56 protein-coding genes and 1 pseudogene (1 of these 57 only partly in view) are annotated in these 57,447 nt (G+C 50.9%); 25 read left to right on the forward strand and 32 right to left on the reverse strand.

The genetic code is table 11. From position 1 onward, the window contains the following. The first annotated feature begins 287 nt into the window (after positions 1-287). From ACOTXR_RS14835 to ACOTXR_RS14875, 9 genes are all read left to right on the forward strand, one after another. Entirely contained in the window at positions 288-1,190 is a 903-nt protein-coding gene (locus ACOTXR_RS14835; protein WP_410023148.1) for a hypothetical protein, read from the forward strand. 3 nt (positions 1,191-1,193) lie between these two features. Continuing rightward, the gene (locus ACOTXR_RS14840; RefSeq protein WP_129111472.1) at positions 1,194-1,400 is read left to right on the forward strand and encodes a hypothetical protein; all 207 of its coding nucleotides are present in this window, start codon (positions 1,194-1,196) and stop codon (positions 1,398-1,400) included. A 46-nt stretch (positions 1,401-1,446) separates the two neighbouring features. Next, positions 1,447-1,860 (forward strand): hypothetical protein, encoded by a 414-nt coding sequence (locus tag ACOTXR_RS14845; RefSeq protein ID WP_088130398.1) that lies wholly within the window; start codon positions 1,447-1,449, stop codon positions 1,858-1,860. 428 nt (positions 1,861-2,288) lie between these two features. Beyond that, positions 2,289-3,530 (forward strand): hypothetical protein, encoded by a 1,242-nt coding sequence (locus tag ACOTXR_RS14850; RefSeq protein WP_275225202.1) that lies wholly within the window; start codon positions 2,289-2,291, stop codon positions 3,528-3,530. A 155-nt stretch (positions 3,531-3,685) separates the two neighbouring features. Further along, complete coding sequence (locus tag ACOTXR_RS14855) at positions 3,686-4,075, forward strand: hypothetical protein (RefSeq protein WP_088130405.1); 390 nt, start codon at positions 3,686-3,688, stop codon at positions 4,073-4,075. Continuing rightward, entirely contained in the window at positions 4,044-5,240 is a 1,197-nt protein-coding gene (locus ACOTXR_RS14860) for a relaxase/mobilization nuclease domain-containing protein (RefSeq protein ID WP_414658769.1), read from the forward strand. Before ACOTXR_RS14855 ends, ACOTXR_RS14860 begins: the two co-directional genes overlap by 32 nt. Positions 5,241-5,463: 223 nt before the next feature. After that, positions 5,464-5,736, forward strand: a complete 273-nt coding sequence (locus ACOTXR_RS14865; RefSeq protein ID WP_000787429.1) for a hypothetical protein — start codon at positions 5,464-5,466, stop codon at positions 5,734-5,736. Between the two features lie 41 nt (positions 5,737-5,777). Next, the gene (locus ACOTXR_RS14870) at positions 5,778-6,164 is read left to right on the forward strand and encodes a hypothetical protein (RefSeq protein ID WP_045378575.1); all 387 of its coding nucleotides are present in this window, start codon (positions 5,778-5,780) and stop codon (positions 6,162-6,164) included. Positions 6,165-6,184: 20 nt separating this feature from the next. Continuing rightward, positions 6,185-6,451 (forward strand): hypothetical protein, encoded by a 267-nt coding sequence (locus ACOTXR_RS14875; protein ID WP_009484054.1) that lies wholly within the window; start codon positions 6,185-6,187, stop codon positions 6,449-6,451. Positions 6,452-6,487: 36 nt separating this feature from the next. Here the strand turns inward: ACOTXR_RS14875 and ACOTXR_RS14880 are convergent, their stop codons facing one another. From ACOTXR_RS14880 to ACOTXR_RS14915, 8 genes and pseudogenes are all read right to left on the reverse strand, one after another. Beyond that, the gene (locus ACOTXR_RS14880; RefSeq protein ID WP_014640548.1) at positions 6,488-6,916 is read right to left on the reverse strand and encodes a hypothetical protein; all 429 of its coding nucleotides are present in this window, start codon (positions 6,914-6,916) and stop codon (positions 6,488-6,490) included. A gap of 92 nt (positions 6,917-7,008) precedes the next feature. Next, on the reverse strand, positions 7,009-7,407 hold the full coding sequence (locus ACOTXR_RS14885) for a hypothetical protein (protein ID WP_275001075.1): 399 nt from the start codon (positions 7,405-7,407) through the stop codon (positions 7,009-7,011). 9 nt (positions 7,408-7,416) lie between these two features. Beyond that, positions 7,417-9,021 carry a hypothetical protein gene (locus ACOTXR_RS14890; RefSeq protein WP_275225205.1) on the reverse strand — a complete coding sequence of 535 codons (1,605 nt, stop codon included), beginning with the start codon at positions 9,019-9,021 and terminating at the stop codon, positions 7,417-7,419. A 15-nt stretch (positions 9,022-9,036) separates the two neighbouring features. Then, positions 9,037-10,362 (reverse strand): annotated as a pseudogene (locus ACOTXR_RS14895) (site-specific integrase). Then, complete coding sequence (locus ACOTXR_RS14900) at positions 10,313-11,581, reverse strand: tyrosine-type recombinase/integrase (protein WP_058691057.1); 1,269 nt, start codon at positions 11,579-11,581, stop codon at positions 10,313-10,315. Before ACOTXR_RS14900 ends, ACOTXR_RS14895 begins: the two are co-directional and overlap by 50 nt. 423 nt (positions 11,582-12,004) lie before the next feature. Continuing rightward, the gene (locus tag ACOTXR_RS14905; protein ID WP_058691056.1) at positions 12,005-12,295 is read right to left on the reverse strand and encodes a hypothetical protein; all 291 of its coding nucleotides are present in this window, start codon (positions 12,293-12,295) and stop codon (positions 12,005-12,007) included. Positions 12,296-12,315: 20 nt separating this feature from the next. Further along, positions 12,316-12,522, reverse strand: coding sequence for a helix-turn-helix transcriptional regulator (locus ACOTXR_RS14910; RefSeq protein WP_072205418.1), 207 nt, complete (start codon positions 12,520-12,522; stop codon positions 12,316-12,318). Between the two features lie 277 nt (positions 12,523-12,799). Continuing rightward, entirely contained in the window at positions 12,800-13,645 is an 846-nt protein-coding gene (locus ACOTXR_RS14915) for a DUF6387 family protein (protein WP_058691055.1), read from the reverse strand. A gap of 762 nt (positions 13,646-14,407) precedes the next feature. Here ACOTXR_RS14915 and ACOTXR_RS14920 point away from each other — a divergent pair. Further along, positions 14,408-14,764: a hypothetical protein gene (locus ACOTXR_RS14920; protein ID WP_014884928.1), complete on the forward strand. Its 357-nt coding sequence runs from the start codon at positions 14,408-14,410 to the stop codon at positions 14,762-14,764. Positions 14,765-15,061: 297 nt separating this feature from the next. Here ACOTXR_RS14920 and ACOTXR_RS14925 read toward each other — a convergent pair whose 3' ends face one another. From ACOTXR_RS14925 to ACOTXR_RS14955, 7 genes are all read right to left on the reverse strand, one after another. Next, positions 15,062-16,108, reverse strand: coding sequence for a porin (locus ACOTXR_RS14925; protein ID WP_052684066.1), 1,047 nt, complete (start codon positions 16,106-16,108; stop codon positions 15,062-15,064). 52 nt (positions 16,109-16,160) lie between these two features. Further along, positions 16,161-17,018: a MurR/RpiR family transcriptional regulator gene (locus ACOTXR_RS14930; protein WP_078309460.1), complete on the reverse strand. Its 858-nt coding sequence runs from the start codon at positions 17,016-17,018 to the stop codon at positions 16,161-16,163. A 7-nt stretch (positions 17,019-17,025) separates the two neighbouring features. Then, positions 17,026-17,331 carry a PTS lactose/cellobiose transporter subunit IIA gene (locus tag ACOTXR_RS14935; RefSeq protein WP_045269205.1) on the reverse strand — a complete coding sequence of 102 codons (306 nt, stop codon included), beginning with the start codon at positions 17,329-17,331 and terminating at the stop codon, positions 17,026-17,028. Between the two features lie 35 nt (positions 17,332-17,366). Beyond that, complete coding sequence (locus tag ACOTXR_RS14940; RefSeq protein ID WP_078309461.1) at positions 17,367-17,678, reverse strand: PTS sugar transporter subunit IIB; 312 nt, start codon at positions 17,676-17,678, stop codon at positions 17,367-17,369. A 24-nt stretch (positions 17,679-17,702) separates the two neighbouring features. Next, positions 17,703-19,247, reverse strand: coding sequence for a DUF4127 family protein (locus ACOTXR_RS14945; RefSeq protein ID WP_200923693.1), 1,545 nt, complete (start codon positions 19,245-19,247; stop codon positions 17,703-17,705). A gap of 16 nt (positions 19,248-19,263) precedes the next feature. Further along, positions 19,264-19,887: a PTS transporter subunit EIIC gene (locus ACOTXR_RS14950; protein ID WP_421767047.1), complete on the reverse strand. Its 624-nt coding sequence runs from the start codon at positions 19,885-19,887 to the stop codon at positions 19,264-19,266. A gap of 62 nt (positions 19,888-19,949) precedes the next feature. Beyond that, the gene (locus ACOTXR_RS14955) at positions 19,950-20,699 is read right to left on the reverse strand and encodes a PTS transporter subunit EIIC (protein WP_421767048.1); all 750 of its coding nucleotides are present in this window, start codon (positions 20,697-20,699) and stop codon (positions 19,950-19,952) included. 389 nt (positions 20,700-21,088) lie between these two features. Here ACOTXR_RS14955 and ACOTXR_RS14960 point away from each other — a divergent pair, with 389 nt between their 5' ends. Next, positions 21,089-21,649 (forward strand): YceI family protein, encoded by a 561-nt coding sequence (locus ACOTXR_RS14960; RefSeq protein WP_078309466.1) that lies wholly within the window; start codon positions 21,089-21,091, stop codon positions 21,647-21,649. Here the strand turns inward: ACOTXR_RS14960 and ACOTXR_RS14965 are convergent. Genes ACOTXR_RS14965 through ACOTXR_RS14975 form a run of 3 tightly spaced genes read right to left on the reverse strand, consistent with a single transcriptional unit; the run spans position 21,641 to position 23,494 of the window. Beyond that, a complete protein-coding gene (locus ACOTXR_RS14965) occupies positions 21,641-22,432 on the reverse strand; it encodes an anti-sigma factor family protein (protein ID WP_023331123.1) in 792 nt (263 codons plus the stop codon). The genes ACOTXR_RS14960 and ACOTXR_RS14965 overlap by 9 nt on opposite strands. Next, positions 22,429-22,959 carry a sigma-70 family RNA polymerase sigma factor gene (locus ACOTXR_RS14970; RefSeq protein ID WP_078309467.1) on the reverse strand — a complete coding sequence of 177 codons (531 nt, stop codon included), beginning with the start codon at positions 22,957-22,959 and terminating at the stop codon, positions 22,429-22,431. The genes ACOTXR_RS14965 and ACOTXR_RS14970 overlap by 4 nt, the downstream gene beginning before the upstream one ends. Before the next feature lie 7 nt (positions 22,960-22,966). Beyond that, positions 22,967-23,494 carry a tetratricopeptide repeat protein gene (locus tag ACOTXR_RS14975; protein WP_078309469.1) on the reverse strand — a complete coding sequence of 176 codons (528 nt, stop codon included), beginning with the start codon at positions 23,492-23,494 and terminating at the stop codon, positions 22,967-22,969. A 764-nt stretch (positions 23,495-24,258) separates the two neighbouring features. On the opposite strand from ACOTXR_RS14975, the gene ACOTXR_RS14980 reads away from it, so the two are divergent. The 5 genes from ACOTXR_RS14980 (at position 24,259) to nudI (ending at position 39,926) form a co-directional block, all read left to right on the forward strand. Next, positions 24,259-34,365, forward strand: a complete 10,107-nt coding sequence (locus ACOTXR_RS14980) for a BapA/Bap/LapF family large adhesin (RefSeq protein WP_078309471.1) — start codon at positions 24,259-24,261, stop codon at positions 34,363-34,365. 77 nt (positions 34,366-34,442) lie between these two features. Further along, positions 34,443-35,846: a TolC family outer membrane protein gene (locus tag ACOTXR_RS14985; protein WP_023331126.1), complete on the forward strand. Its 1,404-nt coding sequence runs from the start codon at positions 34,443-34,445 to the stop codon at positions 35,844-35,846. Continuing rightward, on the forward strand, positions 35,843-38,041 hold the full coding sequence (locus ACOTXR_RS14990) for a type I secretion system permease/ATPase (protein ID WP_421767049.1): 2,199 nt from the start codon (positions 35,843-35,845) through the stop codon (positions 38,039-38,041). Before ACOTXR_RS14985 ends, ACOTXR_RS14990 begins: the two co-directional genes overlap by 4 nt. 10 nt (positions 38,042-38,051) lie before the next feature. Next, on the forward strand, positions 38,052-39,221 hold the full coding sequence (locus tag ACOTXR_RS14995) for an HlyD family type I secretion periplasmic adaptor subunit (RefSeq protein WP_086527819.1): 1,170 nt from the start codon (positions 38,052-38,054) through the stop codon (positions 39,219-39,221). 279 nt (positions 39,222-39,500) lie between these two features. Continuing rightward, complete coding sequence (gene nudI, locus ACOTXR_RS15000; protein ID WP_045269196.1) at positions 39,501-39,926, forward strand: nucleoside triphosphatase NudI; 426 nt, start codon at positions 39,501-39,503, stop codon at positions 39,924-39,926. On the opposite strand, the gene ACOTXR_RS15005 is transcribed toward nudI, so the two are convergent. From ACOTXR_RS15005 to ACOTXR_RS15020, 4 genes are all read right to left on the reverse strand, one after another. Next, entirely contained in the window at positions 39,889-40,095 is a 207-nt protein-coding gene (locus tag ACOTXR_RS15005) for a helix-turn-helix domain-containing protein (protein ID WP_226856244.1), read from the reverse strand. The two genes, nudI and ACOTXR_RS15005, sit on opposite strands and share 38 nt — an antisense overlap. Next, a complete protein-coding gene (locus ACOTXR_RS15010) occupies positions 40,092-40,610 on the reverse strand; it encodes a DUF6622 family protein (protein WP_045281721.1) in 519 nt (172 codons plus the stop codon). Before ACOTXR_RS15010 ends, ACOTXR_RS15005 begins: the two co-directional genes overlap by 4 nt. Positions 40,611-40,695: 85 nt before the next feature. After that, positions 40,696-41,877, reverse strand: a complete 1,182-nt coding sequence (locus ACOTXR_RS15015; protein ID WP_032635745.1) for a PLP-dependent aminotransferase family protein — start codon at positions 41,875-41,877, stop codon at positions 40,696-40,698. Positions 41,878-41,897: 20 nt separating this feature from the next. Further along, positions 41,898-42,785, reverse strand: coding sequence for a LysR family transcriptional regulator (locus ACOTXR_RS15020; protein ID WP_058690776.1), 888 nt, complete (start codon positions 42,783-42,785; stop codon positions 41,898-41,900). 96 nt (positions 42,786-42,881) lie between these two features. On the opposite strand from ACOTXR_RS15020, the gene ACOTXR_RS15025 reads away from it, so the two are divergent. After that, positions 42,882-43,484, forward strand: coding sequence for a short chain dehydrogenase (locus tag ACOTXR_RS15025; RefSeq protein ID WP_063666945.1), 603 nt, complete (start codon positions 42,882-42,884; stop codon positions 43,482-43,484). On the opposite strand, the gene ACOTXR_RS15030 is transcribed toward ACOTXR_RS15025, so the two are convergent. The 7 genes from ACOTXR_RS15030 to ACOTXR_RS15060 all read right to left on the reverse strand — a co-directional run bounded on the left by ACOTXR_RS15030 (position 43,478) and on the right by ACOTXR_RS15060 (position 51,908). After that, the gene (locus ACOTXR_RS15030) at positions 43,478-44,212 is read right to left on the reverse strand and encodes a class I SAM-dependent methyltransferase (RefSeq protein WP_047028072.1); all 735 of its coding nucleotides are present in this window, start codon (positions 44,210-44,212) and stop codon (positions 43,478-43,480) included. The genes ACOTXR_RS15025 and ACOTXR_RS15030 overlap by 7 nt on opposite strands. A 126-nt stretch (positions 44,213-44,338) precedes the next feature. Beyond that, positions 44,339-45,718, reverse strand: coding sequence for an amidohydrolase family protein (locus ACOTXR_RS15035; protein WP_058690778.1), 1,380 nt, complete (start codon positions 45,716-45,718; stop codon positions 44,339-44,341). A gap of 1 nt (position 45,719) precedes the next feature. Next, the gene (locus tag ACOTXR_RS15040) at positions 45,720-46,676 is read right to left on the reverse strand and encodes a carbamate kinase family protein (RefSeq protein WP_058690779.1); all 957 of its coding nucleotides are present in this window, start codon (positions 46,674-46,676) and stop codon (positions 45,720-45,722) included. Next, a complete protein-coding gene (locus ACOTXR_RS15045) occupies positions 46,673-48,226 on the reverse strand; it encodes a hypothetical protein (RefSeq protein WP_014884947.1) in 1,554 nt (517 codons plus the stop codon). Before ACOTXR_RS15045 ends, ACOTXR_RS15040 begins: the two co-directional genes overlap by 4 nt. Before the next feature lie 11 nt (positions 48,227-48,237). Then, positions 48,238-49,653, reverse strand: a complete 1,416-nt coding sequence (locus ACOTXR_RS15050; protein ID WP_058690780.1) for a DUF1116 domain-containing protein — start codon at positions 49,651-49,653, stop codon at positions 48,238-48,240. Beyond that, positions 49,653-51,194: an acyl-CoA synthetase FdrA gene (gene fdrA, locus ACOTXR_RS15055; protein ID WP_058690781.1), complete on the reverse strand. Its 1,542-nt coding sequence runs from the start codon at positions 51,192-51,194 to the stop codon at positions 49,653-49,655. Before fdrA ends, ACOTXR_RS15050 begins: the two co-directional genes overlap by 1 nt. 108 nt (positions 51,195-51,302) lie before the next feature. After that, entirely contained in the window at positions 51,303-51,908 is a 606-nt protein-coding gene (locus tag ACOTXR_RS15060; RefSeq protein ID WP_058690782.1) for an ankyrin repeat domain-containing protein, read from the reverse strand. Between the two features lie 320 nt (positions 51,909-52,228). Between ACOTXR_RS15060 and ACOTXR_RS15065 the strand changes: the two genes are divergently transcribed. Beyond that, the gene (locus ACOTXR_RS15065) at positions 52,229-53,158 is read left to right on the forward strand and encodes a LysR substrate-binding domain-containing protein (RefSeq protein WP_078309474.1); all 930 of its coding nucleotides are present in this window, start codon (positions 52,229-52,231) and stop codon (positions 53,156-53,158) included. Here the strand turns inward: ACOTXR_RS15065 and ACOTXR_RS15070 are convergent. Then, positions 53,155-53,313 (reverse strand): YqaE/Pmp3 family membrane protein, encoded by a 159-nt coding sequence (locus tag ACOTXR_RS15070; protein ID WP_014884952.1) that lies wholly within the window; start codon positions 53,311-53,313, stop codon positions 53,155-53,157. The two genes, ACOTXR_RS15065 and ACOTXR_RS15070, sit on opposite strands and share 4 nt — an antisense overlap. 178 nt (positions 53,314-53,491) lie before the next feature. On the opposite strand from ACOTXR_RS15070, the gene ACOTXR_RS15075 reads away from it, so the two are divergent. From ACOTXR_RS15075 to ACOTXR_RS15085, 3 genes are all read left to right on the forward strand, one after another. Continuing rightward, a complete protein-coding gene (locus ACOTXR_RS15075) occupies positions 53,492-53,791 on the forward strand; it encodes an ArsR/SmtB family transcription factor (protein ID WP_014884953.1) in 300 nt (99 codons plus the stop codon). A 9-nt stretch (positions 53,792-53,800) separates the two neighbouring features. Further along, positions 53,801-54,322 carry a rhodanese family protein gene (locus ACOTXR_RS15080; protein ID WP_014884954.1) on the forward strand — a complete coding sequence of 174 codons (522 nt, stop codon included), beginning with the start codon at positions 53,801-53,803 and terminating at the stop codon, positions 54,320-54,322. 79 nt (positions 54,323-54,401) lie between these two features. After that, positions 54,402-54,581: a hypothetical protein gene (locus tag ACOTXR_RS15085; protein ID WP_014884955.1), complete on the forward strand. Its 180-nt coding sequence runs from the start codon at positions 54,402-54,404 to the stop codon at positions 54,579-54,581. A gap of 38 nt (positions 54,582-54,619) precedes the next feature. Here the strand turns inward: ACOTXR_RS15085 and stpA are convergent, their stop codons facing one another. Continuing rightward, the gene (stpA, locus tag ACOTXR_RS15090) at positions 54,620-55,024 is read right to left on the reverse strand and encodes a DNA-binding protein StpA (protein WP_023337683.1); all 405 of its coding nucleotides are present in this window, start codon (positions 55,022-55,024) and stop codon (positions 54,620-54,622) included. A gap of 494 nt (positions 55,025-55,518) precedes the next feature. Between stpA and alaE the strand changes: the two genes are divergently transcribed. After that, complete coding sequence (gene alaE / locus ACOTXR_RS15095; protein WP_023331140.1) at positions 55,519-55,968, forward strand: L-alanine exporter AlaE; 450 nt, start codon at positions 55,519-55,521, stop codon at positions 55,966-55,968. 32 nt (positions 55,969-56,000) lie between these two features. Here alaE and ACOTXR_RS15100 read toward each other — a convergent pair whose 3' ends face one another. Continuing rightward, positions 56,001-56,345 carry a DUF2002 family protein gene (locus ACOTXR_RS15100; RefSeq protein ID WP_006811693.1) on the reverse strand — a complete coding sequence of 115 codons (345 nt, stop codon included), beginning with the start codon at positions 56,343-56,345 and terminating at the stop codon, positions 56,001-56,003. Positions 56,346-56,505: 160 nt separating this feature from the next. On the opposite strand from ACOTXR_RS15100, the gene ACOTXR_RS15105 reads away from it, so the two are divergent. From ACOTXR_RS15105 to nrdI, 3 genes are all read left to right on the forward strand, one after another. Next, the gene (locus tag ACOTXR_RS15105; RefSeq protein WP_023308924.1) at positions 56,506-56,832 is read left to right on the forward strand and encodes a DUF883 domain-containing protein; all 327 of its coding nucleotides are present in this window, start codon (positions 56,506-56,508) and stop codon (positions 56,830-56,832) included. Between the two features lie 246 nt (positions 56,833-57,078). Continuing rightward, a complete protein-coding gene (nrdH, locus tag ACOTXR_RS15110) occupies positions 57,079-57,318 on the forward strand; it encodes a glutaredoxin-like protein NrdH (protein WP_014884959.1) in 240 nt (79 codons plus the stop codon). Beyond that, positions 57,315-57,447 carry the start of a class Ib ribonucleoside-diphosphate reductase assembly flavoprotein NrdI gene (gene nrdI / locus ACOTXR_RS15115; RefSeq protein ID WP_058690784.1) on the forward strand. 278 nt of this gene lie beyond the right edge of the window, so the window shows 133 of its 411 coding nt (coding positions 1-133); its start codon is at positions 57,315-57,317; its stop codon lies beyond the right edge, outside the window. Before nrdH ends, nrdI begins: the two co-directional genes overlap by 4 nt.

A 57,447-nucleotide genomic window follows, 5' to 3' on the forward strand; every position in this document is an offset into this window, starting at 1 on the left:
CTCATATCAGGAACTTGTTCGCACCTTCCCTAGTTAAGTCAAGTAAAAAGCATGTTAGTTTACAAAAAACACTAAAATAAAAGATATAATACCTGGTTGAAATTAATTTATGAAAACCAATATAATGCTTAAAGTACTTTTAAATCAACATGTTACAATCAATAAAAATTAATATTGACGATGTGACATAACTATCGGATATTAAGTGAACAAAAAATTTCAGACACATCCTAACAATGATCTTGATACTTACTGACAGTAACGATGTTCATGCAGACATAGTTTCGATGAAACTCGGTGATAACTACTTCCGTTTGAATTTAGATGTAGAAGCCCTTAAAGATACCAAAATTAGCTTTGATGGCTCTGAATGGACTATCTCCCAAAACGGACAAACGATCAAAAATTCATCCGTAAAATGTGTTTGGCCAAGGCGGGTATCTGTTCAAGTCAATTCTGAACAACAGCAAGATCAAAGTAACGGTTTCAGATTATGGCGATCTGAATGGAATAAAAGCCTTTTTGGCCTATATAATGCATTATCTGAAATTTGCTGGTTTAATCATGTAAGAGATGCAACTCTCGCTGATAACAAGTATTTTCAACATAAAATAGCTAATGAAGTTGGGTTAAATAACCCAGCATTTATAACTTCAAATTCCAAAGAAGACCTCAAAAATTTCTTAACTACTTATCCTGATTCGGTTGTTAAATTCATGTCGCAAGATATGTATGTCTCTGAATCAGGTGAGATATTAGGTCTATATGTAAACAAAATCACTTTAGAACAATTAGAAAGTTTCTCAAACGATTCAGAAAACCCAATTACTCTTCAAAAATATGTTAATAAAAAATTCGAAGTTAGATACACAGTAATTGAAGATAAACATTTTGCTTGTGCTGTAGACTCTCAGCATTCAAACAAGGCAAAAGTAGACTGGCGTAGATACGATATACCTAATACACCGCACTGGAAAATTGACGCACCCACTTCGGTGAAGGAAAAAATTAATTCTTTAATGTCTAAGTTAAACCTTCGATATGGGGCTTTAGATTTCATCGTTGATGAAAATAATGACTGGTGGTTCTTAGAGGTGAATTCTGCTGGTCAATGGTTGTGGATCGAAGATTTGTCCGGCATGGATATTTCCGGGTCCATTGCAAATTGGTTAACTTCAAATAGCAGGTGAACTATGAATGTATTTGGTTTAAATTTTCTTGAAAAAATGGAATCGGAACAAAGAGTAGATGTATCAAACTGGACATGGAAACCTGAGAATGGTGAAGCTCAACGAATCTATGGTTCAGGTATGTCAACGAAATCTCGTGAATCTACTTATGCTGCTGAAAAAGATAGCAGAGAGGATTCAGATCGTCCTAACGAAGGGTTAGCAGCCTAACCACAAGAGCCAGCCATTGCTGGCTCAATTAAAAATGAATAAAATTATGCAAAAAATTCCAATGCCGCTGATAGACATATACAAAAAAAGTATAAAACGCTTATTTATTTTCATAATAATAATTTTTTTCTTTGACCTTAGCTCACCATTTTTATTAGTTATTCCAATTTGTATTGTTATCCCTTTTTTCTATCGCTTGGTAGAATTAAAAAATAAAACTGAACGAGATCTAATTAAATCAGCAAATGATACTGTTTTATTTTCAGTAAGTGCTTTAACAACTGCATTACTAACTTTTAAAACAATACTCAATACGTCTATGGACATTTTTGATAAATTCATGATAAATAACATTGGTTATCTTATTATTTGCCTCTATACTATATTACTAATAATAAAAGCTTTCGTTGCACGATTTGAATATAAAGAAAACATGTTAAAATATAAATCTGAAAAATGAAGAAATCTATTTTTCACTGTTAATAGCATCCGATATCATAAATAGTAATGGTGAAAAAAACAATGAAACCACTACATAGGTAGTGATGACTTTTTCTTTTAAACCAGACAATTCGAAATATCTCATTGAAAAAGTATCCGATAAGTTTAAGTAAATTAAGGATGCTAAAATTGAGGCGATATAAATTACCACAATATGCGTCATTATTTTTTTATTCATAAAAACCTCCTATAATTAATATCTATTAACTAACATTCTTTTACGTTTTGTCAACTCAAGCAAGAGCTAACCAAAAGAAGCGGAGCTTCTTTTGGTAGCCTTGCTTTTCCTGCCCTTTGGTTGTAAAAGACTGACTATACAAAAGCCTACAAGTAATGTTATTTTAATCCACAATACTAAAGCATATAACGAAAGAGGTGAAAATCATCATGGAAATTAGAGCAGCTAATGGTTCATATTCCCTATCAAATTTCTTTATGATTATAAAATCCAATGAAGAAATTGAAGAGTGTATTCGAAGTAACGAACAAACTTTTGTTCATGAATATATCCATTTTTTACAGGATCTAATCCTCCCATATTCCATAAGATACACACTAGTCTCGAAAAGACGATTTCTTAGTGTTCTACTTCATGCAAATAAAGAAAAGAAGATCACACGACCGTTTTCTGAATGGGATGACGATACCCAACTAACTGACAGACAACACGCTTTTACATGGGGATGCAACGAATTTATCGATGAAAACATTAAAATAAAAGAAATACAAAATGAATTTTTCGAAATCTATACTGGAGCGAGAGTTTTTAAATATACTTTACTCTTAGAAAACGGTTTTAAGTACCAAGTCGGAGCAAGAGATTTCCTTGAATATATTGCACATAAAATTGAAACTAAGCACTGGGAAACTTTACATCCTCACTTTCCCTATATGACAGTTGATTCACTATTTGATTTCTTAGGACTTAGTCAAATTACTGATGATGTCAGGGTCTGTTTTGTAGAGTATTGCCTATATAATGACAATCCAGTAAATATGTTTTTTAATACTATTTCGGAAATGAAGAATAACAATCTAATTTATACTTTAGACAGTTTTGAATCATGTAGCAATCATCTACTTAATCTTCCATGGGTTGCGAGAGGCGGTTTTAATGAAACAATATTCACCAAGACTCAGAGAAGATTATCAGATTTCAAAGAATCATTATCTTCCGTGTATTCTGGTAATAATTTCTCCAATATTCAAAAATGGATTCAACTTGTTATAGATTTTTCAAATAAAGAGTTATCAAATAAATTTATATTTGCCGAGCTTTTCAGAATGAACGATGGGGACTTTTTCGAAAAAATAAACAGCTTTATTAAAGAGATAGGAATACCTCTTATTATAAACAATAAATCTCAATGTGTCTCGTTGCTTCCGGAAAATTTCGATCAAAATGAATTCATGCAATTTTTAACAGTTTTAGCTTTTATGAATTATGTCTCAGGCAGTGCCAAAAATTGTGCATTGATAAATTTATGTAGAGTTTCAAACCCTAACGTAACTAATAGCTTCTGTATGTCAGACCCTATTTCAAGAGCTAATGATGATGATTTGTGTCCTTTCGGACTACTCATAAAAAACCATAACCTACATAAAATAGATTGGGAGTATCATTCTTAATTAATATTAATAAATAGTTCATCAAATATTGCTCCTGTTAATATTGACTTATTTCAGGAGCCTGTATAATAGTTTAAGTCACCAACATATAAAAAGGAGTTTATATGGTAAAACAAATTTCAAAACCTCGCTTTACCGAAAGCAATATTCCTGTAATGAAGCAATCTTCAAACCTGCCTGACCTAATAATACAATCCTTGAGAACCCATTGTGTCAGTGTTCGGCTCAACAACACGGAATTAAGCAAGCTCAATAGTCTTAGGGGGCATTATGCAAAAGGCGAATGGTTACGTATGGCTTTCTTGCAGAAGCTCCCCATGAATGTACCTCCTGTAAACATCGAAACATGGAAGACTCTGGGTGAGATCAATCAGAAGCTAAACCGTATCGCTCTTCATATCGATAGTAAGAGTAAAGATAGCCAGCTTACTCATACAGAGCTTTTCGCTGTTAAGCGACAACTGGAAGAGCTTCGCCAGCACCTGCTAAATGCTGACATATGGAGCAAACCCGATGAAGGGTATGCAGAAGATCAAAAGGGGTAAGAGCTTCGCTGGTGTCGTTCAATATGCATTGAAACCGGGAGCACATCATAGAAGCGATCCAGTCGTAATCGGGGGCAATATGCTGGGTAGCTCCGCTCTTGAACTGATCGCTGAATTTGATGGCACTAAACAGCTTCGGCCAGATGTCCAGAAACCGGTATGGCACAACTCGCTTCGCTTACCTGATGGTGAATCATTATCGAATGACCAATGGGCAATGATAGCTGACGACTATATGAAGAAGATGGGGTTCAATGAGACCCATCTCCGCTGCTATGTGCTTCATGACGACGATGGCCAGCACATACACATTATTGCCAGCAGAATCGACATAGCCGGTGGGAAGCTCTACTTGGGCAGGAACGAAAACCTTATCAGCACACGGATCATCAGTAAACTCGAAGTCGCTCATGGCCTGACAGTGACCAAAACTGCATCTCCCCCCTCGCAAGCACAACCGAAGCGGAAGAGAGTGTCCCGTAATGAGAAAATGCTATCGGAACGAACCGGGGTGCTTTCACCAAGAGAAGCTCTGCAGCAGATACTTGATAAAAGTTTATCTGATAAGCCGGACCTTTTGACTTTCACAAAACGGCTGGAAGAAGCTGAAGTATCCTGGACGGCGAATGTCGCCAGCACAGGCAAAATGAACGGCTTCTCTTTCTCTTACCGCGATATAGCCTTCAAAGCTTCGCAATTGGGTAAGAGCTACTCCTGGGCAAATCTCAGTAATCGGCTTAACTACAACCCCGACCACTTAGAAGCTCTGCGAAGCGACATATCGATAAAAGACCAACCTGCTCTTCCTGCTCCTGCTCCTGCTCCTGCTCCTGCTCCTGCTCCTGCTCCTGCTCCTGCTCCTGCTCCTGCTCCTGCAACAATTTTGGAAACCAGGGAGCAAAAGGAAAGTATCAGTGAAAAAATTGCTGAACTCGAACTGCGACTCAGAAAAGACAGACGAAACGAGATCGTTGAGAAGATTCTCCAAAAGAATGCGGTTAACCAGCAAAAGCATCTCAGGCTTATCGGCTGGCTTCCATTTCTTAGAAGGCTTGCAGAGCTTCTCCGAAGCTATGGTAAGAGCATTCTTCACAAGCCCCTCCTTGGATTCTCAAATCTCTATGCCACCCGACCTTTACATAAAGAAAGGAAAATTCATTTATAAACAAAATCTTACCGCTTATCCCTGACAGCAATATCGTTTGGGTAGTGGTTAATTTAGGATAAGTCAACAATAAATTGATCGTTATTACAGATCGATAAACTACTTATAATAGTTTTTACCTATCACGATTCAAACATCGATCGGTACAAGTGATTTTACTTTAGCCAGCCAGCCATCGAGAATCCCTACAAACACACAGTAAATCTTCCACCCTGGGGTTGCTATGAAAAACGAAACAATAAAGTGCCCGTTCTGCTTTACACAAAGTCCTCACGGTGTGCGGATTTGTAAAGGCTGCCATGCAAAGATCGCTTACGGTGAAAGCCCGCTCAGTGTGGCATTCTTGTTTCAATTCGTTGCATTTGGTCTCGCGTGGTTAGCATTTTCGTGGACTGGCAGCACTCTTGTATCAGTCATTACGTTTTTCGTAAGCATCATTATTCTTATCTATAAAATTAAAAAAACGTATGCAGACAGAGTTGTTTTTATACGGTGAAATTAATTTCACACAACCGCAAACCTAAAATGAGAAAGTAAATGAACCGATTTATAAAGTCATCTTTTTTTATTATTGTCTTCCTGCTTTCTGGCTGTTCAACATCAGGGAACCAGAACCTTAAAAACGAAACACCTCAAAGCCTCCAATCAAAGATCATTAAAAACAAAACAACTAAGACGGAATTACTCACTAAATTAGGTGAGCCTGATACAAGAACCACACTCGATGACGGAAATGAGCAGTGGAGATACTTTATGTATAACAATCAGTTCAATGCAACAACTTTCATTCCAGTTGTAGGGCTGTTTACTGGCGGTTCGCAGACTCAGTCTAAAACTCTTGAAATAGATTTCAAAGGCGAAATTGTCAGCAAATGGACGTTCTCCACTGACAATAACAACACCAAAACGGGCGTTCTTAACTAACTATTCCTGGAAAAATAAAAATGAAAACATACTCAATCCTTACCGTTATTCTTACAGCGTTTCTTCTAACCGCATGTAACAGCGAACCCTCAGAAAAAGATATTTATACAGCTTTAAGTAAATGGACGGGAAGCCATCTTACATCAGTGAAAAAAGTTGATTGCACAAAAGAATCTGATAAAAGTTATAAGTGTAATGTCGTAACGGTAATTGATGGTAATCTCAAGCAAGCAGCATCCATTAAACTCCTAAAAACAGATGACGGCTGGCAGTTTGTAGGGAATTAAAATTGATTACTGAAATGAAGCTCCCGTAGGGAGCTTTTATAATCTAACATTTCTTACTCTGACTACTTCATGGGTTAACTCTTTCTCGATAACCTTCACTTCATACTGTGTTCTTACAACCGTATAAATTCCTTCTGCTTTTTCTTGATTGTTGTCAATATAGTTCACGAGAGAGTTTAGCTCTCTGATAACAGCCTCCTTATTGTTCAATCGCTGCAACAAAGTACTTGTAAGGCATTTGTATACAGAACTGAACATCGTCATAATGTTGTCTATGTTACGATTAGAGCGAGTGTATAGCTGTCTTGGGTAGAAATACTTTAAATGATAGCCAACAAAAAGCAGGTATAGCTGGTATGAGAAACTTTTATCGCCTGGCTGGTACCTTTTTGAGATATATTTATCAACAATAATAATAAGCTGTTCTTCCAGTGTCTCCACTGCAAAGTTGTTTTGTTTGTCCATAAATTGCATCCTTGCAAGTTAGTTTTGTCTTCCTGACTATATATAAATACCATATTAACATCACCTGTCAATAGGTAAAACCTATCAAAATATTATTTTCTTGCTCTCTGTGGAAATTCTTCTTCAAGAATAGAAGCCAATATATTATGCCTGTAAGCATTTTCGTGCATTCTTTGAATCATAAGCAGTAAATTATTATTTTCATATTTTAGTGCCGAATTATCATTTTCAAGTCGTTCTATTCTTTTCGCCGCAAGGCTCAGGCTACCGGGTAACTTCGCATTTTGACGTTTAACCATACCAGATCTTTTTCTGGTCCTATACGCAACGACAATCTCACTATGCTGGCTTAATGCTTGCCGTGTAGGTACTTTACCTAAAATTTTTTTGCAAGCCACGCATAAAGAATCCCAAGTGAAATCAGGCTTACTCCAGGTTTCAATAATTTTAACAATAGCTTTTATTTCTTTATCATAAAACTTTCTTGCCATATAATCTCCTCACATTAATATGCATTCAATTTCCATTCTTAAATCTTTAATTTTTTCCAGAATATATTTTCTTTTTCTTGGATCTGAATTTTGTATTTTTAATTCTAGTTTTTCAAATTTATCTTTAATCAAATTCATAATAATCGATTGTTCATTAAATGAAGATTCTGAAATTTTTGTTTCTTCGTAGGTGTTTCTGTTCAATAGTTTCCTTGATAGTTCTGATAACTCGTCGTGAGACATATGATCATATACTGAATTCTGCTTAACACTCCTTCTCCCAGACCATTGGGCAATTTGTATCTCTGACAATACGCTTCGTTGAGCTATAGTATTAAGTAAATGTCTAATTTGATGGCTGCGGAAAATTAAAATAGGATCATCACAGTTAAAATGTATATTCCTATGAAATATGTTATTCATATTATCAGTGCGAAAATCCGCTCTAAAATACTTTGAAGATGCCTTAATTGTTGTGAAAATATCAGCACCCTTGATAGAGTCCAATAAATTATGATTTATGGAGCATAGATTAGCATTAATATTTTCAGAATTAACATTCTTTCGCTCTATATAAATCCAAAATGCTTTTACACTGACTGTACCATGTTTTATCTTAGACAAGAATTTTAGATTTTCTTGGGAGATATTTAATTGATTTATAACAAAGCCAAGTTTGTGGAGATCTTCAATTGTTAAACAATCAAATGCACTTCTGTTCAATGACTCGTATAAATTAATTTCCCCTGCTTTTATCAACCGTGAAACAACCCTTGCATTCCTTGTAAGTTTTTTCAATCGCATGATAGCCTTTGAAGCTACAGGAACCATACAGTCTGGAATCCATTTGGTATTGTATCCAAAGCCCTTCAGAGAAAGAAATCGCAAACCATATCTTGATATGCCATTACTATCTTCAACTATAACTTCACAGTCCTCTTCCAAAAGCATAATTTCACTAATTCGAGATGGAGCACATAAGAGCAATGCAAAAATAGAAGATGTAAATATGTCCCTTTCATTAACTGGATTAGAGCTAAATATTTTACCAATAAAATCTATAGCCTTTTCATCAGGAAGTTTTTTCTGATTGGATAAATTTCCCATCGAATCCATTGTGCTATTTGTGTAAGCATCATATGCCTTAAATGGATATGACCATCGTGTAATGGATTCTGGCAACATTTCGTTCTTAGACATAAAAGAACATAATACCCTAAGATCTAAATATATTTTATAAGAAGTGGATATTGCAAAATTTTCTTGAACAATACTCATAACTTCATCTAATACTTTATGATCTATGCTTGAAACCTTAACTTCTTTATTTGTTTTAACTATGGCAATTTCTAATATCCTAAATAATCTCAGCACTCTGAAAGCTACAGATAAATCATGAAAGCACTCATGCCATACATATGCTTTTGCGAACTCTGCAATGTTATAATTCATTAATTTTTTATTCTTGTTCCCCATTCTAACCTTGATTCCGCTAAAAAATGTAATTCCGCCTCCCCAACTTGAATTATCCCAATCAAAATTTCCAAAATTTTTCGCATGAGCCTTATTAGCGATAATGAAGTTATTGATCATTTTATCATGGATTTCTTTCATCACTTTATCCTTCTTTTAAATGCTATTGATCATATCATCGATAGAATTAGTTAATAACGATATTGCTGTCTTATCAAAAGAGTTAGTTTTATATCCACCGAAGTATTCTTCTATCAAATGCTTCAAAGAATCTAACTCTTTCTGCAGCTCTTTTCCCTCAATAAATTTGTTAGCCAGTGGCTTCATTAGTTCGTTTACAGCTTCATTAATCCTCTTGCCATTTTCCGCTGTATTTTCTATATAACTCATAACAGAATTGATTGAAGAATGGTCCAAAACATTTGCTATCAGTGAAGGACTATAACCCAATTGTGCAACCTTAGTGCCTAATGAATATCTAAATCTGCGCGAATTTATACACCCCAGATAGGCTTGATATTCATTTATTGAGCGATTTATAGTGTTCCTTATTTTTAGTGTTATGGCATAGGGGTTAAGTTTTAATCCACCACTTTCAATCATGTTTAGCTCAACACATCCTTTTTTGAATGGATATGTGTTTATAAAAATTGGTAGTTTTCTCTTTTGTTTTTCACTTAAATCGATTTTTAATGTGTCACTGACCAGCAAATTCACAGCTTCAACGAGATATGTCAATTGGCTGAAAAGCTCTTCTGGAATTTGTAATTTTCTAAACTCTTTTCTATATCCATTTCGTTGTTTAATTCTTGGGATATTGAGAAAGTACTCTCCATTAAAAGCTAAGAGATCACCAGCTTCAAGTTGAGATATTTGCATAGGTCGCCGCCCGGAATATGCAACAAGGAAGGTTAACAGATAGTTTGACAGACTTACCTTTTCTTCCTTATAAGCTATCGCTACAGAATCTATAATTACCTTTAATTGAGAGTCACTAAAGGGGCCTTTTTTATAATCATGTGTCTTTATAGACTTGTTTGCATTTGTTTTTTTAACTTTAATATTTTATAAAAATATGATTGCTTCTGCCGAAAATAAAGATGGGTAAAGACCACTCATCTTTATAAAAAAATATTTCACTGTCTCTGCATGTGTGTAATCTAATGAGCTCACAACTTTATAGTAATACTTTATGCAATCTTTAGAAAACAAGCTATCATTCGTATTACAGGCCTTAATGTAATGCTTTACTGCATAAAACATTTTCTTAGTATAACTGGCACTATAATTTATAGCGAAATATGCCAAAGTGGTTTTGATAGGTATATATGCACTGATGACCACTCTTAAAGAATCAATGTTCAATGTTATACTTTTACTTATCTTCCACTTGGAATAAGAAAAGTTCACTTTGAAATTACCATCCTTGGTTTCAAAAACCGAATATTGACTTTCTTGTAGCTTTCTTAGAGTTTGAAACATTGGATTTGTCCTCTACTATGTTTTTGAGTGGGTTAATAACAGCCATTATTTTTCGGCTTTCTTGTGCTATAAATGCTTGGTTATAGATATCTGAGGTTGTACTATTCTTCTTCCACCCCATAAGATAATTTCTTACTTTCTCATAAGTAATATAATCCTGAGAGTTCGAATTCATGAGCATCATTTCTGAGAATTTCACATTCCAAGTATGTCTTAGCGAATGCCCCACAATATCGCTCAATACATTACTATTTTTCCTAATTTGTTCGAAAATTTTCTGATAACCTGAAATAGTCAATGCATGACCTAATTGACCTTTACTGCTATGAGTAACAAGCAGATAGTCATGCTCCCCTGCATGACACTGCTTACTTCTGAAATCACTAATATAATTCTGTATTAACTCAGTCAATTCTATACTCAATGGTATTTTTCTTTCTAAAGTTTTAACCAATGGTTGCCTTAATCGTGGTTCGTTTTGATCATCTGGCCTTCTTACTATGCATAGACTTTTGTGGACATAGTCAAAATCAACCAACTTAATATTAAGTAGTTCCCCTCCCCTAATACCTGTCTCTAACAAAATTTCAATTATTAGATTATTTCGAAACCTTACCTGCTCCGAAAATGGATTAATCTTAGATTTAACACTTACCATATCAGTCAAAGTTGTAACCTGCTCATTTGTCAATGATTTGCTTTCGCTTTCAATATTGTAATTCTTTCCGGTCTCTATTCTTGGCTTTATAAAATCAAATGCTCGACTGATTGTTTCATAACGAGAAGAATCAATATTATTGATAGCGATGTTATCAAAATACCATTTGACGTAATTTTCAATTGTCATTATCTTGAAATAAAGGGTTCTTTTAGAGACATGTTGTTCTCTAAGAATGCTTGTAACTTTCTCTAAGTCGTTTCTGTAAGTGAGGGCATTCATTAACCCGAATAAATATCCTTTGTTCGAGACAAGTTTTTCGATATCAGGATTTACCATATCAAAAACACCCACATTCATGTCAGCATTATATCTTTCAAATAAAAGCAAAGCATTTGCTATTGCTTCCATTGTTGAAAATGAATAGCTATTTGTTCGTGAAATAACACTCATATATAAGTTAGGATAAACCAAGGGTAATCCGTTGCTCTCATTAATAATAATGCAACTTCTGATACCATCCTTACTCTTCAATCTTTTTATTTTATATTTCAAAGTCATATCACCTCTATTTACATTTAATCGTCAGTGAAAATAAATAAAGCATATAACATAAGCAATTTACAAATATATTTTCCTGAATTTAACATTAATCCCTTTTACAATGACGCATCCCGGTCGAAAATTTATAATATCCCTCTAGAGGGATATTATAATCCTTTCTTTTCACTTGAAATAGTTAACCCATTATTTTAAAAGGAATTAAAGGTGTTTTGTAAATCAAAAAGTAAATAGCACTATCATTTCAACAATGCAATTTACAAAATAGTACTAAACATAGGTTCATTCAAAGAATGGTTTTCAGCCCAATCTGATATCGAATTATCCGTTTCGATAAATTCCTAATTTCATCAGGGCATTTAATTAGGGAGGGTGCGAATAAGTACCCTCCGCAACGAAAATGAAACTTTTAGTCAATTAAATTCAATCACTTACATAGGCGTTTTTTTGCGTTTGGTGACTTATTCGCACCTTCCTTAGCGAAAACCATGTCTCATAAACATAAAACTGTTCGAAAATATTAAGCTCAGAGATCGAATCTAAGGGTTCTCTTAGATTCCCCACTAAATACTGGCTTAACCAGTAAACAATCTTTCTGTTAAACTCATTATCAGATAAATCGTAAATCGCTCCGGGTTCGAAAATTTCACAAAAAAGTTCCTGACCCAGATTACACATATGGTTATCTTCACTCACAAATTCTTCGATATTCATAACATGTCTCCCCAAATTAACTAAGCAACACTATTTCGACTTGTTTCGATAACTGATTGAATCCACTCGTCAACTTCACTCTCGACAAAAGCAACGGCACGAACACCGATCTTCACTGGTGCCGGAAACCGACTTTCTCTGATCAGACGATAGATCCAGGCTTTTCCGTAGCCAGTTCGTTCGAGAACTTCTGGTAAGCGTATGAGGCGGGTTGCTTGATTATTCATTTCGTTATCCCTTGTCGTTTCGATGAAATCACTATATGAACAGTTGGGAAAAGAAAGGAGTGAAGCTCCTGAAGCGGAGGTTCTTCGCTGCTATGCAGGATAGTTTTCTCGAAGTTGGTGCCGTACAAAACAGGGGAACTTGAGAGTAGCTGAAATTCCCCTGTTTTATGGCAAGTGGCAAAATGGCCGGTTCAAAGTAAAAATCGCAAAAAAAAGCATCATTTACAATGATGCTTTTGGTTTTTCATTTTAAAAACAGACAGTTATAGATAAAATACTAATCCGATAGTTTCATTACATCAGAGACTTTCATTTGCTTCAAATGGCTATTTTTGTTCATGAAGTAATGGAATTGTCGGATAAAGTCAGTTGTGCAGGATTTAAGAGCCAAAGGCCTGTCGGTATCTTTGATTTGACTGGACTGCCTCATTTCGCTTTCTTCGTCATCGTCTGTATATAGTAGTCTGGATAACCTGTCGTCAGAGACACGGATTTTTTTAACGGCTGCCCACACCAGGATATCCAGCATAGGTATTACACGATAGCTGATGAGTTTCTTGATAGTTCCGTATCCAAAACGAACAGATTCCAATGGGTTTTCATCAATACCCTTAACTTTACGCCATTGCGGTAATGCAGCTTTAAGCGACTCTGCAATCTCTTCGTCTGTGCCACTTGCCAAATCAATCTCGAACATGACTGTTCGTGTAAACTGATCGGGCATAATGTCTGAAAGTGATTCCTCTCGAAGCTCTGCGTTTATTGAATAATTGTCACCTTCATTCCAAACAAAACCTCCGCGTTGCATAGCAATAATGCTCGTTTCAGCAAGGCGATCAAGAGTTGTTAGAAAAAAATGGGGTGGTTGAAAAAGTTTGTTGGCAGGAGTCATGTATCCAAGTTGCCCTTCTGGAATCAAAAAAGGGTTGCCGGTGAAAATCTTTGAGAAGTAACTCATAAGAGTTCTGCTCTCAAACTCTTCCCGATACTCCTTAAAGAACAGATTCCGGGCCCATAACTCGTGATAGAAGTGTATCAATGAGAGATCTTCAAATTTGCGATAGTTATCTATGTTAAGCCAAGCTTTGATTTCTTTTGTATGCTCTGGTGACCAGTTGTTCAAAATCCATTCTCCACCTATGCTGGTACCGCCCTACGGGTACAATTAAGTTATGCTGAAAAACTACCGTATACACTAATCGGTGGAAAGCAGATCCTGCTTACGCAGTTCAACTACCAACTGGGAGTTGAAATGAGGATTTGTTATCTTTTGATACAATTTGCCAATCAGCTAATCGAGAGAACTCATACCATTAATATTTATGGTTCCTTTTTAGAACCACCCATAAAATTAAAATTCAAAATAAATATATAAATCAATCAATTGAATAGCAAATTACAGGGACGCCAGCCCAAAATTCTCCATCGGTGATTACCAGAGTCATCCGCTGAAGTCCTGAAAGCCCGCACGGCGCAGGCCCTGCGGGCTTTTTTGTACCTGTTTATTGTCTTCACTGCTGTATAGATTGAAACCACACAGTATCCACCGGCCAGTAGTTTATGTTGTACTCCTCTGGCATTGACAAGCATCAACACCCTCCCCCATCTCCTGTGGAAAATAACCTACACCACCCAGCGCTACGGATTAGCCGCCCCCACACGGAAGGACCCCCACCATGTACAGACCCATAACCGTCATCATCTTCATTCTCCTGACCCTCGCCGCCCTCGCAGAAATAGGCGTTTTATCCTTTGGATAATCCTCAGGCAAAATACCCCGCGTCAGGATGCATTGATCTCATTACAGTTTTTTCCTAAAGCCATCCCGCTTCGCCTGTGCCAGGCTGAATCACGCTCATAACCGAAAACGTTAAATGAGGATATTATGAAAAAAACAATTATCGCATTATCTGCCGTTCTGCTGGCTTCCCCAGTATTTGCTGCGACCACACATGCAACTGATGATACCGTCGCGGCAGCGAACGCAAACGCCAATGAGGCGAAGCAAAAACTGCACGAAGAGCAGAACAAAGGTGAAGAGCTGAAGCTGAAACAGCAGCATGCTGCGGAAGGTAAAAGCGAAAGCCTGGGCAGCAAGGTCAGCGAAGATTCCCAGAAAGCCTGGCATAAAACCAAAGAAGGCACCGAGAAAGGGTGGGATGCCACCAAAGAAGGCGCTGAGAAAGGCTGGAATAAAACCAAAGAAGGTGCCAGCGAACTGGAAAAGAAAGTCACTGAGTAACCTTTACGTTCCCCAAAAAGGCCGCACTTGCGGCCTTTTTGGGGATCTCAATCGCATGCACAGTAAATAGCAAATCTTTTCCGACTGCAGGCGGCAGGATGACTGAAATCAGGTCAGTGCGGTTGCATAAAATATCGCTATAGAATAGATATCAGAATTCAATTATCTCATCTAATTGACAGCACGAACCCGATTCAGATCGCTATGCGCTGAAGGTATCTTATTTAAAGATAAAATAAAAACGCCAAAAAAAATTTAATTAACAGAACTGATAAAATAAAAGAAACAGATAAAAAATTAGAACCAGAATTCCAGACCAGCACGATAAAAATTATCATTCGTTGATGAATTATAGGCATCAGTACGACCTACACGAACATAAGGAAGAAAACCATTTTCCATGTTCATCATCAATTGTAAGGAGATAACTTTATCGGCGGTGTCTTTTTGGGTGACATTATCAATTTTATAATCATTATTCCTTGCATACCCTAGCTTAGCACCATAGATGTCATGCCAGTATTCACCAATTAAGCTATATGCATCCTGGGTACTCTTAACGTGGGTAGTAAGATCGGTTGTTTGACCGTTTTTATAACCTGCGTAAAACCTTAGACCAAGATCAGGAATGGGTACTTCGAGGCCCAAAACATAACCTGAGGCATCCATCAGATCGTCAACTACCACGTCATCCGTCGGTTGATCTGATTTATTGCGCGTTTCTTCATAAGCAGCATGTACTTTTATCGTGGAGTAAGGCGTCCAGGTTATCCGCGAGCTGTAGGTCGTCGATCCTGAAATCGTTGAATCATCCCGGTTAACGCTAAGCACCACATCAAATGCCCCGTAGTCATTTGTGGCAAGACTCCCGTCATAGCGCACCATATTCGACATACGATTACTTTGGTGCCAGTGGACGTCCCCTCCCCAGTCAAAAACACGTCCGAGACCGGGGTTCGTATAAGGCCAGTCTATGATTTCATACAACGCCCCCTTCATGCGACCAAAGCGAAGTTTGCCATACTTACCTTCAAATCCTACGAAGGTATCGAATTTTCCCAGGCCAGAGTCTTTTGCCTCGTAACCAACATAACCACTTTCAATCTGGAAGATAACATTTATACCTTCCGTAATTTCTTTATTCCCACGAAAACCAATATACGATTCATTATCGAGAGTATAATCATAATTTCGCTCACTTGCCTGAGTCGTAAAAACGGACATGGCTAATTTGCCATAAATTTCCAGATTAAAGTCTTTTGGCCCTCCTACCAGCATTGCATTTGCTATTCCTGGCATAGCCGTAAGCAAAGAAATGCATATAATCTTTCTTGTATTATCCATAAGTTGTCCTCAGTTACTTTCATACCTGAAAAGGAAAGAATTGAAAATATATTTATTTAGCTTTATTAATAACATCCAGAGAAGATATTATCTTCTCAACATTACCGCCCTGATTGATAAACAATAACGCATTGAATAAAACATCAACCATAAAGCTTTGTGCAGCGGTAATCGTTGATGAATCTGACTGATAAGGATTTGAGGTCCCTCCCGTCAGTAAGACAACATCAGCGTACTGACTTAATGAAGAATGCTTTAGCTTACTAATAACAATTGTTACCGCCCCCTTCTCTTTCACCCTCCTTAATGCATCGACAACATCGCGTGTTTCACCTGAATGTGAAATCGCAACCACCACATCCTTGTTCCCGACATTGTTCGAATTGAGCGTCATGGTGTGGTTGTCGATCAACGCATCGACGTTTGCCATAATTCTCATGAATCGATATTTGGCATACAGAACGGAAATCGCCGACATACCAATGCCGTAGAAATAGACCTGTCGGGCGTTGCTCAGACAGTCAGCGGCACACAGCAGCGACGACTCCTCCTGCAGGGCAAGCGTTTCATTGATAACAACGTAATTATCATTAGCCAGCTGTTGTACAATTCCTCTCATAGAGTTCGTCTGCTCATCAAGAGAAGTCACTTTTGATAACAATGTATCGTCTTTATCTGTTTCCAGGCGAAGAGTCGTCTTTAATTCTGAAAGGCCCTTGTATCCCAGTTTTTTACAAAAACGAATGATAGAGGCCTCACCAACATTCATTGCATCGGCTAATTTTGCAATGCTCATATCGATAAACCGCATACGATTATTCTTGATAAACTGGTAAATACGTATTTCAGTCTGGGTCAATTCATTAATTCTGGTGTTAATTAAAGTATTAAAGCCGACTCGTGTTTTCATTCAGTACTCACTCCATTTTTTTATAAACCTCTATCAATTCTGTCACAAATTCACGGCAAAGCATACCGGTCATAAGGTGATCCTGGGCATGAACCATCACCAACGTCATTTGCAGTTTACCTGCCCCCTCGTCCAAACCAATTAACCGGGTCTGCACCTCGTGTGCCTGCCTGAAGGCATCGGCAGAAAGGGTTAGCGAAGCCTCTGCTTCAGAAAAATGCCCTGCTTTGGCAAAACTAAGCGCCTCCATGGCACAGCTGCGACCCTCGCCAGCGGCAATAATCAGCGACATTACATCATCTTCATAACTCATTTGAATCATCTCGTTTTAGGTTCAGTGGCCGCAACTCATTTTGCGGCAATTAAATCAACAGCCTGTTGATACACTTTTTCGCCATTCATCGATCCATACAGGAATGGGTCGATGGCGTTTGCTTTTTTACCATGCATCTCTGCCAGTTTTTGTATTTCAGCCAGCTTGAATCGAATCTGAGGGGCAACCAGTACAACATCATAATTCACAATAATATCTTTCAGAACATCAACACCATGCGCTTCAATTATCGTCTCGTGATCGAGAGAACTGGCATAATCTTTCATTCGCTTCATTAACATCGAGGTAGACATCCCCGCAGCACATACTAAAAGTATCTTATTCATAGTAATGACTCGTCACTGATTAAATTATGAAAGGGTAATATGTAAACCACTCATCCGCCGGAAAGGTGCAGAAATGGAAGAGATCACAGGACAGCATAAATTAACGCTATTCTTAACATTTTCCTTCCAGACGGTTTCGATTTCAGACTTAATTTTCTCGAAGACCATAGACTCCTTTTCTTCAAATGAGTCATAACTGAGACCAATCGACGCCAGATATTCATACTGAACAGGAAAACGGACCTCGGTCTGATAAGCCCAGTCCGAGACCAGCCTTTCTTTCAGGAAATGTTCGATTGCGTCAGCGTTATCGCCCAGGGTCGAAAAGACAAGGTTCGCTATACCCGTCCCTAACGAGTTACACGTGGTATTCCAGCCTGCGTAGCCTTTAATGGCATCAAGAGCGCCAGCTTTATCCAGCGCACGAATCAGTTCAGTTTCCCCTCCATTTGACATTGCCACATCAATAACCACCACGGGGACCTGCAAAGCCCTGCTGGCAATTTCTTTTGCATATGTTGCCAGGTTACGGTGGGTAAAATACGTAATATTTTTGTACTTCGGCTTGCGCGTGCCGGTATGAAGGTTTAGCCCATAGCTGATATCAAAAGCCTCTTGCATGATCTCGCCGCAACCATTGATCGCTAATACGGGCAGCGAGACATCATCATCAACCAATGTTATACCTGATGCGGCAGCATGCGAGCGCAATGAGTGTACAAAAGGACGATCTTCATAATTCGGGATATAGCTTTTAAACAATTCGTTTGAATAGTACGTCGTGGCGAAAAACGCCTGCCCCCTCATCGATAGATAAGCTTTGGTCAATAATGTGCATCCTGACTCATCAGTACCAGGATGGACAAACACCCGGTCCTGAACACCGAGAAGAGATATCTTTTCGTAGATACGTTCAAGATCCTGCATCGTAAAACCGAATTGCGCCGTATCATCCAGTGGGATTATCAGCTGCTCGACAACCTCTTCATCAACGAACTCTATCGCTTTTTCTATGAGCTGTAGATTTTTGCTTCTACGCAGCATCCAGTCATCAAAAGCAGCAGAATCAATAGCTGAACGGTGCGCAAACAGCTGTGCTTTTTCATCTTCACTTAGCCCAACGCGCTTCTCTTTGTCAGACAAATAGCCCACCTGAAAAATGGAATGCCCGAAGTGCGCATAGTAATCCGGTTCTTCTTCACTGGAATTATATTTTGGCGTCCGTAGCACCAGCGAAGATGCATATATTTTTAGCGCGGGATAATTCTCCTTTAGCGTTTTTAACGTATTTAGCCTTGCCGTCAACTCGGTTAATTCCATTTGATGGATACGGGCAGGGAAAAGTCCGCCGTAGAGATACATATCCAGGCTGATAATTAATGCATCAGCATCTGCACAGTGGCCTTTCAAAAATTCATCTATAGCCTGATGTTCAGCGGGTTGTTTTTTGTAACCCAAAACCGCTTTCTCCGGCATTTTTAACGAAACATTATTGTCCATCGAAACGAGGGAAACCAGGAAATCATAGTTATAAGGTCTGATATCCAGAGGTATGCCAATAATATTCATATCGCTTTACCTCTGGTTATTTCTGTTTATTCATAACGATAACAAATGGAAGATAGATGATAACCGACAAGCCGATTAAGAATACGGATAATACCGCGGCTCTCCAGTCCCCTCCTGTCGCGAGGAAGGCACTAACCACTGGCGGCGTTGTCCATGGCACAAGAACATAGGTATGGTTAATGAAATCCATTGCCGTCGCGGCATAAGCAATCACGATGCTGATAATCGGGGTAAATAAAAATGGCACAATCAGCACTGGGTTGAACATAACAGGCAAACCAAAAATAATGGGCTCATTTATGTTAAACAGCATTCCTGGCGTTGCAAGGCGCGTTATTGCACGATGCTCCGATTTTTTAGCGGCGATCCACAACGCAATGAGTAAGCCGATTGTCTGACCGCCACCGCCCATAAATCCAAAGGCATCCAGGAAAGGTTTCGTGACGATATGAGGGATTTCAAGGCCAGACTTAAACGCTGCCGTATTTTCCTGAATCGCCACCAGCAATGTGGTCTCAGTAATTGGGTACATAATACTGGCGCCGTGGATCCCGGCCCACCATAAGCCGTTTTGCGTCAGCAGCAGCCCGATGACGCCGCTTAGCCCCTGTAAAATATTTTGCAGCGGGGCCTGGATCATCAACGTGACAATTTCATGTATGTTTTTGTTGAAAAGACTGGTTAACGACCATGCAAAGATACTTAGGGAAGGTGCGAATAAGTCACCAAACGCAAAAAAACGCCTATGTAAGTGATTGAATTTAATTGACTAAAAGTTTCATTTTCGTTGCGGAGGGTACTTATTCGCACCCTCCTTAGCAAGGTTAACACCAGGATCATGGGGATTAATACGTTAAAGCTCCTTGAAACTGACGGAGGAACGGAATCTGCCAGGGTTATTTTTAATTTTGGCGAGGCCGAAACCTTGCGAAAAAGTTCAGTGGAAATGAGCGCCACAAATATACCTACAAACATACCTGAAGCACCACTCTCATTGCCACTGATAAGCCCCGAAACCTGAAAAACCTCGCCAGTTGGTACCGTCACGGGAATAGTTACCGGGAATAGTACAAATAAACACGCCAGTGAGAAAATGGCATACGTTATACCCTCTTCGCCATAGCTGTTGGCTAATCGGTATGAAATCATCATCGTTGCAAGAAAGGCGAGGATATTCAGCGTTCCGTTATATACGCGAATACCGATTTCCTGCAAATGGCCAACCCATGCGCCTTCCAGCCCCAGAAAACCGACTAAGCCCGATTCACCGTTGAGCAATACATTATTTATTAATATAAATAGCGACGCAGCAATAATTAACGGCATCAGCGCAACAAATGATTCTCTCACTGCCGAAAGATGTCGCTGCCCTGAAAAAGCACCCGCCCAATTAGAGATCTTTTCAATGAACACAAGACCGCCCCCATGTTTAATTTTATTGATGAAATCCATATCTGAAAATCTCTCGCACTGGATAGTAATGTCAGCGTATTGTATTTATCTCCCCTTACAATACTGTTAGCTTGCTCACAAAACACCAAAAACTCCACCTATGATGATCTAATATGGAGTTTTGATTTTATTGCTTGTTGTAATGCTATGTGGAAAAAAATAAGTGACATTCTCTGAGGGTAAAACATCAGCTTGCCCGCTGAGGGTCATACGCGATAAAGGACACAGGAACCCGGCATCATCAGACAAAGTCCCCTCATTGCGCTCCTCAGTGCTAACCTTTATCTATCAGGAAAATTTTCGGTGAGATTGACGGAACGTCTTAATTTCTTCGAATACAATTAGCCCCTCAGGCGTTTACGCAGTGCGCGTTTATCGGAGAAACCACTATGTATCGCCTTTTTGCCATTCTGACCGCCCTACTGTTATGTCCGTCCCTGTACGCCGCCCCAAAAAGCTATCTTATCGACAGCGATAACACCGCTATTCGGCTATCGTGGCATGCCTTCGGCGGCATTCTCTCCTGGGCGACGTTCAGCGGCGTGACGGGTGCCGTGACGCTCAACCCGGATAACGACGTCGACGACCATATTCACGTCACCATTCCCGTATCAACTCTGGTGGCTTCTAACAAATTGCTCACCTGGCAGCTGAAAAGCGACATGTTTTTTGAATCCGAGCGCTACCCGACCATCGAGTTCATTAGCTCACGCGTGGTCGCTCAGAGCGCCGGGCGGTTCAGGGTATTCGGCACGCTGATCGTACGAAACATTGCCCGGCCGGTGATCCTGGAGGCCGTGTTGAAAGACCCGCATGCACAGTCCCCCCGGCTTGATGCCACCACGGCGATCTCGCGCGCAACCTATGGAATGGATAAGTTTGCGCTGGTCGTGGACGATCGTATAGCCATTGCCATTGCAATCAAGACGAACGATGTGCCGTCATCCTGAGATGAGGCGCTGTAGCTGCTCCGCGTTTGCCCGCAGGTGGGACGGCGGATTGCGGCCAATCAGGACAAACTGATAGCCCGCATCCTGCCACCACGCCAGGTTCATGCTGTGCCGCTGCTCCTGGCGGAGCGAGGCCGTCGCCTTCTCATCGACAGGCGAGATACAGAGCGCCATTGGGCCGTAGTCGGCGTTGAGCCAGGCAATCTGCGCGATAGAGGTCGTTTCATAGCGCAGCATGCGCACCATTTTAAGCTCAGCCCCTCGCAGAATAAGCTGCGACATAGTTAGCTTCATGCCGATATCCTGCGCCGCCCGTTCGAGCCCGCGCTGCAGGACCGGCGCTGCGCTGTCCATATCCAGCAGCGTCTCGACGCTGTACAGGGACATATATTGCGCTTCGAGGTCGCGAATATGGGCGTTCTCATCCGCTGGCGCGGAAGCGGGCCGCAACAGGTAGCCCAGCCCGGAGCCGACCATCAAAAAGCTGACCGACGCGGCAATCAGCGCCCGCCTGCTGACGCCAACCGGCGTGGAGGGCCGTGGGTCAGGAAGCGCCGTCAGACGCGCCTGCATCGTCTCAAGAGGCGCATCATCCAGCAGGGAGGCAAACGCCCCGGCGTAATCCTGGCTGCTTTTCATCAGTTCGGCGGTTCGCCCGGAGAGGCGTTCGTCACTGTTTAAATGCTCTTCAAATTGCTGTGCGTCGGCGCGGCACATCTCGCCATCTATCCATGCCACGATAGCGTCGTCGTTATAGGGCGGTGCAAAACGGTGCGCGTTCAAGAACGTTTCTCCTTTACCGGAGGCAGTGCGTCGGCGGACCTGGCAAGCCGAGCCCGTGCCGTGGCCAGCCGGCTCATCACGGTACCGATCGGCACTGCCAGCGTGTCCGCCGCCTCCTGGTAGGTAAAGCCTTCGACATAAACCAAAAATACCGCGTTACGCTGGGCTTCGGGCAAGGCGTTAACGCGCTGCATCACCTTCAGATAATGCAGGCGCGTCTCATCCTGTTCGCGGGTATCCGGCGCGAGGAGTTCGTCGCTGGCCACAAATCCCTGCCCCTGACGCACGTATCGCGCCCGAAGTTCAGAGATCCAGATGGAGTGCAGGATCGCGAACAGCCACCTGTCGATGCGTGTGCCCGGCGTATACTGGCTGCTTTTTTCAAGCGCACGCACGCAGGTGGACTGAACCAGCTCTTCGGCGATATCCCTGTTTCGCGACAACACCAGTCCATAGCGCCAGAGACGCGACAGGTGTGCGGCTAACTGTTGACGAACCTCACTGGTTGCGATGTGTTTTCCTTCCACGAGAAAATCAGGATTCCGGATGTCCGTTGATGGCGGCCTGCAGGTCGCGATACTCCTCGCAGGACGGGCCACAAATACCGGCAATCACCTTCAGTTGTTCTTTCGCGAGATCGGGTCGTCCTTTTACCATCCACGCTTCACCGAGATACTCCCGGGCTTTGGCATAATCCGGTGCGATAGCCAGCGCGCGCTGGTAGTAACCAATGCCTTCGTCCGTACGGCCAAGTTTGCGCGTGGCGAACCCGCGATAGTTCCACGCTTCAGCCGTATTGCTATTTTTCAGTGAATCAAGCAGATTCAGCGCCGCCTGGTACTCCCCTTTCTTCGCGAGATGGTACGCATAGTTGGTTTTGTCCTGATCGCTGAGGCTGCTGCTCTTGTCCGGCACGCATTTCTGGGTGGCGCTGTCATACACCTGTCCGGAAGGACAGTCGGGCGTTTTGCTCTCGGTACTATTATCGCCCATTGCCAGCGCCAGCGGAGACAGCAGGGAAAAAATCAGCACCGGGATCAGGCGAAACGAGGTCGTGTTCATATAAAGCTCCTGGGTTAGAAGGGAGTGACGTCAGTAAACGCCCTACCGGCGGTTTTTATTCATTCTTCCGCGATTTTTTACCGTCCAGAAAATCATGCCTGCGACGTAATCACATTGAAAATAAATCAGGTTATTTTATATCTATCTTCCCATTATTATTATCCTGCAACCGCTAGCAGAGTTTTAACCCCCTACAAGAATATATTTTATTACACCGGTGATATAATATATCTTATATCAAAAACGTTACCCTAACTTAAACACACATTAAGCACGATTAAATAATCACAATTTAAATTATATTTAAAACATCTCCCACCAATAATTACACTGCATCTTCAGGATGACTAAGTCACAACACACGGAAAATAAAAAGACATTAAAAACATAACGATAGAAAAACACATCAATAAACACCATCAATACATTAATGCCCTCTTCATTGTTTACCCCTTTATTTACGCAAGCTTAATTTGCACATTCAGAGTTTTCTGGCTATATCATTTTTATCTCCTCAAAACGAATTCCTCTATTAATTACAGGGTTTTAAAAGACGCAAAACACAAATAAAACGTATTTCTTTCATATGTAATTAGATTCGCTCTGATGTTGCCACTCTGAATTCTGGCGGGCATCGTTCGCTCTAAAAAAGACGGTGAGGACTGTTTAATTAACAGTCACTCCGCCGGGGGCGCCCTTTACCTTCTACAGAGATGGCTCGTCTTGCTCGCCGTTCACGGTAACTCTGCTGGAGTCATAACGAAATGAGCCAAATCTCTGTTATATCAAAACTTACTGGCGTGGAAACTACGACGGAAGGCACACAGGTTACGCTGAGCCATTCCTCTATCGTTGAGCTTCATGTAGAGCGAGCTGATGTCTCCCATTTCGCGCGAAGTGGTAACGATCTGGTGGTGACACTGCACTCAGGGGAAGTAATAACCCTTAAAAATTTCTACGTCACGGACGCGCAGGGCGTAAGCCAGCTGGTACTCCAGGACAGCGACGGTGCGTTATGGTGGATAGAAGATCCTGCCGGGGCCGCCACGTATGAATCTATCGCGTCGACAGACGTGCTGCTAGCGGCATCCGGAAGTGATACCGGTGGCGCGGCCATCTGGCCATGGGCGCTGGGCGGTATTGTTGCCGCAGGCGGCATCGCGGCGGCGGCAAGCTCCGGCGGTGGTGGCGGGGGGGGTGACGATGACAATAACGGTAACCCTAATCCTAATCCTGATCCCGGCACGCCAGGTGAACCTTCTACCCCGGATACAACGCCGCCGAATGCACCCTCGAGTCTTACGTTCTCGTCGGACGGGAAAACCGTCACCGGTACCGCTGAACCCGGCAGCACAATCACGCTGAAAGATGCAAACGGCAACGTTATCGGCACAGGGAAAACCGGCAGCGACGGCAACTTTACTGTTTCTCTCGGCACTCCGCTGATCAACGGTGAACATGTCACCGCAACTGCGACGGATGCGGCAGGGAATACCAGCCAGAGCGCAACGGTGACCGCGCCGGATCTCACCGCCCCCGATGCCCCAACGATTGGCAGCGTAACGGACGATGTCGGCCCTCAAACGGGGGCGCTGACTAACGGCAGCAGCACCAACGATCAGCGGCCCCAGCTCAGCGGCACCGCCGAGGCGGGCTCAACCGTGACGATCTATGACGGCGGGATCGCCATCGGCACGGCAGTCGTCTCCAGCAATGGCACCTGGACATTCACCCCGTCAGTTGATCTGAGCGAAAGTACCCACCAGATTACGGTGCGGGCAACTGACGCCGCCGGTAATACCGGCCCCGCTTCACCGGTCTTTACGCTGACCGTCGATCTCACCCCGCCGGCAACGCCGACGGCGATCGTACTGACTGACGACACGGGGACTATCAGAGGAACCATCACCTCTGGCACCGCCACCGATGCATCAAAACCGATCCTGGCGGGAACGGGCGAGCCGGGTGGAACCATTACTATTTACGATAATGGTGTGGTCGTGGGTACCACAACCGTACTGCCCAACGGCACCTGGAGCATCAGGCCAGACGGTCCGCTCCCGGACGGAGCACACTCGATAACCGTCGTGGAAACCGATGCCGCCGGAAACCAGAGTGCGGCATCAGCGCCTATCACCTTCACCGTTGACACTACCCCGCCGCTGGCCCCCGGAAACCTCGTCGTGTCAAATGATGGCGGTTCCATCAGCGGTACCGCAGAGCCGGGCAGCACGGTGACCATCCGGGATGGCAATGTCATCCTTGGCACGTCGGTGGCAGACAGTGAGGGTAACTTCACCCTGACGCTGACCCCGCCTAAGCTCAACGGCGAAACGCTGACCGCAAACGCCACCGATGCCGCAGGCAATACAGGCCCCGCAACCGCCGCCGCGGCACCGGATACGACCCCACCGCAGACCCCGGTTATCGTGTCGGTGATTGATGACGTGCAGGCCACAACCGGCCCCGTGGGCCAGAATGGGCTGACCAATGACCGGGCCCCGACCCTGAACGGCACGGGCGAACCCGGTTCGACCATCACGATATCCAACGGCAGTGATATCCTCGGCACGGTGAACGTCCCCTCATCCGGCCTGTGGAGCTTTACACCGCCTGTACCACTGTCTAACGGTAACTATGTGCTGACGGCGACAGCAACAGATGCTGCCGGTAACCCGAGCGGCCAATCGAACGCGTGGACGATTACCGTTGACGGCACAGCACCAGATGCCCCGGTGATTACGCAGGTCGTGGACGATGCTCCCGGGGGAACGCTTGGCTCGCTCAACCTGAATGACACCACCAACGACGCCACCCCGACGCTGAGCGGCACCGCCGAGGCAAACGCCACGGTCACCATTCGTGCTGACGGGGTGGTGATAGGTACCACCGTCGCTGATGGCCTCGGTGCATGGAGCTTTACCCCTTCCACACCACTGGGAGAGGGTCCGCATACCCTGACGGCAGTTGCAACCGATGCGGCAGGCAATACAAGCGGCGTGTCCAACAGTTGGGGGCTGATAATTGACAGCGTGGCGCCCGCTACGCCGGTCATTACTCAGGTGGTGGATGATGCCCCCGAGGGCCTCGGTGCGCTTAGCCCCAACGGCAGTACCAACGACACCACGCCAACGCTCAACGGCACGGCTGAACCGGGCTCAACGGTCACCATCCGCCTGGATGGCGCCGATCTTGTCACGGTCCCGGTCGGAAGCAACGGCACGTGGACCTATACCCTCACCGCGCCGCTTGGCGAAGGGCCTCATTCTTTTACCGTTGTCGCCACCGATGCGGCAGGTAACACCAGCCTGCCGTCAACCGGCTTCAACGTTATCGTCGATACCACACCGCCTGTGGCCGCGACTATCGCCAGCGTGACGGATGATGTCGGCGGCGTTCAGGGACCGCTCAGCAGCGGCGATACCACCGATGACACCCAGCCGCTGCTGCAGGGTACTGCACCGCCTGACGCGGTCGTCACCGTCTATGACGGCACAACGCTGCTCGGCACCGCCACCCTTGACGGAAGCGGCGGCTGGAGCTTTACGCCTGTTACCCCGCTCACCGACGGCCCGCATTCGCTGACGGTGCATACCACGGATGCCGCAGGCAATACTACTGTCTCCAGCCCGTTTGTGCTGACGGTGGATACCGTGGCGCCTGCCACGCCGGATATCCCGGCAATTACCGTCAATCCTGACGGAACAGAAACGCCGCTGAACCCGGGAGAAACCACCCGCGACACCACGCCGACCCTGAGCGGCACCGGCAATCCGGGCGATACGGTGACGATCTACGACGGTGGCGTCAAACTTGATGATGTCGTGGTGGACGGTACCGGGAACTGGACCTGGACGCCTGCCACACCGCTGCCTAACGGCACCTATGACATTACCCTGACCGTGACCAACATGGACGGCACGGGTAACGAAAGCGCGCCGTCACAGCCGGTAACCATCACCATTGACACTGACCCGCCAGTGACACCTGCGGCACCGGTTATTACCGACAGCGTCAGTCAGGTCACCGGCCCCGTTCCCGATGGTGGAACCACCAACGATCCGCGTCCGGTCCTGAGCGGCACCGGAACGGCGAACGACGTTATCAACATCACCGACACCGTCAATGGCATACCGACCGTTGTTGGCACCGTCACGGTAGACAGCACCGGCAACTGGAGCTGGCGTCCTGACAGCAATATTGGCGAGGGCAGCCACGTCTATACCGCCACCGCTACCGATGAAGCGGGCAACGTCTCTGCCGCGTCACCGGCGATCACCATCACCGTGGATACCGTGGCACCGGATACGCCGGTAATTAGCGCCGTTGGCGGCGAGCCGAGCGGTGGCTTCATCACAGACGCCACGCCGACAGTTGGCGGTACGGGTGTTAACGGTGAGACGGTGATCGTCTACAACAACGGCGTCGAAGTGGGACGCGTCGTCGTGGCTAATGGAGAATGGAATCTTGACCTGCCAGCACAAACGGACGGCCCGCTGAATATCACCGTTGCGGGCGTCGACGCGGCAGGTAACGTCAGCGCGCCCAGCCCGGTATTTACCGTGACACTCGATACCGTTGCGCCTGCGATCCCGCAAATCAATGCCGTCTCAGATAGCCAGCTCACCAACAATGTGCTCTATACCCGCGACGGTGTACCAACGCTCACCGGAACCGGTGAACCGGGATCGACCGTTATCGTCTCGGTGGATGGCACGCCATCCGCCGTACCGGTAACGGTTCAGCCGAACGGCTCCTGGACCTGGACAGCCGACAGTACGCTGGCGGATGGACAACATACCTTTACCGTATCGGCCAGCGATCCAGCCGGTAACACCTCAGCCAGCTCTGCGCCGCTTAACGTCACGGTTGATACTCTCGACCCAACCGCCCCTGACAATCTGAACCTGGCTGCAGAAGGGACGCCACTGACCGGTACCGCCGAAGCGGGAAGCATCATTACCGTGATGAACGGTAGCACCGTCATTGGGACTGGTGTTGTCGACAGCACCGGCAACTTCTCCATCGCGGTCAGCCCGGCACCGCAGGATGGCGCAACGCTAACCGTGAGCGCCACCGATGCTTCGGGGCGCACCAGCCCTGATGCGACTTACAACGTCATCGGTACGTTGCCTAATCTTCCTGATATTCCCGTCATTACGGCAATCAACGATGACGCAGCGCCGCTCACGGGCGATGTAAAAGGCAAAACCACCAATGACATCACGCCTACGCTGACCGGTACGGCCGAAGCGGGCAGCCTGGTAACCATCTATCAGGACGGTGGCCTGACGCCGGTGGCGACAGTGACGGCCGACGGCAGCGGCAACTGGAGCTATACACCGGCCGCGCTTGGCGAAGGTCTGCACTCCTTTGAGGTAACCGCGACACTCAACGGTGCGACCAGCGGCCGCTCTCCTGCCGCCAGCGTCACCGTTGACCTCACCGCACCAGGCACACCGACCATCGGCGCGGTGATTGACGACGTGGGTCCAGGCACCGGTCCGTTAACCAACGGCCAGACTACCAACGACAACCAGCCGACGCTGACCGGCACCGGCGCGGTGGGGGATACCATCTCCGTCTACAACAACGGGACGTTGCTGGGCAGCGTGGTGGTCGGCAATACCGGCACCTGGAGCTTCACGCCACCTTCTTCGCTGGCGGAGGGCACTCACGTTCTCACCATCCGCGAGACCGATCCGGCGGGGAATCAGAGCGCGCCTTCTGCGGGCTTCACCGTTGTAGTGGATACCGTTTCCACCACGCCGGTCATCACTAACGTAACGGATGATGTGGGCAATTCCGCCACAACCGTGGTCAGCGGCACACCAACCAACGACGCCACGCCAACCCTTTCAGGAACGGCGGAAGCCAACAGCGTGGTGACGATATTCGACGGCGGCACGCAGATTGGCGTGGTTACGGCGGACGGCACCGGCGCATGGACGTTTACCCCGGACACCGCACTCGCCGAAGGCTCGCATAGCTTCACCGCTCAGGCGACAGACCCGCAGGGTAACGTCAGCGCAGTCTCAGGCGCCTGGAGCGTGGTGGTTGACCTGACAGCACCGACGGTGCCAACGCTGGATACGGTGAATGACAACGTCCCTGGCGGCATCACGGGCAACCTCACCAGCGGGCAGGTAACCAACGACAGCACACCAACGATCGGCGGTACCGGACAGGCGGGCAGCACCATCCACATCATGAACAACGGTACGCAGATCGGTACTGCAATCGTCGACGGAAGCGGAAACTGGTCCTTCACCCCGACCACGCCGCTGGTCGACGGCAGCTACGCCCTGCGCGTGTACGCAACGGATGTCGCGGGCAACGCCTCGGCTAACTCCTCCGTCTTCACCTTTACCGTCGATACCGCAGGTCCGGTCGTGCCAGTAGTGACCAGCGTGATCGACGATATCGCACCAGTCACCGGGACGCTTACGTCAGGCAACACCACCAATGACGCGCGTCCGACCTTCAACGGCACGGGTGACGTGGGTTCTACAGTGCATGTGATCGTTGATGGTAACGAAATTGGCACCGCCGTCGTGAATGCCCAGGGTAACTGGACCTTCACCCCGGGGAGTGACCTGAGCGACGGGCCGCATGCCATCACATTCAATGCCACCGACGCGGCAGGCAACACCGGCAGTACGACAGCGCCGTTTAACCTGACGGTAGATACTGGCGTGCCGTCTGCGCCGGTTATCTCAACCGCAGCAGACAACGTGGGCAGCGTTCAAACCCCACTCTCCTCCGGGCAGAGTACCGACGACACCACGCCGACGCTGAACGGCACCGCGACGGCCAACGCCACGGTCACCGTGTATGAAAACGGGCAGCCGATCGGCACCGCGCAAGCGGACGGTACCGGCGCATGGAGCTTTACCCCATCAACGCCGCTGTCCAGCGGCAGCCATACCTGGACCGCCACCGTCACCGATGCTGCGGGGAACGTCAGCCCGGCTTCGCCAGGCTTTACCCTGGTTGTCGATACCACGGCACCGAACGCGCCGGTTATCAGCCAGGCGATAGACGACGTAGGCAGCATCACCGGCCCGATCACGTCCGGGCAGACCACGGACGACACCGTACCGCGCCTTGTCGGAACCAGTGAACCGTTTGCCACGGTGAATATCTATGAGGGAACCACGCTGGTCGGGACAGGGACTGCTGACGGCACCGGGAGCTGGAGTATCGTGCTCAATACCACGCTGGCAACGGGCGCACACAGCTTCACCGCCCAGGCGACGGACGCGGCAGGCAACACCAGCGTGTCGTCGGCAAGCTTCAGTCTGACGATAGACACCACGCCGCCTGCGCTGCCAGTGCTCACCAGCATTCTGGATGACGTTGGCAATGCGCCAACGCCCGTTGCTAACGGCGGGCTGACCAACGATGCACAGCCAACCCTCAGCGGGACGGCGGAAGCCGGATCGACGGTGAAAATCTTTGATAACGGCGTGCAGATTGGCAGCGTGACGGCCACCGGCGGGGCATGGAGCTTTACCCCTTCCCCGGCGCTGGGCAACGGTTCGCACAATTTAACCTTTACCGCCACCGATGCGGCGGGCAACGCCAGCGCGCCAACCGCCGGGTATGTGATTAACGTTGATACCCTTGCCCCGTCAGCGCCCGTCATCAGCTCGGTAGTTGATGATGTGGGCAGCGTCACCGGACCGATAACCGGCCCGACCAACGACACGCGCCCTACGCTGAACGGAACCGCCGAAGCCAATGCGACGGTACGGATCTACGATGGCATCACGCTGGTGGGTACCGTCACCGCGGATGCCAGCGGCAACTGGACCCTGCCACAAACCACCACCACGTTGACGCAAGGCACGCATAACTTCACGGCCACAGCCACCGATGCGGCGGGCAACACCAGCGTGGCGTCCACCGTGACGACGATTACCGTCGATCTTACTGCCCCAACGGCCCCTACCGGGACCTTCAACGCCGACGGTAGCGTGCTGACCGGGAATGCGGAAGCCGGCAGCACCGTCAGTATCCGCCTTGCGGACGGCTCAACGGTAACCGCCATTGCGGGCAGTAACGGCACCTACAGCTATACCTTTACGAATAAACAGACCGAAGGCCAGACGCTGCAGATCACCGCCACCGACGCGGCGGGCAACACCTCGCTGCCCGGCTCGGCGCTCGCGCCGGTGGTGCCGCTCTCCGCCAGCAATAACGTCGAAGAGTTGGATCTCAGTACCACGGCCACCGTCACCAACAGCCAGTACAGCGACTACGGCTTCCTGCTGGTCGGCGCCGTGGGCAACGTCCTGACGCTGCTCGGGAACGACACCGCGCAGGTGAACTTCACGGTGGGCAACGGCGGGAGCGCGGATATCGTGGTGAACGCCAACGCCACGGGGGCTGTGCTCTCTCTGCTTAACACCCTTGAGCTGGTGGTGCAGCACTACGTCAACGGCGCCTGGACCACCGTGGTGGACACCGGACAGCCGCAGTTTGCTGACCTGCTGACCCTCGGTGCCACCGGCGTATCGCTGAACCTGACCGGGCTGGCTGACGGCAACTACCGTGTGCTCAGCTATAACACCAACCTGCTGGCGACCGGCTCCTACACCAGCCTCGACGTGGCGGTGAAAGAGACCGGTCCGGGCACGGTCACGGGCGATACCAGCCTCAACGGGAACGTGATTCTGGATACAGACCCGACCGCTGGCAGCGACAATGCCCCGGCCGGAACCACGATCTCCGCCGTGACCAACGCGCAGGGTGTCACCACCAGCGTCAATGCAGACGGCACGGTGATCCAGGGTCAATACGGTACGCTGACCATTAACCGCGACGGCAGCTACACCTACACCCTGACCGACACCAGCGCGGCGGTCATTGGCCGGACAGAGAGCTTCACCTACACCATCACCCATAACGGCGTCAGCGCGTCAGCGAACCTGGTGCTGTCTCTGGGAGCCGGAACGGTCAACGGAATTGTGGCGGCGGACGATACCGCCTCGCTGACCTTTGACACCACCGTGAGTGAAATCAATAACGGCACCTCGTCTCAGGGCGGCTTTACCCTGGTGGGTATCAATCTCGGCAACACGCTCGGGCTTAACCTGCTGGACGATATGACCAACCCCATTATCTATAACGTGGAGGAAGGCACCACCCGCACCATGACCATCCAGGCCTCCGTTGGCGGCGTGGCGCTGGCGTCGGTGTTTGATTTGTACGTCTATAAATTTAACAACGCCACCCAGACTTTCGAGCAGGTACGCGTCGAGTCGGGCTGGCTGCGTGCCCCGCTGCTGGGCGGCACGTCATCTCAGCTAACGCTGCAATTGCCTGCCGGGGAGTACCTGTTCCTGCTGAATACCGCGTCCGGGATCACCGCCCTGACGGCCTACACGCTGAGCGTTCTGCAGGATCATGTCTACAGCGTATCGAGTATCAGCGAGACGACCACGGGCGACGTGCTGGCGAATGACCCGGTTCCAGCAGGCACGCTGGTTACCGAAGTGAACGGCGTGGCGGTCAACGGCACTGGCACCACCACCATTCAGGGGGAATACGGCACGCTGACCATTAATTCATCCGGTCAGTACACCTATACCCTGAGGAGTGGTGTAGGTGTGGACCATATCAGCACGCCGGATACCTTCATCTATACCGTCACCGCGCCAGACGGCACGAAAGACACGGCATCGCTCAACATCACTCCAACCGCCCAGCCGATGAATGCGGTGAACGATGTTAGCGCCGTGATGGATGTAACGTCAGTACACCATACGTCAGCGTACTCCGATACCACCGTGGGTACGGCAAGCTGGACGACGGCCTTGCTCTCGTCAACCCAGGGTAGCGGCAGCGGAACTTTTGTGGTGGATCCAAACACCGCGCTGCATAACGCCTCGCTGCACTTTAACGTGGCCTCGCTGCTGTCGCTGGGCGGACTGACGGTGAACTGGACAATCAGCGACGGCTCGGGCGTGATCCGCAGCGGCTCCTTCGGCGGCATTTCGTTACTGAACGGCAGTATTGACGTTCCGCTGACCGGGCTGGATCTCAACGCCGGGACCTACACGCTGAGCTATACCGGTAGCGTACCGGGGCTGAGCGTCGGGAACATTACCATTACCCCAAGCGTCAACGGCACCACTTACTCGCTGACTGATTTTGACGCCACGGGCACTCACACCGTCAACGGCAATATCTTTGACGGCACCGACTCGGGCGGCGTGCTGGATCAGCTCCACTCGGTGGATACACGCGTCAGTATTACCGGCTACAACGGCGTGACCACCACGCTGGATCCGTACACCGGCAGCGCAACCGTCAATATCACCGGCCATTACGGCACCCTGGCGATTGCCGCTGACGGGCATTACACCTATACCCTCAACAGCGGGGTATCGCTCTCATCCATGACCTCGAAGGAGACCTTCAACTACACCCTGACCGATGCCACCGGTAAGACGGACAGCGCCTCGCTGACCATCAACATGGCGCCGCAGTTCATCAGCTCTGAACACAACGACGTCATTACCGGCACCGCCTACGGCGACACGCTGATTTACCAGGTGCTGAACAATACGGTAGGGAATGCCACGGGGGGGAACGTCAGCAGCACCGCGGGCGACCACTGGACCGGCTTCTCGCTGGCGCAGGGGGATAAAATCGACATTAGCGACCTGCTGGTGGGCTGGAACGGTAGCGCCTCCACGCTCGGGAACTACCTCCATGTCACTAATAGTAATGGTAATACCGTGATCTCCATCGACCGTGACGGTGCAGGGAGCACCTACACTAATACCACGCTCGTGACGCTTGATGGCGTTCAAACCACCTACGACGAGCTCGTTAACCAGCAACACATCATTACCACATAACAGCTGTAGTACTAACCCGGGCGCACAGCGCCCGGGGATTAATAATAAAGCTGCACTTATTTTATTAGGGACATGACATGGGAATGAAGATGCCTTACTGGTGGCTCTCGTGCTGCCTGATATCTGTGCCCGCTCTGTGCGCGAATCCGGCGGCGACCATCAATACCGGACAACTGCGCGAAACGCAGGAACTCCCCTCACTGAATGGCCGTGTCGCCCCTGCGGCTGGCAACGCCGCGCCCGGCTCATTACAGCTTGGCGAGGCCGTCAACCGTGCCGTTACCTGGCATCCGGCGATCGGTGAAGCCGTTGGCAAACTCTACGAACAGAGCGAAGAAGTCGACGTCGCCAAATCGAAATACTATCCGCAAATTAACGCGGGCATGGACAACGGGTACTCCCACGACGGCGATCAGAACGGCTTTACGCCGTCGCTGGTGCTCTCTCTTTCACAAATGCTCTACGACTTCGGTAAAGTGGCCAGCCAGGTACGAGCCGAAAATGCCGGGGTTGCCCAGCAGCAGGCCAACGTGCTGGTGAGCATCGACACCATTGCCCATGATACCGCCGTCGCCATGGTGCAGGTGCAAACCTGGCAGCAGATGGTCGACACCGCCAAAGAGCAGCTCGATGCCCTCTCCTCAATAGGCACACTGACCCGTCAGCGTAACGACGAAGGGGCGACCTCGCTTTCTGACGTGGTGCAGACCGACGCACGTATTGAAGGCGCGCGCGCGCAGCTGATGCAGTATCAGGCCAGCCTCGACAGCGCCCGTGCCACGCTGATGAGCTTTCTCGGCTGGAACAGCCTGAACGCGATCAGCAATGATTTTCCGCAAAAGCTGGCCCGCAGCTGTGACATCGCCGAGCCGGACGATCGTCTGGTTCCGTCGGTCCTTGCCGCCTGGGCCCAGGCCAACGTCGCCCAGGCGAACCTCGACTACGCCGACGCGCAGATGACGCCAACCGTCTCGCTGGAGCCGGAGGTCCGTCACTATCTGAACGATCGCTACGCGGGCAGCGAAACGCGGGATCGCACGCAATATTCCGCCTGGGTGAAGGTGCAGATGCCCCTCTATCAGGGCGGCGGCCTCACCGCCCGGCGTAACGCTGCCGGACACGCGGTGGAAGCGGCGCAGTCGACCATTCAGCGTACCCGTCTTGATGTCCGCCAGAAACTGCTGGAGGCCCGCAGCCAGGTGATGAGCCTGCAAAGCACGCTGCAAATTCAGGGCCGCCAGGAGGCGCTCAGCGCCCGTACCCGCGAGCTTTACCAGCAGCAGTATCTCGATCTCGGCTCGCGCCCGCTGCTTGACGTGCTCAACGCCGAGCAGGAGGTCTATCAGGCACGCTTCACCCAGCAACAGACCCTCGGTCAGTTGCACCAGTTACAGCTCAACTGCCTCTATAACACCGGACAATTGCGTCATGCGTTCGATCTTGATAACCGCACCATCCAGACCGTGGAGATCCAGCCATGAAGCAACGCGAAATCCCGCAAGAAGAAACAATGACGGATGAGGCGCTGGCGCAGTGGGCGCAGGCGTTTGGCTTTGTTGCCACGCGCTACCGCGTCGCCTGCTCGCCCGGTGCGCTGATTGCAGGCGCTCCCTGGCTGAAAGGCAAACCGATGGTACCTGCCCTGACGCAGCTTGCCCGGGAAGCCGGGCTGACGTTCCAGCTGCTCACGGCCGATCGGCAGTCGATCAACAGCTGGCGCCTGCCGGTGGTGGTGGCGCTGAACGACGGAAAAATTGGCGTGGTCGACAGCTTCGACGGGGAAGACACGCTGGACGTCAGCTTTTTCGACGACAAGATGCATACCAACCGTCTGTCGATGAGCGCGCTGCTGCCCACCATCCGCCACGTTATTGCCCTGCGCCCGCTGGCCGCGCTGAAGGACAGCCGCGTGGATGCCTACATCTCGAAATACCGCCCGGACTGGCTCTACCGGCTGGTGATGCGCGATCTGCGCCCGTACAGCTGGGTGATGCTGGCAGCCTTGTTCATCAACCTGCTCTCCCTCTCCGGCATTGTCTTTTCCATGCAGGTGTATGACCGGGTGATCCCTGCCCAGTCCTACCCGACGCTTTACGTCCTGACCATCGGCGTGCTGATCGCCACCCTGTTTGGTTTTGTGCTGCGCGTGGCGCGCGGACACATTATGGATCTGCTGGGCAAACGCTCGGATCTGCGGGTCTCAGACCGCGTGTTCGGCCACGCCCTGCGGCTGCGCCACAGCGCCATTCCGCGCTCCACCGGCAGCTTTATCTCCCAGCTGCGCGAGCTGGAGCAGATCCGCGAGATGGTGACCTCTTCCACCATCTCGACCATTGTCGACCTGCCCTTTTTCTTCCTGTTTGTGGTGGTACTGGCGATCATCGCGCCGCAGCTGGCGTGGATCGCCCCGGTCGCGGCGGTGATCATGGTCCTGCCCGGCCTGCTGCTGCAGAAGAAGCTGGCGGAACTGGCGAAGCAGTCGGCGCATGAATCAACCCTGCGCAACGCGGTGCTGGTGGAGAGCGTGCAGGGGCTGGAGGACATCAAGCTGATGCAGGCGGAGAACCGCTTTTTGCAGCAGTGGAACAGCTATATCCAGATCACCGCCGAATCCGGCCTGCGCACCCGCGAACTGACGCAGAACCTGATCAGCTGGGGGATGACCATCCAGAGCCTGGTCTACGCCGCGGTGATTGTGGTCGGCGCGCCAATGGTGATCGACGGCACCCTGACCACCGGTTCGGTGGTTGCCGCGTCGATGCTGGCCTCCCGGATGATCGCGCCGATGGCGACGCTGTGCGGCGTGCTGGCCCGCTGGCAGCAGGTGAAGGCCGCCAAAGAGGGGCTGGACAGCATTATGCAGTTGCCGACCGAGAACCAGCGCGAAGAGACGCCGATCCGCCAGGACGTCCTGCGCGGACACTATCTTTTCGAGCAGGCGCAGTTCCGCTATCAACCGGACGATCCGCGCATGGCGCTACGCATTAACCGTCTGGAGATCAAGCCGGGCGAGAAAGTGGCGATCCTCGGACGTAACGGCGCGGGCAAGTCGACACTGCTACAGGCCATGGCGGGCGGAATGGATCTGGCGGCGGGCGAATTGCGGCTTGATAACCTCAGCCTGCCACATCTCGACGTGGCGGACGTGCGGCGCAACGTCGGCTTTATGACCCAGAACGCGCGGCTGTTTTACGGCACCCTGCGCGAGAACATCACCCTTGGCATGCCACGCGCCACCGACGAAGAAATTTTCGAGGCGCTGGAGTTAACCGGCGCAGCGGGCTTTGTGCAGAAACTGCCCAAAGGGCTGGACTACCCGATCATGGAAAACGGCGTGGGGCTTTCCGGCGGGCAGCGGCAGTCCATTCTGCTGGCGAGGATGCTGCTGCGCGATCCGAATATCGTGCTGATGGATGAACCGACCGCGTCGCTGGATGAGCACACTGAACGGGAGTTTATCCAGCGTCTGGGCGACTGGCTCGGCAACCGTACCTTGATTGTCGCCACCCACCGCGTGCCGGTGCTGGAGCTGGTGGAGCGCGTGGTCGTACTGAAAGAAGGGATGCTGGTGATGGACGCGCCAAAAGCGCAGGCGCTTAACAACAGCCGCATTCAGCAACAGCAGCAGCAGGCAGCAACCGGACGGGAGTGGAAAAATGAAAATCAGTTAGCGTGACGTTGCCGCAATGGACGATCTGGATAACGCGCTTGAATCCGAAAGTGGCTACACCGGCGCACGTCGAATCGTCATCTTCTCGTTGCTGATGTTTGTGGCCCTGGGCGTCTGGGCATGGTTTGGCGTGCTGGATGAGGTCTCAACCGGCTCGGGGAAAGTCATCCCCAGCTCGCGCGAACAGGTATTACAGTCGCTCGACGGCGGGATCCTCACCGAGCTGAACGTTCATGAGGGCGATCAGGTGCAGGCAGGACAGGTGCTGGCGCGACTTGATCCGACGCGTTCCGAATCGAACGTCGGTGAAAGTGCAGCGCGCTACCGCGCGTCACTGGCCTCCAGCGCACGTCTGAATGCCGAGGTGAACGATCTCCCGCTAACGTTCCCGCCTTCGCTGGCAAAATGGCCGGATCTGATTGCCGCCGAAACGCGACTCTACAACTCCCGCCGTGCGCAGCTGGATGATACCCAACGGGAGCTGCGCGCCGCGTTAGATCTCGCCAATAAAGAGCTGGCGATCACCCAAAGGCTGGTTAAAACCGGGGCCGCCAGCCATGTGGAGGTGCTGCGCCTGCAGCGACAGAAAAGTGACCTGGAGCTGAAGCTCACCGACGTGCGCTCGCAGTATTACGTTCAGGCGCGCGAGGCGTTATCCAAGGCTAACGCGGAAGTGGATATGGTTTCCGCGGTCCTTAAAGGCCGCCAGGATTCCGTCACCCGCCTGACGGTAAAATCCCCGGTGCGCGGGATTGTGAAAAACATCAAAGTCACCACCATCGGCGGCGTGATCCCGCCTAACGGCGAGCTGATGGAGATTGTGCCGGTGGACGATCACCTGCTGATTGAAACCCGCCTCTCGCCGCGCGATATCGCCTTTATCCACCCGAACCAGGAGGCGCTGGTCAAAATCACCGCCTACGATTACGCCATCTACGGCGGTCTGCATGGGGTGGTAGAGACCATTTCACCGGACACCATCCAGGACGAAGCCAAGCCGGAAGTGTTCTATTACAGGGTGTTTATCCGCACCAGCCAGGATTACCTGGTCAATAAAGCGGGCAGGCACTTCTCGATTGTACCGGGCATGATTGCGACAGTGGACATCAAGACCGGCGAGAAAACGGTGCTGGATTATCTGATTAAGCCGTTTAACCGGGCGAAAGAGGCGCTGCGGGAGCGGTAGTCAATCGCCTTACCAGTCCTACACACTAAAGCTAAGGGGAATGCGGTTTTCTCCCTCTCCCTGTGGGAGAGGGTTGGGGTGAGGGCGTCAGACCACAACACAGAAAAAATTCACCGCCGATAGGGCGTTAAAACGGGCGAAAGCATTCGATATCAGCGCTGAATTCTGGCTGAATCTGCAACAAAATGTGGAAAACCGAGGGATGAGAATCCCCCCCTAACATAACCTCCCCCGCCTTATCTGCTAAAGTAGCCCAAATTCATTTTTCAGGAAGAAATCATGCGCCAACGAACCATTGTCTGCCCCATCATCCAGAACGACGGTGCCTATCTGCTGTGTAAAATGGCCGACGATCGCGGCGTGTTTCCCGGTCAATGGGCCCTCTCCGGCGGCGGAATGGAACCGGGCGAAACCATGGAACAGGCGTTGCGCCGTGAGATCCGCGAAGAGCTGGGCGAAGCGCTGGAGATCGTCTCGGTCACGCCATGGGCTTTTCGCGATGACATCAGGGTAAAAACCTACGCCGATGGCACCACCGAGGAGATTTATATGATCTATCTGATCTTCGACTGCATGAGCGCCAACCGGGACGTCACGTTTAATGAGGAGTTTCAGGAGATCGCCTGGGTTAATCCGGAATCGTTAAAAGATCTGGATCTCAACGAAGCTACCCGCATGACCTTCGCGCAAAAGGGTCTTCTTTAATCGCCCACTGCCCCGGCGTTTTACCGGTCCATGTTCTGAAAACCTCAATGAATGCGCTGACGCTGCTGTAGCCGCAGGACAGCGCAATCCACCCTACCGGCTTCCCCGCCGCCAGCCACTCCATTGCCCGCATGACGCGAGTCAGCTGCCGCCAGTTAACGAAGTTCATTCCGCCCGGTGAAGTGCGGTACGATTATACACCCCAACATACCGCGCAAATTTCCCAATAAATACGCCGGCAAACACGCCCCCGGAGACGATCGCCAGCGCGCTCATGGCGGGTTGTTGCATCGTCTGAGGCGAAACCGCGCTCATCACCCCCAGCACATACTTCACGCCAAACGCCAGCATCATAAACGGCAGCGCGGTGTAGTCTGCCTGGCGGTAAAGCGTACGCGGCGCATCTGCCCGGGTGATAACCGCCCGCTTAATCAGGAGATACCCCAGCGCGGCACCGGCGAAGATCCCCCCCGTCCACAATGCGACAGTCGCAGGCGTCAACGTGCGATAGAGCACCAGATCGTAAATATCCCACACCAGAAAGATCGCCGGGATAATGGCAAGCCTCTCCAGCGTAACGGTGGCGGGCCTGCGGGCTTTGATACCACGGGAGATGAGGAAGATAAACAACACCCACACCCAGGCGGGCGTGTGCGTAACAACACCGATCAGAAATTCAAACATGGAACTCACCATGAACGATCGCGGCCCGTGCCGCCCTGAACGCGTATTGCGCATAACGGCAGGAATGCCATTATGCGCAGGTCTTTTAAAGCGATTTCTTCAGGCGCTGCACCGCCTCTTTCAGCTGCTCATCTGTTGGTGTCACAAACGACATGCGCAGCGTGGTCTGGTCCGGTTCATTGCAGTAGAAAAACTCGCCCGGGACAAATACCACGCCGTTGCTTAACGTCTTTTCCAGCCAGCGGGTGGTGTTCATACCGTTGTTCATTTTCGCCCACAGGAACATGCCGCCTTTAGGCTTGTGGAACGACATCACATCACCCAGCTCCGCTTCCAGTTCGGTGGCGAAGGTCTGGTATTTCTGGCGATAAGCTTCGCGGATCATCTTAATCTGCCCGGCCAGGCGACCGGTTTTCAGGTACTCATACGTCATTAACTGCGACAGCGTGCTGGTGTGCAGGTCGGTGGTTTGCTTAAGGTTCACCACTGCACGCTTCAGCCACTCCGGCACCAGCACCCAGCCTACGCGGGTGCCCGGCGCGAGTATTTTAGAGAAGGTTGAGGTGTAGACCACGTTCTCTTCGTTACCGATGTCTTTGGCATGGGCAATTAACGGGCGGAAGACCTCATCGGTGTAGTTAATTTCGCTGTACGGGTCGTCTTCAATAATGACGAAATCATAGCGTTTCGATAATTCCACCAGATGTTTACGACGCGCTTCAGAGAGCGTCACGCCGCCCGGGTTACCAAAGGTCGGGACGATATAAACCGCTTTGATGGTTTTCTTTGCCACCAGCGCCTCAAGTTCGTCGACCTTCATGCCGTCGCCGTCGGTGCCGACGGACTCAAAATTCGCCTGCGCCAGACCGAAAACCTGCAGCGCGGCAAGATAGGTTGGACGCTCGACGACGACGGTATCGCCTGGGTTGATTAATGCACGCGCCAGCACGTCGAGAGACTGCTGCGAACCGGACGTCACCACCACGTCATCGGCTTTACAGGCAATGCCGCGTCCTTCACAGATGCGTTGGATCTCTTCCCGCAGTCCTGGAAAACCTTCGGTCAGACCATACTGAAACGCCTCGCCAAAATGTTGCGATAAGACGGCATCCGCGGCTATTTTAAGCCCTTCGTGATCGAACAAATCGGGGTTCGGAATCCCTCCGCCCAGCGAAATCACGCCAGCCATTTTGCTATGTTTTAATAATTCACGGATGGCAGATGATTGCAGGCCCTGCGCGCTGCTGGCGAGTTTGTTTGCAGACATTCTTTGATTACCTTCTTTTTTTATATTGTGCCCAATCTTAGCAGAATATGAGCGATAAATTCCGTTAGCTTCGGAAGAGGACGTAAATCCTGGCGCCACAATAAATGCACCGGCCTCGGCGCGGGGGTGAACGGCTCCAGTACCCGAATCAACCTGCCGCTTGCCAGCTCTTCCGCCACCAGCACTTCCGGTTGTAGCAACAGCCCCGCCCCTGCGCATGCCGCCATACGCAGGCCATAGCCGTCGTTACATCTTAAGATGGCATCACGCTTCCAGCGTACTTCCCCTTCCACGCCCGGTAGCCGCCACTCGTTACGCGCGGTCCATACCGTGTGCGAAAGACACAGATGATCCACCAGATCGGCAGGCGTTTGCGGCGTACCGTGTCGCGCTAAATAGTCCGGTGCGGCGCAGATCACCATGTTGTAGGGGCACAAATATTTCGCCACCAGATCGTCATTGCGAATATCACCAATGCGAATGGCCAAATCGACCCCCTCCTCCACCAGATCGACCATTCGGTTAGTCAGATCCAGTTCGATGCGCACCTGCGGGTAACGTTGTAAAAAGGTGGCGGTGAGCGGGGCGATCACGCAGCCGCCAAACGACGTAGGCGCCGTGACGCGCAGGGTTCCGGCCGGTGTGGCACGCAGGCGTTCAACCGCGTTTTCGGCGATTGAGACCTGCTCCAGCACCCGTCTGGCTTCTTCAAAATAGACGCGGCCCGCATCCGTCAGGCTCTGACGACGCGTGTTACGCTCAAGCAGGCGGGTGCCAAGCTGGGACTCCAGCAACGCAATATACTTTCCCACCATGACCGCCGACATCTCAAGGCGGGAGGCCGCGCCGGTAAAGCTGCCGCTTTCTACCACCGCGATAAACGTCTCCATGCCGCGAAGCTTATCCATATTCCGAACCTCTGGTTAGCAATCTTCTAACTTTAGCCCAGTTTATCTGACTTTTTATTTATTAAAGAATGAAGGCTCACACATAAGGAGTCTGCTATGAAAATCGTGATTATTGGTGCCAGTGGTACGGTCGGTCAGGCAGTAACAGAAGCGCTAAGCCGCCGTCATGAGGTGATCCGCGTAGGTCGCACGCGGGGCGACTATCAGGTGGATATCACCTCGCAGGAGAGCGTGCAGGCGCTGTTCGAGAAAATTGGCCGGGTGGATGCCATTGTCTCCGCCAGCGGTGGCCTCTACTTTGGCCCGCTTGCGACCATGAAAGACAGCGACTTTAATCAGGGCCTGCAGGATAAACTTCTGGGGCAGGTGCGCCTTGCGCTAACCGGCCAACACTATCTGAACGAAGGGGGCTCTATCACCCTGATTAGCGGCATTGTGGCGCACGAGCCGATTGCCCAGGGAGTAAACGCCACCACCGTGAATGCCGCACTGGAAGGGTTTGTTCGCGCCGCAGCCTGTGAGCTGCCGCGCGGGATCCGCATTAACCTGATTAGCCCGACGGTCCTGACGGAATCCGCTGAAGCGTACGACGGTTTCTTCCCCGGCTTTGAGAGCGTCCCCGCTGCAACCGTGGCGCAGGCCTATCGCCGCAGCGTGGAAGGGGTACAGAGCGGTCGGGTGTATAAGGTTGGTTACTGAGCCTTACGGGCGGCGATCAGCACCAGCATCGGGCGCTCTGCCTCTTCGGCCAGCGCGGGCCAGGCCGCAATTTGCCCCTGCGTTGGCCCCCATTCGTTGACTTCGCTTATCGTTAATCCGGCCTTGATCAGCGCGTTGAGCGTGGTGCCCAGCGTACGGTGATACTTGATGACCCCGTCCGCCAGCCAGTTGCTGACGCGCTGGCTCTCGTCCTGATAATGATTCACGCCCCAGAACCGCTCGCCGTTGTCGTCGGTCAGCCAGCCCTGGCGGGTGGCGCAGGTGTAAATGGGGTGCTCCATCGAGAAGACCAGGCTGCCACCGGGTTTAAGCGCGCGCTGAACGTTGGCGAATAACGTATCCAGTTCCGGCAGGTAGTGCAGTGCCAGCGAGCTGTAGACCAGGTCGAGGCTGTTATCTTTGAGCGCCAGCGACTCCAGATCGCTACGCTGATAATGAATCTGTGGGTCAGCGGTAAGCTCCGCAGCCCGGGCGAGCATCTTTTCTGAGATATCAACACCCGTGATGTCAGATGCACCCAGTTCGCGCGCAGCGCGGCAAAACCAGCCGTAGCCGCAGCCGAGATCGATAACCGATTTGCCGGTTAAATCGGGCAGCATGCTTTTTAGCGCCGGCCACTCTGGCGCACCGTCCAGCCCCTGCACCGAGCGCGGAAGCTGGGCGTAGCCTTCGAAAAACGCCGGGTTGTCGTAGATATTTTGTGCCATGGCAGATCCCTCTTTAAGAATGTGACTCCCAGTATAAAACATTGCCGGGTGGCGCTGCGCTTACCCGGCCTATGATTTGAGGGTTTCAGTAGGCCGGGTAAGGCGAAGCCGTCACCCGGCTCGCCTCTAGCCCACAGTACCCCAGACCAGATTTCCCTTATGGAACGTCGCGGTACGCGGTGAAATCCGCGCCACGGCTTCGGCGGAGCACGAGGCATCCACCAGCACAAAGCTGGCATCGTCCTGCGCTTTCGGCCACACCCGTTCGCCTTTGTCGTTCAGCGGCAGAACGTCACCGGTCGCGATACCGAGCGCCCGGGAGAGCGTCTGCTCGTTCGGGCGAATGTACAGCTGCGCGTAAAGATTGGCTTTTTCCAGCATATCTCCCAGGCCGTACGGCGACCAGTGGTCGATCACGCTGTCGGTGCCGGTCATGACAAACACGCCCTTATCACGCAGCTGTTTCAGCGGCATATGGAGGGTACCAATCGGCACGGTAGAGGCGATGGTCACCTGCTGCGCCGCCATACGAGTCGCAATCGCATCCACCTCCTGCTCGTTAAGCGTCGCCAGCGCGAAGGCGTGGCTGATAGTCAGCTTGCCCTTCAGCTCCGGCGTTTTCTCCACCGTTTCCACCATGTAATTCACCGCCGCCACGCCCGCCGGGCTGGTTTCATGCAGGTGAATATCCACCCCTTTGTCGTAATCCAGCGCTATCTGGAACATCAGATCGAGAGATTTCTCCATCGCGCCGTCGACGTTCGTCGGGTCCAGCCCGCCCACGTAGTGCGCACCGGCCTGCATCGCGTCGCGCATCAGTTTTTCAGAATGGGAAAGCAGCAGTCCGTGCTGTGGAAACGCGACAATTTCACAGTCAAAGCCAGGCTGGCGGCGCGATAACACCGCCTGCAGATTTTCCAGGTTTTTCAGGCCGGAAACCGGCTCAATGTTGCAGTGGCTGCGGGCGATGGTGGAACCTTTCGACTGGATCAGGTCGATAAGTGCCTCCGCGCGTTCCTGGGTGTAGGGCTGCAGCTCCGGCAGCAGCTTCTGCTCAAGGCGGATCATGTCCTGAATCGTGGTCCCCGCCGGGCGGTTCAGGGAGCGCCACGGACCGCCGTAGAAGGTTTTATCCAGATGGATGTGCATGTCGCGCATCGCCGGGAGCATCAGTTTTTTACCCGCGTCATAGTGAGGCAGAGACGCGTCGGCGTGGCTAATGTTATCGCGCAGGGCGACGATCTTGCCGTCTTTAATCTCCAGCGTTTTCAGCTCGGTGCGGGTGCTCGTCGCCACGCTGCCGTCGAAAGTAAACCCGGCTTCGAGCAGCACGTTGTCCAGATAGTAATGCTTCGCGGTGATGTTCATCGGTTTACCGGTCTCGCAGGCGGGCGCAGCGGTATCCGCAGCATACGCGACGGAGCCGGTGGCACCAAACAGCGCGCAGGCGGTGACCATTTTGCCGCTCTGTCTGATAAATTCGCGGCGGCTTTTATTATCATTCATCTTATTTTCCTTCATTCACAATATGGGTACCGGTTTCCCCGCGCAGTGCCGCGGGCAGACAGTCCGGGGAGGTGATAATCACTCGCCTACCGCCGTGGTGTAAAAATTCCAGCGAGGCCACGATTTTGGGCAACATGCTCCCTGCCGGGAAATGGCCTTCCTCCATGTAGCGCGTCATCTGCGCCACGTTGACGGTATCCAGCGCCTGCTGGTTCGGCTTGCCGAAGTGAATGCACACCTTCTCCACGCCGGTGGTGATGACCAGCACGTCGGCGCGGATCTCCCGTGCCAGCAGCGCGGTGGAGAGATCTTTATCTATTACCGCGTCGACGCTGCGGTAGTCGCCCTGCTCCGAGCGCACGACGGGAATGCCTCCACCGCCCGCGCCGATCACCACAAAACCTTTTTGCGTCAGCGCCTTGATGGCATCTGCCTCTACGATGCGCAGCGGCTGCGGCGAGGCCACGACGCGGCGATAGCCGCGGCCTGAATCCTCGACAAAATGCCAGTCCGGGTGCGCCTGCTTCAGATCATTGCGCTGCGCCTCGCTGAAGAAAGCGCCAATCGGTTTCGTCGGGTGCGTAAAGCCGGGATCGTCTTTATCCACTTCGACCTGGGTGACGACCGTGACCGCTTTTTGCTCCCCGCGCCCCGCCAGGCGGTTATTGAGTGCCTGCTGGATCAGGTAGCCGATTCCGCCCTGGGTATCCGCGACGCAGTTTGCCAGCGGCGTCAGAGGGAGCCCTTCCCGTTCGTGAGCGATTTCGGCCCGGCGCAGATCCAGCCCCACCTGGGGACCGTTGCCGTGGGTGAGTACGATGTCATAGTCGGAGGCCAGCATCTCGAGCACGGACTCTGCCACCGCTTTGACCGCCTGCGCCTGATGCTCAACCGACTGGCTGGCGTTGTCTTTGATAATGCTGTTGCCGCCGATGGCGACGACCATAAGCTCTTTCATACGTTTTCCTTCGCAACGGTACCAGTCGCAGCGCTCGCCGCTTCGCGGCTATCCAGCACATGCTTCACCACAAACATGCCGCCCATCATCAGGTAGGCCGTAACGAACATCAGCGAACTGCCTTCGGCAAAGCCCACCACCGGGGCGTGGATCACCCCAAACAGTGCCAGCAGCGCCCCACCCGCGGCCGCAACGGCCCCGCGCAGCGGCTTGTTGATGATGGCGAAGATAGCGATACAGCCCCACAGCATGCTGGCAAGCGGCGCGCCGTTGCCGAGATGCATCAGCCCTTCGTAGTAAATCCCTTTGCTGTGCAGCACGTCGGTGCCGATTTTCGCTGCGCTGGTCCCTGCCGCATTCATCACGCTGTTCATCATGGTGAGCGCCCAGTTGGCGATCCACGGGAACAGGCAGATGAAAATGACGGGCACCTCCACTTTCGGCGTTTCCCGCACCACCTGGTTAGCGGTAACGACGCCGATAAACACCAGAATGGGCACGATGGCAGTCATCGGAATGATGGCGAGCATAAATGCCCCCAGCCCGAACAGCGGCACGATGAACATGGTCACCCCGGAAGCCAGCGTGTAGCCAATGCTGGCCCCCATCGCTTTCCAGCCCGGGTGGCCGACGTAGACCGTGACCGGGAACGGGTTACCCATCAGGCAGCCCAGCATCGACGCCAGACCGTTCGCCAGCATCACCTTACGGGTCGGGTACTCATCCCCCGCCGCGTGGGCGCTTTCGATGTTCTCCAGGTCAAAGATATAATTCGCCAGCCCCAGCGGCACGGCGGATGCCAGATACGGTAGCGCGTGCGGCAGCCCCTGCATAAAGCTGTCGACGTGCACTTCCGGCGGGTTAAAGCCGAAGGATGACATAGACGCCTTAATGGCTTCCGGGCTTTGCAGCCCCGAGATCCACGCTAATGCCGTACCGGCAATCAGCAACAGCAGACCGGTCGGGATTTTGGCGAAAATCGGCTTTTTGCCGAACCAGTTGATAAAAATCAGCAGCAGTACGATGAATGACACGGTCGGCGCTTCAAACGCCTGGAGCATCGGGTTCATCGCCAGCAGCAGCAGGCCTAAACCGGAGAGACACGACAGCAGTACGGTGCGCGGGATCATCTTGCGGATGGTCTCCCCGAGGAACGAACCGCCCGCGAGGATCATTGCTTCCACAAAGCACCACACCAGACCGATCTGAATCGCGAAATCCGCATCCCCGGTCTGCTGGTAGACGGGCATGAGGACCAGGAAGGTCACGGTAAAAATCGACGGCGCGCTCGGGCCGGACGGCAGCGCCGTCACGTCCGTGCGCCCGGTGGCACGGGCCATCTGCAGGCCAAACCAGGCATAACAGATGCTCGCCACCAGCACCGCCAGCCCGAAGGCTGGCGCGATGCGTCCATAAACAATCTCCTTCGGGATGCCGACGACAAAAATGAGCAGCCCCATCATGGTCAGCAAATTGGTCAGGTTGTTGGTCATCAACCCGAAATAAGCCGCCCAGTCACCTCTTTTCCACTCCAGTTTCATGTTTTTCATGGATGCATGCCTTATAAAACGTAGCGATCGCGGAAGGTCAACAGCGCCTTTTCAAAACAGCTGAACGGCGGGTGAACGATGCCCGCCCCAATCATGCCGATACCGGCGTCCTTGTGGGCAATGGCGGTATTAATGACCGGCAAAATGCCGCTGCCTGCCACTTTGGTGATGTCGATGGCAGTCGGGATGCCCATAAAAGAGAGCAGCGGAATGGTGACGTTCGGGTTTTCGCCGAGGGTGATTTCGCGCATCTGGCGGGAGAAGTCGATGGCTTCTTCCACCGTGCCGCCCACCAGCGCCACAATCGCCGGCGCCGTCGCCATGGCAAAACCGCCGATGCCGTAGGTTTCCGTAATTGCGCTGTCGCCGATATCCAGCCCGGAGTCTTCCGGCTTATAGCCCGCAAACATCGGGCCAATGACCTGCTGCGCCGGGCCGGTGAACCATTGCCCCGGCAGGCCGGAGACGCGCAGACCGAACTCGTAGCCGTTGCGCGCCATGGTGGTGACAACGGTGCTGTACTCAATGCCGTGGGCGGCGTCCAGCGCGGCTTTGCACATTGCCATCCACGTCGGGCCGGAGAAGTAGTCGCTGCTGGCGACAAACTCGAACACCTCACGCTGCTGCTCAACAGGATAACCCGCCTGGATCAGACCCGGCGTCAGGGCCTGGATCAGCAGCGTAGTGCCCGCGTTGTTGCGGTTGTGGCACTCGTCGCCCATGTGCAGCGCCTGGGCCAGCATCAGACGAAGATCGATTTCACCGACGATCTTCATCGCGTCGCGCAGCATCGGGCCGAGCACGTCGCGCATCCAGTTCAGGCGGTCAATCACGCTCTGGTCGTTGGCGCCCATGCGCAGGATCTTCGCCATCTGCTCGCTGAGGTTGGTGAACGCGCGGTTGCCGTAGGTTTTGTTCTCAACGATGTGCATAAACATCGACGCGGAGGTGACGCCCGCCATCGAGCCCACGCAGTCGTGCTCGTGGCACGGCGAGAAGGTGATTTCCCCTGAAGCAGCGAGCCTTGCAGCCTCCTCCAGATCTGCCGCCAGCCCCTCGAACACCAGCGCGCCGGTGACCGCCCCTTTCATCGCCCCGCACATGTTTTCCCACGAGACAGGCGGACCGGCATGCAGGATGGTGTTGCGGGTCATGCCCGGCACGACGTTAATCGCCTGGTCATAGCCCACCAGCACCGGGTGGGACTGAATAATGCGCTCAAGCGCGATGTGGTTAGCGGCGGCAATTTTCTCCGCCAGCGATTTTTCGGCCAGTTGATCGAGCGCCTCAACGATCTGCATGTTACCCTGCCCTGGCGGCGTCCAGTCGAGCTGGGTCACGGGAACGTGCTGTTTTTTGAGGTCGTCGCTGAACATCGCGATACCGACGTTAATCACGTTCAGCGGCTGGTTAAATAAGGTGGTCATTATGCGTTCTCCCCTTTGCAGACAAATTCGCGAGCCAGTAATCCGGTATTGGTGCTGCTGCTGGCCCAGATGACGCCCGCATCGGTCAGGAGCTGGCACTGCTGAGCAAGCTTCTGCGGATCCTGGTCGGTACCAAGCACATAGCCTAAGATCGCCAGCGGACGGCTGTCGGCCTTCGCGATCGCCTGCGCCTCTTTGATCGCGTCGAGCATCACGCCAACCGGATCCTCATGCGCGCCAAACCCGAGCACAAAATCCATCACGATGACCCCCACCTGCGGATCGCGCGCCTCCTGCAGCAGGCGGCTGATGCGGTTGGTCGGGTCGATCATCGGGTGCGGTTTGCCGTTGGTGAAATCATCATCGCCAAAGTCGAGGAAGGTATGGGCCTGGCTGACGTTGATGTCGCTCAGACGCTTCGCCGGATCCGGCTGGATGTTGCTGTAGACGTCGTCGTACTTCTCCAGCGCCGCAAACATCGCTTCGTCGCACAGGGTCCCACCGCAGAAGAGCCCACGAATGTATTTTTGCTGCGGGGTCAGGCGGGCGCGCACCTCTTCAATCAGCGGCCAGTTGAGCGGGTGCAAATCCAGAGACGCTTTGTCGATGCCGGTAAGGAGTACCGCTTTCAGGGCTGCCTCTTTGGTGGCTCGGGCAAACTGCAGGCCGTCTTCATCAGCGGGCGGTACGTTGCGGCCGAGGAAACACACGACGACGGGCTTGCGGCAGGCGCGGGCGCGGGCGAGGACTTTTTCAGCCACCGCGGGTGCGGGTGGCTTGGAGATGAGGGCAATCACCTGGGTGCCTTCATCGGCCTCCAGCATGTCGATGGCGTCGAGCATCATCAGGCCACCGATTTTCTCGCTGAGATCGCGCCCGCCGGTGCCAATCAGCTGCGACACACCGCCGCCGAATTCATGAATGCGCACGCTGAGTTCCTGGCTGCCGGTCCCGGATGCGCCGACAATCCCAATCGTCCCGCGACATACCGCGTTAGCGAAGCACAGCCCCGCGCCGTTGATAATGGCGGTGCCGCAGTCCGGCCCCATCATCAGCAGCCCTTTCTGGTGGGCCAGCTGCTTCAGCGCCAGCTCGTCATCGAGCGACACGTTATCGGAAAAGAGCATGACGTTAAGATCGTTTTCCAGCGCCTGACGTGCTTCGCGGGCGGCAAAGGTGCCGTTGACAGAGATCACCGCAAGGTTGCTGTCCGGGCGATGGGTTTTGGCGCTGGCAATCGTGGCGTAGCGCGCTTCGTGGGAGCCTGCACGCTCTTTGCGCGTAAATAACGCTTCGATGGCCGCCAGCGTTTCATCATTCGCCGCATCGCCTTTAATAACGATCATCAGATCGCCGTTTTTCGCGTTTTCTAATTCCGGCGTCAGCAGTCCAAGGTTTTTTAATACGCCTTTATTCATCTCCGTCGCCATCGCCACAAAGGCCTGTTCAACCCCCGGCAATTTATTGGCTTTAGTGGAAATGGACATTAATGAGACGGAGTCAAAATAAGTGTTCTTTTTAATCACGATTTTTGTGGGCATTATTTTCTCCTGAAAGCGGATAAAAGGGGGCCGCCGTCGTGCAAAATGCACGCCGGTAAAAATGCTTTTTTTATTAAGCGGCCAGCCGGAGCAGGCTGACCGTCGTCTTTACGCGCCGGCCGCCAGCAGCAGGTCGGCGATCGCGTGGTAGCCTTTTTCCCGCGCCAGCTCGAGCGGGGTTTTACCGTATTTATCGGTCATGTGCGGGTTCGCGCCGTTATCCAGTAACAACTTCACAATTTCCTGCTGTTTCTCGCCGCCGTCATTCAACACGATGGCCTCCAGCAGCGGCGTCCAGCCGACAAAGTTGGTGTGGTTGACGTTAATATCGGTTTTTGCCAACAGCTCGCGCACAATTTCAACGTGGCCTTTCTCACTGGCCGGGGTAATCCCCACGCCACCGAAGCGCGTCAGGCGATCCAGGTCCGGATTTGCCGGAAGAACGATGCGCAGTAACGTTAAATCATTGGTCAGGCAGCTAATCAGGAAGGGGTTAAAACAGGTCTGGTCCTGTTTATCAATATCCGCACCGGCTGCAATTAAAAATCCCACACAGGCATAATGCTTTTTCAGGCTGGCAATAATAATGGCGGTTCTTTTCTGGCGGTTGGTGGCGTTAATATCCACGCCTTTCTCCAGACAGGCTTTTAGCGCGTCGACGTTCCCCTCTTCTGCCGCCAGCAGAAATTCCGTCACCAGTGCAGTTGCAGACATATTCAGACTCCCTATGTTTCATTTCTGATGACCTGAGAATAGCAACAGCCTGGTGATAAAAGAATCCGCTTAAAATTCATTCATCGACAGGCAATTCATTGTTGAGTTAAATTCAACGGTTCAGCTAAAACGTGCGTCTGTGCAACCTTTTTCTTATGTTTTACCGCTTTTTAGCGCCTCAGGCTGCATTATCCTTATGGCTGAGAAAGCCTTGTACCGCGCGGCCCTGAGCAAATAGCCAGAACTGTGACCGGCTTCAAATGTGATGTAACAGCGCTGTTAAAATATGTTCAAAACTGATGGCAACCAGGAGCCGTAATATGAATTCCATCTTTACCGAAGAGAACCTGCTGGCCTTCACCACTGCGGCACGTTTTGGCAGTTTCAGCAAAGCCGCCGCCGAGCTGGGCGTGACCACCTCGGCCATCAGTTACACCATTAAACGCATGGAGACCGGGCTGGACGTGGTGTTGTTTGTGCGTAACACGCGCAGCATTGAGCTGACCGAATCTGGCTTTTACTTTTACCGCAAGGCAACCGACCTGCTGAACGACTTTCACGCCATCAAGCGCGGAATTGATACCATTTCGCAGGGCATTGAGGCGCGGGTGCGTATCTGTATCAATCAGCTTTTGTATACTCCACGTCATACTGCACGCCTGCTGCAGGTGCTGAAAAAGCAGTTTCCCACCTGCCAGATCACGGTGACCACCGAGGTGTATAACGGCGTCTGGGATTCCATCATCAACAACCAGGCCAATATCGCGATTGGTGCGCCGGATACCCTGCTCGACGGCGGCGGCATTGATTACACCGAGATTGGCGCCATCCGCTGGGTATTTGCTATCGCACCGGAACATCCGCTGGCCTTTGTCCCCGAGCCGATTGCGGAGAGCCAGCTGCGGCTATATCCCAACATCATGGTGGAAGATACCGCGCACACCATTAATAAGAAGGTCGGCTGGCTGCTGCACGGGCAGGAGGCGATTCTGGTGCCGGATTTCAACACCAAGTGCCAGTGTCAGATTCTGGGAGAAGGGATTGGCTTTTTGCCGGAATACATGGCCCGCGAGGCGGGAGAAGACGGGCTACTGGTCACCCGACGCATCAACAATCCGCGTCAGGATTCCCGCATGCTGCTTGCCACACAACATGCGGCGACCGGCCAGGTCACTCGCTGGATCAAACAGCAGTTTGGTCCAGCGGGCGTGCTGACGAACATCTATAGCGATTTACTCTGGCGGGCTTAGCTTTTGGTTTGAACCCAAAACGCGTGGATAAGACCGGGAATGTAACCCAGCAAGGTCAAAAGAATATTCAGGATAAACGCCCAGCCAAACCCCTTACCGAGCAGCACGCCCAGCGGAGGAAGAATAATCGTAAAGACAATACGCCAAAAACCCATAAGCACTCCGTACAAGCTAACCAGTTGAAAATAAATAAGAGTATGACTCTAAGCGTAGCCAGTTTATCGGCTTCTGCCATCCAGACCCGTCCCATTTACCCTCTTTTACGCTTTTGGCAGTGGTGTAACGCACCGTAATAGTTTAGAATTTACTTAATTAAGGAAATGCTAAACTAAAATGACTGAACTTGAACAACTCCAGGCCAGCGCTGAGCAGGCCGCCGCCCTGTTGAAAGCGATGAGTAATCCACGTCGGCTGCTGATCCTCTGCACATTATGCGGAGCTCCCGGCACCCGTGCGGGCGACCTGGCGCGTGCCACCGGGCTGAGCCCTTCCGCCACGTCGCAGCATCTGGCGCGTATGCGTGAGGAAGGACTTATCGACAGCACCCGTGAGGCGCAGCGCATTCTTTATTTCATTAAAAACGATGCGGTGCTTCAGCTCATCAGCACCCTGAAAACCCTTTATTGTCCGTAAGGAGTCGCCATGTCACTTCCGCTGATTACACCGCAACAGGCCAAAGCCCGCGTAGCCGAGGGCGCCAGACTCATAGATATTCGTGATACCGACGAATATGCCCGCGAGCATATTTCCGGGGCAGAGTCAGTACCGCTAGCCACCTTACCCGGCGGACTTAACGCACGGGCGGGTGAAATAGTGCTTTTTCACTGTCAGTCCGGTGCCAGGACGTCCGGGAATGCTGACCGCCTGGCCCAGGCGGCGTCACCCGCTCAGGCATTTGTGGTCGAGGGGGGCATTCAGGGCTGGAAGCAGGCCGGGCTGCTGACCGTTGAAGATAAATCCCAGCCTCTCCCGCTGATGCGTCAGGTGCAAATCGCGGCCGGGCTGTTGATTCTCTGCGGCGTGGTGCTGGGCTATAGCGTCTCCAGCGGCTTTTTCCTGCTCAGCGGTTTTGTGGGCGCCGGGCTGCTGTTCGCCGGTGTAACGGGATTTTGCGGTATGGCGAGACTGCTCAAGGTGATGCCATGGAACCGGCGTACCTCATAAGCAGTAATCTGTGAAAGTCACTGTACCCGGCGTCATACGTGGGCTAAGGTGAAGATCGCTTAAACGATGAGGAGGTAATATGTTTTCTGTCGGTGATTATGTGCAACCGCGTAAAGGCGGCCCGAAGCTGAAAGTGCTCGAAGTGAATGGTGAAAGCGTTGTGGCGGTTCAGGCCAGTAATGAACAAGGCGAAAAATATACCCTGAAAGCGGCCGATCTGGCGCCGTATAGTGAAGAAGGTGATTTCGGCGTCTGCTGAACAAACAACCGGGCGGCGATTACCGCCCGGCTCACGCATTAGATCAGAAAATCATCCAGCGTTTTACCCTCTGCCAGCGCGCTGGCAATAGGCTTCGGCGTGCGGCCCTGGCCGGTCCACGTTTTCTCTTCACCGTTCTGATCAATAAAGCGATATTTCGCTTCACGCGGTTTACGCTTTTTAGTCGGTTTACCCGTCTGCGCCAGCTCGGAACCCAGCAGATCGGTCGGTGAAATACCATCGGCTTTCATCAGCTCCAGCAGGGCATTAATTTTCTCCTGCTGCTCAGCACGCTGCTGCTCTAATTCCGCCAGCTCACTGCGTTTCTCTTCAGTAACGACCCTGACCTTTTCCAGCATTTCCTCAAGAACGTCCAGGGATAATTCACGCGCCATCGCGCGCAGGGTTCGGATATTATTAAGATTCTGTAACGTCAAAGACATATTATTTGAAAACCTTTTCTTTGGGGTAAATAGATAAATCACCCACAGAATAATTCATTTCGACCAGAATATCTACCCAAGGGTCCGCAGGGGCATCAGTGTAAATATATTTAAATATTAACGTTAATAATAACGCAGGATGCCGGCGAGCCTGGTGCGAATCTAATCACCACATCAATATAAATGGTCAACTTTAATTCAAATTACAGCATACTGCGCCGCCATCCAGACAAGGATGACTCACCCTGGCCGCCTCGAAAATCAAGTCTTTGTTTTTTATGAAAAAGCACCTTAACAAGACAGATTATAACGAGCAGAACAAAAAACACCCAATTTTAGAGAATTTTGTGGACAAAAGGCGATTAAATAAAAATTAATCACTAGTTGTTAGTTCAAACACAGAGAGATACGCTATACACGTCAAACAAAGCAACCTAAAGCACTAATCGCCGAAGGGAATCGTTTCCACTGTGTTCTTCTCGAGGAGTTCAGACATGTTCTCGCCGCAATCTCGCCTGCGCCACGCTGTGGCGGATACTTTTGCGATGGTTGTTTACTGTTCCGTCGTGAACATGCTGATTGAAATATTCCTCTCAGGAATGACCTTTGAGCAGTCACTTTCTTCGCGTCTGGTGGCCATCCCGGTCAACATTATTATCGCATGGCCATACGGATTATACCGCGATGCGGTCATGCGTTTCGCCCGTCGTATCAGCCCCGCAGGCTGGGTAAAAAACCTGGCGGACGTGCTGGCTTATGTGACGTTCCAGTCTCCGGTATATGTGGCTATTCTGTTAACCGTGGGCGCAGACTGGCACCAGATCGTCGCGGCGGTCAGTTCGAATATCGTTATTTCGATGTTGATGGGCGCCGTATACGGCTATTTCCTCGACTACTGTCGCCGTCTGTTCAAAGTCAGTCAGTACAGCCAGGCGAAAGCGTGATGTGAAGCGACTGGCGAATGCCAGTCGCCAGTTTACTGTACGTCGCCAAACAGTCCCTTCAGAAACCGCTCCAGCGCCATGCGCGAACTGAAGCCATGCGGAATACCATAATGTTCATGCGTTTCTCCGCCTAAATAGAGCGGGAATTGCTGATAATGATCGCAGGTTTTAATATCCGAGGCAGGCTCAGCAAATGACAGACTTCTGTCTTTCAGCGTCGGGTGAATAATGAGAGCGGTACGTCCCATTCTGGCTTCACGATTAACATACACATAATTCTCACCGCGGCGATATCCATACGCTTTTGACGTCACCTCATCCATGGTGAATCCCTCTTTTTCAAGAACGCGTGCCACCTCGTCAGGTCGTAAATACATATCTTTTCCTCGTTATCTTTTCCTGCCCGGCAACCTTACAGTATTCAGCATTAGCAGGGCTTTCAGAATAGTCCATAAACTGCCGGATAACGCGTGACGCGCTTCAGATATTAAATTTCTGAACTAAACTGATCGGGAACGCAAATTTACGGAGGATCGTATGTTTAACAGACCGAACCGAAACGATATTAACGACGACGCGCAGGATATTCGTAATGATGTCAGCCAATTAGCGGACACGCTGGAAGAGGTGCTGAAGTCCTGGGGATCTGACGCGAAGGACGAAGCGGATGCCGCAAAACGTAAGGCTCAGTCTCTGCTCCGTGAAACCCGCGCCAGAATGAACGGACGTTCACGCGCCACGCAGGCTGCCTGCGACATGGCAAGCTGTGCAACGACCTTCGTACGTGAAAAGCCACTTTGTACGCTGGGAACGGTCGCAGCGGTCGGCATCTTTGTCGGCGCCCTGCTCAGCCTGCGAAAATAAGTGCGGCTTCTCATCAGCCCCGGTGGCCTCAGGCGCCGGGGCTTTTCTTTGCCTTATCCTTTGAAAAACCCGTGCAGCCCGCCCTGCCCCGCTGAGCTCATCACCAGGGCAACATCAATCTGAATTTCCCATATCTTGTATGGTTGAAACTTAAGATAACTACATCTAGTATCCCCTTTAGCAAGACACACACAACCTGACGCGATGATTCGCGCCGCTCTCTCATTTTAAATGGAAATACGAATCATGAGCATTATTATTTACACTCGTAACAATTGTGTTCAGTGCCACGCCACCAAACGGGCGATGGAAAGCCGTGGAATGGTTTTTGAGATGGTGAATATCGACCAGCAGCCTGAGGCCGCTGAGACCCTGCGGGCGCAGGGATTCCGTCAGCTCCCGGTGGTCATTGCCGGTGAAACCCGGTGGTCCGGCTTTCGCCCGGACATGATTAACCGTCTGAGCGCCCAGGCCGCCAGCGCATGAGTGGGCTGGTCTACTTCTCCAGCAGCTCGGAAAACACGCTTCGCTTTATCGCGCGCGTCGGGCTGCCTGCGGTGCGTATTCCGCTTAATGAGCGGGAACGTATTCAGGTAGACGAACCTTACATTCTGG

The organism is Enterobacter cloacae complex sp. IR53030, from assembly GCF_049238365.1.
Classification (GTDB): Bacteria; Pseudomonadota; Gammaproteobacteria; order Enterobacterales; family Enterobacteriaceae; genus Enterobacter; species Enterobacter kobei.

Excerpts from the sequence above, each read along its gene's own strand:
- ACOTXR_RS14835 (WP_410023148.1), top strand. The coding sequence starts at position 288 with ATGAAACTCGGTGATAACTACTTCCGTTTGAATTTAGATGTAGAAGCC.
- ACOTXR_RS14840 (WP_129111472.1), top strand. The coding sequence starts at position 1,194 with ATGAATGTATTTGGTTTAAATTTTCTTGAAAAAATGGAATCGGAACAA.
- ACOTXR_RS14845 (WP_088130398.1), top strand. The coding sequence starts at position 1,447 with ATGCAAAAAATTCCAATGCCGCTGATAGACATATACAAAAAAAGTATA.
- ACOTXR_RS14850 (WP_275225202.1), top strand. The coding sequence starts at position 2,289 with ATGGAAATTAGAGCAGCTAATGGTTCATATTCCCTATCAAATTTCTTT.
- ACOTXR_RS14855 (WP_088130405.1), top strand. The coding sequence starts at position 3,686 with ATGAAGCAATCTTCAAACCTGCCTGACCTAATAATACAATCCTTGAGA.
- ACOTXR_RS14860 (WP_414658769.1), top strand. The coding sequence starts at position 4,044 with ATGAAGGGTATGCAGAAGATCAAAAGGGGTAAGAGCTTCGCTGGTGTC.
- ACOTXR_RS14865 (WP_000787429.1), top strand. The coding sequence starts at position 5,464 with ATGAAAAACGAAACAATAAAGTGCCCGTTCTGCTTTACACAAAGTCCT.
- ACOTXR_RS14870 (WP_045378575.1), top strand. The coding sequence starts at position 5,778 with ATGAACCGATTTATAAAGTCATCTTTTTTTATTATTGTCTTCCTGCTT.
- ACOTXR_RS14875 (WP_009484054.1), top strand. The coding sequence starts at position 6,185 with ATGAAAACATACTCAATCCTTACCGTTATTCTTACAGCGTTTCTTCTA.
- ACOTXR_RS14880 (WP_014640548.1), bottom strand. The coding sequence starts at position 6,916 with ATGGACAAACAAAACAACTTTGCAGTGGAGACACTGGAAGAACAGCTT.
- ACOTXR_RS14885 (WP_275001075.1), bottom strand. The coding sequence starts at position 7,407 with ATGGCAAGAAAGTTTTATGATAAAGAAATAAAAGCTATTGTTAAAATT.
- ACOTXR_RS14890 (WP_275225205.1), bottom strand. The coding sequence starts at position 9,021 with ATGAAAGAAATCCATGATAAAATGATCAATAACTTCATTATCGCTAAT.
- ACOTXR_RS14900 (WP_058691057.1), bottom strand. The coding sequence starts at position 11,581 with ATGACTTTGAAATATAAAATAAAAAGATTGAAGAGTAAGGATGGTATC.
- ACOTXR_RS14905 (WP_058691056.1), bottom strand. The coding sequence starts at position 12,295 with ATGAATATCGAAGAATTTGTGAGTGAAGATAACCATATGTGTAATCTG.
- ACOTXR_RS14910 (WP_072205418.1), bottom strand. The coding sequence starts at position 12,522 with ATGAATAATCAAGCAACCCGCCTCATACGCTTACCAGAAGTTCTCGAA.
- ACOTXR_RS14920 (WP_014884928.1), top strand. The coding sequence starts at position 14,408 with ATGAAAAAAACAATTATCGCATTATCTGCCGTTCTGCTGGCTTCCCCA.
- ACOTXR_RS14925 (WP_052684066.1), bottom strand. The coding sequence starts at position 16,108 with ATGGATAATACAAGAAAGATTATATGCATTTCTTTGCTTACGGCTATG.
- ACOTXR_RS14930 (WP_078309460.1), bottom strand. The coding sequence starts at position 17,018 with ATGAAAACACGAGTCGGCTTTAATACTTTAATTAACACCAGAATTAAT.
- ACOTXR_RS14935 (WP_045269205.1), bottom strand. The coding sequence starts at position 17,331 with ATGAGTTATGAAGATGATGTAATGTCGCTGATTATTGCCGCTGGCGAG.
- ACOTXR_RS14940 (WP_078309461.1), bottom strand. The coding sequence starts at position 17,678 with ATGAATAAGATACTTTTAGTATGTGCTGCGGGGATGTCTACCTCGATG.
- ACOTXR_RS14945 (WP_200923693.1), bottom strand. The coding sequence starts at position 19,247 with ATGAATATTATTGGCATACCTCTGGATATCAGACCTTATAACTATGAT.
- ACOTXR_RS14950 (WP_421767047.1), bottom strand. The coding sequence starts at position 19,887 with ATGATCCAGGCCCCGCTGCAAAATATTTTACAGGGGCTAAGCGGCGTC.
- ACOTXR_RS14955 (WP_421767048.1), bottom strand. The coding sequence starts at position 20,699 with ATGGATTTCATCAATAAAATTAAACATGGGGGCGGTCTTGTGTTCATT.
- ACOTXR_RS14960 (WP_078309466.1), top strand. The coding sequence starts at position 21,089 with ATGTATCGCCTTTTTGCCATTCTGACCGCCCTACTGTTATGTCCGTCC.
- ACOTXR_RS14975 (WP_078309469.1), bottom strand. The coding sequence starts at position 23,494 with ATGAACACGACCTCGTTTCGCCTGATCCCGGTGCTGATTTTTTCCCTG.
- ACOTXR_RS14980 (WP_078309471.1), top strand. The coding sequence starts at position 24,259 with ATGAGCCAAATCTCTGTTATATCAAAACTTACTGGCGTGGAAACTACG.
- ACOTXR_RS14985 (WP_023331126.1), top strand. The coding sequence starts at position 34,443 with ATGGGAATGAAGATGCCTTACTGGTGGCTCTCGTGCTGCCTGATATCT.
- ACOTXR_RS14990 (WP_421767049.1), top strand. The coding sequence starts at position 35,843 with ATGAAGCAACGCGAAATCCCGCAAGAAGAAACAATGACGGATGAGGCG.
- ACOTXR_RS14995 (WP_086527819.1), top strand. The coding sequence starts at position 38,052 with ATGGACGATCTGGATAACGCGCTTGAATCCGAAAGTGGCTACACCGGC.
- nudI (WP_045269196.1), top strand. The coding sequence starts at position 39,501 with ATGCGCCAACGAACCATTGTCTGCCCCATCATCCAGAACGACGGTGCC.
- ACOTXR_RS15005 (WP_226856244.1), bottom strand. The coding sequence starts at position 40,095 with ATGAACTTCGTTAACTGGCGGCAGCTGACTCGCGTCATGCGGGCAATG.
- ACOTXR_RS15010 (WP_045281721.1), bottom strand. The coding sequence starts at position 40,610 with ATGTTTGAATTTCTGATCGGTGTTGTTACGCACACGCCCGCCTGGGTG.
- ACOTXR_RS15015 (WP_032635745.1), bottom strand. The coding sequence starts at position 41,877 with ATGTCTGCAAACAAACTCGCCAGCAGCGCGCAGGGCCTGCAATCATCT.
- ACOTXR_RS15020 (WP_058690776.1), bottom strand. The coding sequence starts at position 42,785 with ATGGATAAGCTTCGCGGCATGGAGACGTTTATCGCGGTGGTAGAAAGC.
- ACOTXR_RS15025 (WP_063666945.1), top strand. The coding sequence starts at position 42,882 with ATGAAAATCGTGATTATTGGTGCCAGTGGTACGGTCGGTCAGGCAGTA.
- ACOTXR_RS15030 (WP_047028072.1), bottom strand. The coding sequence starts at position 44,212 with ATGGCACAAAATATCTACGACAACCCGGCGTTTTTCGAAGGCTACGCC.
- ACOTXR_RS15035 (WP_058690778.1), bottom strand. The coding sequence starts at position 45,718 with ATGAATGATAATAAAAGCCGCCGCGAATTTATCAGACAGAGCGGCAAA.
- ACOTXR_RS15040 (WP_058690779.1), bottom strand. The coding sequence starts at position 46,676 with ATGAAAGAGCTTATGGTCGTCGCCATCGGCGGCAACAGCATTATCAAA.
- ACOTXR_RS15045 (WP_014884947.1), bottom strand. The coding sequence starts at position 48,226 with ATGAAAAACATGAAACTGGAGTGGAAAAGAGGTGACTGGGCGGCTTAT.
- ACOTXR_RS15050 (WP_058690780.1), bottom strand. The coding sequence starts at position 49,653 with ATGACCACCTTATTTAACCAGCCGCTGAACGTGATTAACGTCGGTATC.
- fdrA (WP_058690781.1), bottom strand. The coding sequence starts at position 51,194 with ATGCCCACAAAAATCGTGATTAAAAAGAACACTTATTTTGACTCCGTC.
- ACOTXR_RS15060 (WP_058690782.1), bottom strand. The coding sequence starts at position 51,908 with ATGTCTGCAACTGCACTGGTGACGGAATTTCTGCTGGCGGCAGAAGAG.
- ACOTXR_RS15065 (WP_078309474.1), top strand. The coding sequence starts at position 52,229 with ATGAATTCCATCTTTACCGAAGAGAACCTGCTGGCCTTCACCACTGCG.
- ACOTXR_RS15070 (WP_014884952.1), bottom strand. The coding sequence starts at position 53,313 with ATGGGTTTTTGGCGTATTGTCTTTACGATTATTCTTCCTCCGCTGGGC.
- ACOTXR_RS15075 (WP_014884953.1), top strand. The coding sequence starts at position 53,492 with ATGACTGAACTTGAACAACTCCAGGCCAGCGCTGAGCAGGCCGCCGCC.
- ACOTXR_RS15080 (WP_014884954.1), top strand. The coding sequence starts at position 53,801 with ATGTCACTTCCGCTGATTACACCGCAACAGGCCAAAGCCCGCGTAGCC.
- ACOTXR_RS15085 (WP_014884955.1), top strand. The coding sequence starts at position 54,402 with ATGTTTTCTGTCGGTGATTATGTGCAACCGCGTAAAGGCGGCCCGAAG.
- stpA (WP_023337683.1), bottom strand. The coding sequence starts at position 55,024 with ATGTCTTTGACGTTACAGAATCTTAATAATATCCGAACCCTGCGCGCG.
- alaE (WP_023331140.1), top strand. The coding sequence starts at position 55,519 with ATGTTCTCGCCGCAATCTCGCCTGCGCCACGCTGTGGCGGATACTTTT.
- ACOTXR_RS15100 (WP_006811693.1), bottom strand. The coding sequence starts at position 56,345 with ATGTATTTACGACCTGACGAGGTGGCACGCGTTCTTGAAAAAGAGGGA.
- ACOTXR_RS15105 (WP_023308924.1), top strand. The coding sequence starts at position 56,506 with ATGTTTAACAGACCGAACCGAAACGATATTAACGACGACGCGCAGGAT.
- nrdH (WP_014884959.1), top strand. The coding sequence starts at position 57,079 with ATGAGCATTATTATTTACACTCGTAACAATTGTGTTCAGTGCCACGCC.